The following is a 55,979-nucleotide window of genomic DNA, read 5'->3' as shown; positions in this document are numbered from 1 at the left end:
CATGTCGAGTTCGGTGTGCATCATCGCTTCGAACGCGTTATGTTGGACGGTCACCCGCGTATCGAGCGGGAGAGGTTCAATCGATAAGATATAGACGTCACCGTTCGGGATGGCGTGGATGCGAATTGTCGGCATCTCGTACGTCCAAGGCAAGCCTTGCTCCATTCGTCTCGATAGCTCCATCGTAATCGGTGATTGGTTGACCATATGAAAGATGTTTGTTCTCGTTTGTAAGTCTTCAGGGAATTGCTCTAAAAACGGCCGGTTCGCTTGGACGATTGTCCCGTCCGTCATGATTAACGCTACACCGTAAGGCAAGGCGTGCAGCAATTCGTTTTGGAGATGTCCTCGGTTCTCCATTAACGATGATCCCTCCTTCTGTATGTCACACGGGTACATCTTCAATACATTCGACAGCTCCCCCTTTGTTTTCCTGCCTCCAAACGGTAAAGTGAAGACAAGAACAGATAGAGAGGACGATAGATGTGAAGGGAATGGGGCTCAGCTTGTTGATCGCCATCGGATTATGGTGGGGAGATGCGCCGATATGGAGTATCGTCGCGTGTTTAGGAATCGGCCTGCTCTGGCTCATTTGGCGCATGCGTCTGTCGACGATTCACCGCATCGATCGGATGGACGGTCGTGAATTTGAATTGTTTTTAGAAGAAGTGTTCACCGCACTCGGTTACACGGTGACGGTGACGCCGGCGTCGCGTGACTTCGGGGCGGACCTACTCCTTGAAGCGGAGGACGGATGGTCAATCGCAGTCCAAGCGAAACGTTATGAAAAAGCGGTCGGGCTTGAGGCAGTCCAACAAGTCGCAGCCTCCGTTCCATACTATGGGGTGAACGAAGGTTGGGTCGTGACGAACTCCTCTTATACCGATAGTGCATACGAATTGGCGGAGCCAAATCAAGTTCGTCTGATTGCAAGAACGGAGCTCGAAGAGATGTTGAAACAGGCCGGTTTCAAGCGATAATATCAGGCGTGTTCACAAGTTTGACAGAATGGCGGATTGTGTCGAAGAAAAAGGGGTTGTCTTTTTCACGAATAGGTGCAATAATCATCTTCGTCATATGAAATATGTAGTCGCTGAAACGAGAAAAAGCGACGCACAGTACCAATTTGGGGGTTTCATAGAAATACCAACCAAACACACACAAATCAACGGTTGGAACGTATTAGGAGGAAAAGCGGTGCGCAAATTAATTTATGTAAAAGGTTGCGTCTTTACGCAAGGCGAAGCGACCATTTATGACGAGACAAATGATGCGATCGGATCTGTTCACCGCGACGCGGAGGGCAGTGTTCAAGTGCACAACTTGTCAGGCCGTCAAATCGCTCACGGGAAGTATATCCCGAACTGTCAGAAGTGGGTCGTCATGAACCACGATGGACAAGCGATTGGTCAGTTGAAGGACAAATTCTCGTTATTCGGGAAAAAGTGTGAGTACAACGTCTACGAACGCGGTCTCTATACGATTCAATACGATGTCGAGCGTTACAAGTTCAGCGTTCGAGACAAAGCAGGTAAGCTTGTGGCGGAACTCCGCAAACAAGACGATGATTGCTTCTGCCTGACGAAAGAGGCCGACCAACTCTCGATGTTCGAGTTGTTGTCTGTCCTTAAAACGCTGACAGTCAAATCACGGATGCCAATTGCGGTATCGGTGTAATGAATATGACGAACACCAGTCACTGCGACTGGTGTTTTTTTCTAAAAAAAAGCCTCATTCGACGAAGGTCAAATGAAGCGGTTCAAATAATGTTTCGCCTCGATCTCGAGTGTCGTCACGCGATGGGCGTATAGACAGAGTTTGAGGACGTGCAAGATGTTCGGGTGGGTGACCCCCATCTTTTCGATCGAGCGCTTCGCACGCGTGTCGAGGAGCTCGATCGGGCTCGTCGACTTGGCGTACTCGGCGTAGAGGCGATAAAAGTCGATGGGCGAGATAAGGTCGTCCTCGTCGCGGTCAGGATTGTTGAAGATGAGTGCGAGGAGAGAACTCGTCTCTTCAAGTGAGAACAAGTGCTTCAAATCATCCAGCAAATAAATGATGGCCGCTTGTTGGAGCGAGTATTTCTTTCCGACCCGGGGAACCCCGATGATTTTACGGACTTCTCGCTTCGTCCAGTTCTGAATCGTGGTAGCGGATAAATGCTCTCCGGTCAACGTGTTCGCCAAAGCGACGATTTGATTGATTGACAGTCCGTTCTTTTCAATATGAAACAAGTGGATTTTACGAAGTTCTTTCGGGAAATGCTCGCGTACGTCCTCAGGGAAGAGTGAGATGGCCCGGTCAACGTCGCCAACCCGCATATAGTGAAGGCAATCAGCCAAAGTTTGAATCGAAATTGCGTCGCGCATACAGGCATCCTTTCTATAGCCGCCTTCGTTCGTTGGCTATACAGTCATTTGACCTCATTCTACCAAATGTTTGAAAAGGAAGCTAGGCTATCGCTTGATTAAGGTATAATGAAAACGTACAAAAAATGTAGATAAAGGTGGTTCAAAGATGAATGAATGGGTCAGTTCCATCCTGTCCATCGTCATTGTCCTGGTGTTTCTCGTCGGTCTTGAACAGATTGGCAAACGCCTCGGCTGGACGGATGAGACAATTCGTAAAAGTGTACATATCGCGGTCGGCCATTGGTCGCTGCTTGCAGTTTGGTTAATGGAAACTTGGTACGTCGCCGCCGTGCCGCTCGTCTTTTTCACGTTCGCGAACGCGTTCCTTCTTTATAAGAGTCCGTCACCGGTTCATCAGACGGAACGTAAATCGCTCGGCACCGTCTATTATCCGATCGCCTTGCTCGTCATCCTGTTCTTCTTCTTTGAATCAGAGCCGCTCGCCTTTTTGGCAGGATCGCTCGTCTTGGCGTGGGGCGATGGCCTGGCCGCGCTCATCGGTCGGAAGTACGGGACAGTGACCTATGATTTATACGGACAGAAGCGCTCGTTCCAAGGTAGCATGGCCATGTTCCTCAGCTCGTATGCCGTTCTCTTTTTATTATTTTTGTGGGATGATATTCCACTTTGGCAAGTGGTAACATATGGATTCATTATTTCAATCATTGCCACACTCACAGAAGCAATTTCGTATCGAGATTGGGATAACTTTACAATTCCTATCGTCGTTGCCGTTGCTACATCATTATTGTTATAAACCAATTCCTTCATTGTAAAGAAAACGTTGCTTGTCACCCCTGTCAAAGATTTGTATACTGTGTTTCGTACTGAAATCATTCAGTGACGTGCCTGCCTCTCTCTTGACGAACCGAGGCATGCTTTAAAATTGAACGTAAAGGATTGAGGCAACGCATGAGCTTTTTAAATCAACTACTCACTATCATTCCGGCCGATCGCGTGAAGCAAGATGAGCCGCTGTCGGCACACACGTATACAAAATTAGGTGGGCAGGCCGATTATTTCGTGGCCCCGCACACGTATGAAGAAGTTCAAGCCGTGCTTGAGCTCGCCCATCGCGAGAGCGTCCCATTCATGATTCTCGGGTTCGGGTCGAACTTGATTGTCCGTGACGGAGGCCTTCGTGGCATCGTCTTAAACTTGAACGAACTGAAAACGATTCGTCGAGACGGGAATCAACTGATTGCCCAAGCCGGTGCGGCCATCATCGACGTCTCACGTCAAGCGTTGACCGAAGAGTTATCTGGCTTAGAATTCGCCTGTGGCATCCCGGGAACGGTCGGGGGCGCGGTGTATATGAACGCAGGCGCCTACGGTGGAGAAACGAAAGACGTTATCACGAGTGCGGTCGTGTTGTCGCCTGAAGGGCAGCTCATGACACTTACGAAAGACGAACTCGATCTCGACTACCGGACGAGCCGGATTTCGAAAGACGGGTTGATTGTGCTCGAAGCGACGTTTGAACTCGAACCGCTCGGCTATGAAGCGATCAAAGACGTCATGGACGACTTGACGTACAAGCGCGAGTCGAAGCAACCGCTCGAGTACCCATCATGCGGTAGCGTCTTCAAACGACCACCGGGCTACTTCGCCGGCAAATTGATTCAAGACTGTGGCCTGCAAGGGAAGCGGATCGGTGGAGCGGAAGTCTCACTCAAACATGCCGGCTTCATCGTCAATATCGATGAAGCGACAGCGACTGAGTACATCTCGCTCATCCGACACGTCCAGGCGACGGTGAAGGAGAAGTTCGAGATTGAGCTTGAACCAGAAGTAAAAATCATCGGTGAGGACATCGCCGTCGAGAACGCATAAGCACGCAAACGCTCGAACCGATCGGTTCGAGCGTTTTTTTATAGAGTGCCGACATCAAAAAAGCCGCCAGCAACAATGCTGGCGGCTTTACGTTTACGCTTGTAGTTGCTTCGTGATGGCTTCGGCTGGAGCGACGAACGTGTAGCCAAGGTCGCGGGCGACGGCTTCATACGTGACCGTCCCGTCGATGACGTTCAATCCTTTAAGCAAGGCTGCGTTCTCGCGGAGTGCCGGGAAAATCCCTTTTTGTGCGCACTCGACGATATACGGCATCGTTGCGTTCGTCAAACCGAGTGTCGACGTGCGTGGGACAGCACCTGGCATGTTGGCGACGGCATAGTGTTGAACCCCGTAACGCTCGTACGTCGGCGCGTCATGCGTCGTGATATGGTCGATGGTTTCACAGATTCCGCCTTGGTCGATGGCGACATCGACGATGACCGAACCTGGTGACATCTGTTGGACCATTTCTTTCGTGACGAGCTTCGGTGCTTTCGCGCCTGGAATGAGGACGGCACCGATGACAAGGTCACTTTCAGCGACTTGTTTGGCGATATTGTAGCTGTTTGAGATGAGTGTGTTGATTGTGTTGCCGAACTGATCATCGATTTGGCGCAGGCGAGCCGGGCTGATGTCCATAATCGTGACGTTGGCACCAAGACCAATCGCGATGCGGGCGGCATTCATCCCGACGACACCGCCCCCGATGACGGTGACGTTCGCACGTGGTACGCCTGGCAGGCCAGACAAGAGAATCCCTTTTCCACCGTGCGGTTTTTCAAGGATTTGGGCGCCGATTTGAGCAGCCATCCGTCCGGCCACTTCGCTCATCGGTGTGAGGAGCGGCAATGTGCGGTCGATCTCGACCGTCTCATAGGCGATGGCCGTCACACCAGAATCGACGAGTGCTTTCGTAAGTTCTGGTTCGGCCGCCAAATGCAAATAAGTGAAGAGGGTCAAGTCAGGACGGAAATAACGATATTCCGATGGTTGCGGTTCCTTTACTTTCAACGCCAATTCCACGTTTCCCCAAACGTCCGCAGCGGTGTCGACGATGGTTGCCCCCGCATCGACATACTCCATATTTGTGAAGCCGCTACCGACGCCTGCTTCCGTCTCGACGAGGACCTCGTGTCCAAGTTCAGTTAATACGGCTGCACCCATCGGCGTCAAGGCGACGCGGTTTTCGTTGTTTTTAATCTCTTTCAATACCCCGATTTTCATGTAAAGTTCCCCTTTCTCTACTGACACAATTTGTTCACACCTCTAGTATAGACCCATCCGAAAACGCTGTCTTTAGCATGGATTCTAAAAGTGATAACGCCCACTTTGTGAAAAAACACAAAGTAGGCGTTAATCGTCTTGGCGGTATTGACCGGCCTTAATGGCGAGATAAACGGCGGCCCGTTCAGGGAGCGAGACTTGTGTGATGTTCGTCAGTTCTTCAATCCGCCGAATCCGGTAGAGCACGGTATTCGGATGGATGTGAAGATGAGCGGCGACACGCTTGACGTTCCCATCAAAATAGAAATACCATTCGAGCGTCGTGACGAGTTCGGTATGATGCGTGACGTCATACGCCTGTAGGCGCTCGATGGTCGGATGCGTCTCGAGACGAAGCCCGATGCGTCGGGCCAAATCGGGTACGAGCTGATAAATTCCGATCTGTTCGAACGTGCGCGATGTCGCAAGCTCATACGGGAACTTTCGACGAAGCGACGTGACGCGTCGTGCTTCTTCCATCGCCGCATAGAGCATGTCGCTCTCAAAAAAGCGTCGACTGATGCCAAGGCGCGGCTCCGCTTCAATGAACTTGTCTCGGAGCTGCGTTTCAAAGCGGTCGGCCCACTGCAAGAGCGCCGTTTCTTCCTCGGCCAAGTCCGATTTCATATAATGCCAGACGAGTAACTGCTGGCCATCGATTGCGTGCAGGACGACTTCAATCGCTTGCTGGGTCGCCAATACATAAAACAGTCGTTCCGCCAGTTGCGGGGTGACCGGCTGGGCACATTCAATCACGGTGAGGCGGCTGGCGACGGCAATCGGTGCGAGCTCATTCAAGCGGTCGCGGTGGGATGGCGATAAGACGGGAGTGGCCAGCACTTCTAAAAAGAAGCGTTCCAATTCGGCGTCGATGCGCCGTTCGTGCATCGCGATGGTCATCAACAATTTTTTGGCGATGTTTGCCCCTTCCTGTAGGACGGTGAGTTCCTGTTCTGAGAACGGCGTCGTTCGGGCCAGGCTCCAAATGTAACCGAGCACGTCACCTTGTTGCTTGATGACGACGGCCGCCCGCTCACCGAGACCGACGGCCATTCGGGCCGGGATGACGACCGGTTCGTCGCGGTCGATCACTTCTTGAAGGATTCCACTTTCCCATAAGTCCTCGATGACCGCTTCCGGGACACGGCGGCCGATAATCGTCGCGATTCGTGCCGGGTCCGTCGAGTCGGGGTGGGTGCTATAGGCCAGTAACTGATGGTGTCGATTCTCAATCGTGATGGGGGCCCGAATCGCTTGCCCGATTGCTTCGGCGAGCGTATCGAGCGACTCATAAGATTTCTGCAAAAAAGGCATGTCGATTCCTCCTCTCTTTCACTATACCGTCTCTGTTGTGAAAGTTCACAAAAAGATGGTGAGTTTTTAGAAGGGGGGAACGACATGCCTGCATCATTCACATTAAATTGGGAAAAACAGTCCGACCACGAGACCGAGTAAAGCCCCGACGATGACTTGGAACGGGGTATGACCGACCAGTTCATTTAAGATGGGTGTCTCGTGCTTGATTCCTTTGAAGTAGTCGTTCAACAAGCGGGCCTGGAATCCGACCGCCTGACGAACGCCGGTCGCATCGTACATGACGATCGTCGCAAAAATCAAGGCGAGCGCGAACATGCTGGAATCGAGCCCTTCGATTCGACCGATGACGGTCGCTAAGGCGACGACGGTCGAAGAGTGGGAACTTGGCATCCCACCCGAGGCAAACATGATTTCTAATTCAAAATCTCGTGTTTTAATGAGTTCGGTTACGAGCTTGGCTGCTTGTGCGATGAACCAAGCGAGCAAGGCGGCGAGTAAAGGTTCGTTAAAGAGCAATCGATTCACTTCCTGTCTGACAATGGTATCTACACTATACCCGATTCTGTCATCGGCTAGACGTAAAGTTTCTGTCAAAAAAGCACCCCGAGCATAGGCTCGAAGTGCTTTCTGGTCGATTTTTGTTACCCGACGACGCCTTCAGTCTGCTGAAGTTTGTCCGCGATATTCTCGATGATATAGCGGTTACGTGGATGCTCCTGGCACTCTTTCGAGCATGAACGCATTTGTTTCGGTTCACACTCTTCACAACAGAAGTGTTGGGCATTACACACCGGGTTGGCACAATTAACGTAGCGGACCGTCTTCGTTCCGCAGTGCATACACTCCGAAACAACGGACGGGTTGACCGTGTTGACCCGGACGTTGATGCGCTCGTCAAAGACGTAAAGCTCACCTTCCCAGTCTTCGCCTTTCGTGGCTTCGTCTTTGCCGTACATGGCGACGCCGCCTTTAAGGTGGAAAATGTTGTCGTGACCTTGGTCACGCATATATGCGGTAAATTTCTCGCAACGGACGCCTCCGGTACAGTACGTGAGTAACGTTTTCCCTTCGTAGAGGTCCTTGTTCTCTTCGAGCCAATCTGGCATGTAACGAGAAGCCTCTACATCGATTTTGATCGCGTTTTTAAAGTGACCAAGATCGTACTCGTAGTTGTTACGAACGTCGAGGATGACGACATCGTCGCGATTCATCATCTCTTTCCATTCTGCCGGTTCGAGGTATGCACCGTGCTGTTTAGGCACGTCGAACTCACCATCAAAGCGCCACGTCACAAGCTCTTTCTTATGACGAACAAAAATTTTCGAGAACGCATGCTCTTCGACTTCATCGATTTTGAACTCGATGTCGCTGAATAGCGGGTTCGCTTTCAAGTCGTTCATGTACTGCTCGGTCTGTTCCCAAGTCCCAGAGCACGTCCCGTTGATTCCTTCGGAAGAAATCAAAATGCGTCCTTTGATACCGAGGTCCTTGCAATACTTGAGGTGCTCTTGTGTGAGCGTTTCTGGGTCTTCGATATTGACGTACTTATAGTACAGCAAGACCCGCATTGGTTTTGTTTCCATGTGTGTTACTCCCCTGTGTTCAGTTTTTTGCAGGAAAACGAACGTTGGGTTGTGTCGTTCGACGAACGGACTTGCCTGCAACCACAAGTCCATATTATATGATAGATATCACAGCGGAATTTCGCAAATACTTTTTATTTTTTTACGGCGGTGGGCAGGGGGATGCGTCTTCCTGAGCGAAATCGGGTAAAAAGGGAATAACGAAAGTTGAAGGTGGAAACTGACATGCTGACATCACTCCAACAATATATTTTAAACTTGATTGAATGGCTACAAGGACTTCCGGGCGGACCTTGGGCAGGACTCGGGGCACCTTTCCTGGAAGCCATCTTTCCATTTCTCCCGCTCGTCCTCATTATCTCGGCGAACGCAGCAACGTACGGTTTTTGGCTCGGGACGTTATTGTCGTGGGTCGGAAGCTTGCTCGGGACGATTCTTGTGTTTGCAGCTGTTCGCTACGTCTTTCGAAAGCCGATGACGCGATGGCTCGAGAGGCATAAACAAGGCGTCTATTGGCTCGAACGCATCAATCATATGAGTCCGGTCTCGCTCGGGTTTCTCTACTCGCTCCCGTTCATTCCGGTCAGTTTGATTACGTATTTACTCGCCCTCATCCAAATGCCGCTCCGGACGTTCATTATGGCGGCCGGGTTTGGGAAGTTGCTCGTCGTCTTGATTTTCTCTGTCATCGGTGACCAGTGGGAAGAGTTTATTCAAAGCCCGTTCCGATTATCGATGCTCGTCCTGTTGCTGTTCGTTTTGTGGGTAATCAGCCGCGGACTCGAAGAACTGCTCAAACGGCGTGCCTTCAGAAAACGTAACGAGCAGCTGAAACGTGAACTTGAAGCGAAACGACAAACGACCTTGTGAAGCGACTGCTTCACAAGGTCGTTTTCGTTAAGCGCGTTTTTTGAAACGCGGGAAGTTAAAGGCGATGGCCAATCCTCCGCAAATGAACAACAAGAACGGATAGAACATATACGGCACGAGCGCCGGTGATGCCGTGTTCGTCAGTTCGGCCGCAATGAGAAGCTGTGCCCCGTAAGGCAACAGACCTTGGACCCCACACGAGAAGATATCGAGTACACTCGCAGACTTTTTACGTTCGATGTCATAATCGTCGGCGATGTTCGCGGCGAGCGGCCCAGCCACGAGAATCGAAATCGTGTTGTTCGCCGTCGCGACGTTTGTCGCACTGACGAGCCCGGCGATGCTCCACTCCGCGCCGGCCCGTCTTTTAATTCGGGACGTGAGCGCGTCACGCAAGTACGTGAGTCCGCCGTTATGCGAGATGAGTCCGACGAGCCCACCCATGAGCAATGTCAGGAGTGAAATCTCGGCCATGCCCATCATGCCGTCCGCCATGGCGGTGACGTACGTGGTGACGGCTAGACTGCCATCCAACAGACCGATGATGCCGGTCAGGGCGATGCCGCCGAGCAAGACAAGGATGACGTTCATTCCCGTCAAAGCGAGCACGATAACCGCCAGATACGGAATCAATTTATACCATTCAAACGCCGCCGGCTCGATGGTGGATTCTCCGCTCGATAGGACAGCGAGTAAAATCGTTGTGATGACGGCTGCCGGCAAGACGATCCAAAAGTTGGTGCGGAACTTGTCGCGCATGTTCGTCCGCTGGGTGCGGACGGCTGCGATCGTCGTGTCTGAAATGAACGACAAGTTATCTCCGAACATGGCACCCCCGACGACGGCTGCTGCCGCGATGGCGATATTGACGCCGCTTTCCTCATGGATGCCGAGAGCGATCGGAGCCAGTGCGGCAATCGTCCCGGTCGATGTACCCATCGCCATCGAGATGAAGGCTGCGATGACGAATAGGCCGCTCAATAGGAGCGAGGGCGGTAGTAACGTCAATGCCGCATTGACGGTCGCGTCAATCGCACCGATTGCTTCGGCGACGCTTGAAAACGCACCGGCGAGCAAGAAGATGAACACCATGATGAGGATGCTCGGGTTCCCGGCACCTTGGGCGACGCGTTCGACCGTCTGGGTGACGCTCCCTTTCGTCATCATCGCCGCGACGATGACGGCAATCAAGGCCGCAATCAAGACGGGGAATTTATAAAAGTCGTCATAGTAGATGCCTGCCCCGATAAAGAAGACGAGGAAGACGAGTAAGGGCAAGAGCGCCCATTTGTTAGCTGTTGGTTGTTCCAATCGATTCACCTCATTCATTAAAATAAAAAGAGAGCCTTCTGAAAAAAGGCTCTCTCTACAAGAAACACTTTTTTCATCTTTCGAGCAGACCGCTCGCTGGATTTGGCACAGGTTACCCGCTGCCGAGACGTCATCGGGCCAGTCCCTCAGTCTCTCTTGATAAAAAAGTTGTGATATTTAGTTATAAGACACGTTCCCTAACGTACCTGTTTCAAATCTGCTTGTCAATAGCAAACCCCCACGCGATGAACGTGGGGGCGAGTCAGGTCGTTAAGAAATTATAGTGGGCGACGCGGTTGCGACCGGCGTACTTCCCACCGACGTAGAGCGCGCGGTCAGCGTTACGAATCGTATCGTCAAGACGTTTGTCGCCGAACGACTGAATCGTATCGACACCGATTGAAGCGGTGACGGGTATATCGATTCCGTCGACGTGGAACGGTTTGTTCTCGATTTGTTGACGGATGCGCTCAGCAATCTCGACGGCGGCCTCAACATCACAACGGTTTAAGAGCAAGATGAACTCTTCACCACCGTAACGGGCGGCAAAGTCTTCGGTGCGGAGCACTTGACGAATGCGGCGACCGAATTCTTGGAGCACACTGTCTCCGACTTGGTGACCGTGCGTGTCGTTGATTTTTTTGAAGAAGTCGATATCGAGCATCGCGACGGAAATCGGATACATCGAGCCGTCCGAGATCTGTTGAATCCCGTATTCATAAAAAGCCCGTGCATTGGCAAGCAGCGTCAAGCTGTCCGTCCGGCTCTCGGTATAGAGGCGGTCGCGTTCATGACAACGACTGATCGTCCGATTGAACGACTTGAGCAGTTTGACAATCTCGCGTTGAATGATGGGCGGATAGCCATAGACGTGCTCGCCCGTCATCACAATCCACGTGCGGATTCCTTCGATTTCCTCGGAACGGACCGAGATGAAGCTATGATAGTCTTCATTAAATTCGTTCGACAGCGGGGCGTCCCATTCGAAGCGCATCTCGTACTCGACCGAGGCTTCGTTCGGATAGGTTGCATCGAGTAATTCAAAGACGACATGGCGATCGATCGGCTGGCGCGTCTTCAAATCAAAGTAAAGTGTGCGATCAAACAGTTTGAACTCGACGTACCCTTCATCGTACTCGTTGAGTCGCTCACATTGACTGAGGAACACTTCGATGGCTTGTGCCTCGCTTTGCGATAGCGATACGGCTTCTTTTGCTTCATCATATTGTTCAATCAACGATTTGAAGGCGTCTTGTCGACCTTTTTGAATGATGAGTCGCTTAATAAAGAACGTGAGTGCGGCGGCGATACTGCTGACGACGAGCAAGTTCGTCTCTCGGAAGAGCGAGGCCGCCAAAATGAAGACGAGACTGACGATATACGTGTAAAACGCGATACTTAAAAAGTCGCGGACCGGGATGTCGACGCGGAACCACCAGCCGACTTGATACTTTTGGACGACCGTGTTCAAAATGATGGCAATAATCAAACCGGCAAGCGGGAGGAACGAGTCTTGGGAATAGAATCCGAGACCGGTCACACCACCAAGTGCCAAGTAGACGCTGGCCGGGATGGCGATTTCCAAAAATGACGTGATGGCATTCCACGGATACGTAAAACGGAACCGTCGAAGCGCGACGCGCGGTTTCAAGTTGACGAACTGGAAGACGAGTAGTCCAATCTGATTGACGAACAGCGCTGTCTCAAAATCAAAGAATAGAAAAATAATTAAGACGATACTTTCTGAAAAGGTAAAGTAGACGCCTTTCCGTTCAATGGAGTCCATTTGAAAAATAATGACGAGCAACGCGATCAAGATGAACGGTAACGGCTCGATGGCCGGCATGTTCAATACGCCTGTAGCGAACAAGATGAGCGTCAAACCGAATAGCATACTCCAAATACTCCAACCAAGGACGGACATCTTGCGGAAATGGTTCATGGTTCCCTCCTATGTGGGAAAAATTCAATTATGTATGGTAGGAGATTCGGCACAATCACGCCTGAGTCCTGCCTATCCATCATAATGGCGGAATTCTAGCATTGAGTCTATATGAAATATCCTCTATAATGAAATTGCTTTTCAACCACATAGACGAAAGTCGATGAAAAAGAGAGTAACGATCGTTCCGTCAACAAAGCGACCTAGGGATTGGTGAGAGCCTAGGCTGACAAACATCGCGAAACGCACTTTTGAGATGCTATCCGAACTTGAGTAGGCGTAGCCGGGGGACCCCCGTTATCACCGATAAAGCGGTCTGCGTCAAGCAGGCAAGAAGAGTGGTACCGCGGGCCATCCCGTCTCTTTGCATCTGTGCAAAGGGCGTTTTTTTTATGAACAAATTATAAGGAGGAATTAGAATGAGTTATGAACGCAAATATGCGGAAGCCTTGTCCCGTGTCATCGGGGACGAGTTGACGCTCGACCAGATTGAAGCATTGATTGAAAAACCGAAACATGAGGCACACGGGGACCTTGCTTTCCCGTGTTTCCAACTTGCGAAAGCCTATCGTAAAGCACCGGTCATGATCGCGACGGATATCGCGAACGACTTGAACGACGAGTTGTTCACGAAAGTCGAGGCGGCCGGCCCATACGTGAACGTCTTCTTGAGCCGTGACGTCGTCTCACAAGAAATCATCAACACGGTGCTCGATGAACAAGCGGACTATGCGACGCATGCGACACGCAACGAGACAATCGTCACCGATTTCTCGTCACCGAACATCGCCAAACCGTTCTCGATGGGACACCTTCGTTCAACGGTGATCGGGAATGCCATCAACCAAATCGCCCGTAAAAATGGTTATGACGTCGTCGGTATCAACCACCTCGGGGATTGGGGCACACAGTTCGGTAAACTGATGGTCGCCTATAAAAAATGGGGCGACGAGGAAGCGGTCCGGGCACATCCGATTGCTGAGCTCTTGAAGCTTTACGTCCATTTCCACGAAGAAGCGAAGACGCAACCGGAACTTGAGGATGAAGGCCGTGCGTGGTTCAAGAAACTTGAAGACGGCAACGAGGAAGCGACAGAGCTTTGGACGTGGTTCCGCGAAGAATCACTCAAAGAGTTCCAAAAAGTATATGACCTCCTCGGTGTCGAATTCGACAGCTTTAACGGGGAAGCGTTCTATAACGACAAGATGGAACGCGTCGTCGCCATGCTCGAAGAGAAAAACCTTCTCGTCGAAAGTGAAGGGGCGATGGTCGTCTCACTCGAGGACGAGAACTTGCCACCATGCTTGATCAAAAAGAAAGACGGCGCGACGCTTTATGCGACACGCGACTTGGCAGCTGCCGTCTATCGTCATGAGACGTACAACTTCGTCCAGGCGAACTACGTCGTCGGCGGCGAGCAGGCGCTTCACTTCAAACAACTGTTCTCAGTGTTGCGCAAGCTCGGCTATGACTTCGTAGATGGCATGCATCACGTGCCGTTCGGCTTGATTTTGCAAGAAGGGAAGAAGATGTCGACACGTAAAGGTCGCATCGTCTTGCTCGAGGAAGTGCTCAAAGAAGCAATCGAGAAAGCACAGGCGAACATCGCTCAGAAGAACCCGGAACTTGCGAACGCGGACGACGTGGCACGCATGGTCGGTGTCGGCGCGGTCATCTTCCACGATTTGAAGAATGAACGCATCAACAACATCGAGTTCGACCTCGATAGCATGCTGAAATTCGAAGGCGAGACGGGCCCGTACGTGCAGTACACGAACGCGCGTGCGAACTCGCTCCTTCGTAAAGGCAACTATGACGGCTCGACGTTCACTGGCGCAAACGACGACCACACGTGGGGCGTCGTGACGATGCTCAACGCGTTCCCGCACGTCATCACACGTGCCCACGAACGTCGCGAACCATCGATCATTAGCCGTTACGTTCTCGATTTGGCGCAAGCGTTCAACAAGTATTACGGCCATGTCCGTGTACTCGAAGAAGATGCAGGCAAACAATCACGTCTCGCCCTCGTCAAAGCGGTGACGATCGTATTGACGGAAGGACTCCGTTTGATCGGTGTTCAAGCTCCAGAAGAAATGTAAGGACGACAAAAGGGACCCGTTTCGTGGGGTCCCTTCTCTTATGCTTTCATCCGCGTTACCGTCCGAGCTTTCGTGTCATACAGACACCACTCCCGGTCGAAGATGACGGCGCCGACGTTGATGACGTAACGTTTTTTCTTTAGGACGAACGGCTGTCCGATTTCCCAGGGAATCGAGCGACCTTTCCGGTAAATCCCCGGAATATGGCTGTGTCCGATAAAGACGAGCGGATACTTCCCTTTCTCGACAAGCGGTTCCCAGTCCGGACTCCATTTCACTTGGTGTCCATGCAAGAATAGCGCCTCATCGAGCGTCGTCTGCTCCGGTAATAAGGCGATTCGTGTCTTGACCGGATGCGAGACCACGAGCACTTCGTCAATCCGCTCTTCTTGATTGCCGCGCAGGCTAGGGAAGGTGAGGAGCGCCTCGTAGTCAGGGTCGTACGTCACGACATCGGACACTTCATGGAAGCGCTCATTGCGCCGTTTCTTACCGATATGACACTCGTACAGATCGCCGAGGCAAAGGATGTGCTCCGTCTCGCGGCGGACCGACTCGAGCACGGCTTTCAAATCATCAAACGAACCATGTGGGTCACTGATGATGGCGAGTTTCATCGGTAGTTTGTGAATTGGGCATCGACGGACAATTCGAGCTCACGGACGAGCTGCATAACGGCTTGAAGGTCATCGCGCGACTTGGCTGTCACACGGATTTGATCGTCTTGAATTTGTGACTTCACTTTCAGTTTTGATTCTTTGATGGCGTTGTTAATTTTTTTCGCATCGTCTTTATCGATGCCGCTCTTCAATTTGACGCGTTGACGCACTGTGCCGCCGAGCGCACGTTCCACTTTTTGATAATCAAGGTTTTTCGTCGGGACGCCACGTTTAATCAATTTCGTGATCATGACGTCTTTCAATTGCTCGAGCTTATAGTCGTCATCTGAGACGAGGACGAGGTCGCCGTTATCAAGTGACATCTCACTTTTCGAACCTTTAAAGTCGTAACGGTTCAAAATTTCTTTCTCGGCGATTTGAATCGCGTTCTTCACTTCTTCGAGGTTCATTTCTGACACAATATCAAAAGAATTGTCTTTTGCCATGTTTCATCCATCCTTTACAAGGGTTTTGTTATAATGATAGCAGATTTGAAGTAGTGAAGGAGTGAAAGAGATGGAACATACTATCGATCAACAGACAAATGTAGATTTAGACCATATGGCATATCACGGCAAAGACCTCGGGGTGACGTTTAAAAGTGACCTCATCCGGTTGCGGGTCTGGTCACCGGTTGCCGAAGAGATGACGGTAAAACTATACCGGACACCGCGAGCGCGGAAGTTCGAACGGTTGTCGTTAGAACGGGCCGAGAAAGGGACGTGGGTCATCGAACTCGATCGTGCTTTGTTCGAAGGTCAGTTTTATGTGTTCGAGGCGGTCGTAGCTGGGAAGCGTATCGAATCGCTCGACCCGTATGCAAAAGTCGTCGGGGTCAATGGGAAGCGCGGGTGTCTGCTCGACCCATCTACGCTCAACCCAGACCATTGGGTTAAAGAACGTCCGCTCTTCCACTCGTCACAAGAAGCGGTCATCTATGAAGCGCACGTCCGTGATTTGACGAGTCATCCGGGCAGCGGTGTCATGCATCGCGGGAAATTCCTCGGGTTGACCGAAGTCGGAACGAAGACACCGACGGGTTATCCGACAGGGCTCGACTATATTACCGGCCTCGGCGTCACGCATCTCCAACTCATGCCGTTCTTCGATTACGGTTCAGTGAATGAGTCACGCGAGAGTGAGGCGAATTATAATTGGGGCTATGACCCGGTCCATTATTTTGCCGTCGAAGGCTCATATGCTTCCTCAGCGGATGATCCGGCCGCTCGCATCATCGAGTTGAAAGCGATGATTCAAGCACTTCACGATCGTGGCATCCGTGTCATCATGGACGTCGTGTTCAACCATACGTATGATGCATTGACGACGCCGCTCGGACAGTTCGTACCGGACTACTATTACCGCTTGAACGAGGACGGTACGCTCGCCGACGGTTCGGCGTGCGGGAACGATACGGCGTCCGAACGGGCGATGATGCGCAAATTGATCGTCGAATGTGTGTCGTATTGGGCGAAAGAGTTCATGATTGATGGCTTCCGCTTCGATTTGATGGGACTCCATGACGTCAAGACGATGAACCAGGTCCGCAAGGCGCTCGATCGCGTCGACCCATCGATTCTCGTGACCGGAGAAGGCTGGGATCTCGACACACCGCTTCCGGTCCGTAAAAAAGCGAACCAACATAACGCCCATAAGATGCCGCGCATCGCCCAGTTCAACGACGCGATTCGCGACGGTGTCCGTGGTGATGTGTTCATCGAAGACTTGCCAGGTTGGATCAGCGGCAACGCGGATATGACGGCGGACGTCAAACGTGGGATTGCCGGTGCAGTCACGAGCCAAAGCTTTGCTGACGAACCGAACCAAGTCGTGAACTATGTCGAGTGCCATGACAACTTGACGCTTTGGGACAAACTGGCCGTTACGAATCCGGACGACGATGAGACGACACGCCGCCGCCGGCATCGTCTCGCGACATCGATTGTGTTGCTCAGTCAAGGCATCCCGTTCCTGCATAGCGGTCAAGAGTTCTTCCGCACAAAAGACGGGGACGAGAACAGCTTCAATTCGGGGGAGGTCGTCAACCGTTTGGATTGGACGCGGGCCGAGCAAGAGACGCCGAGCGTCGAATATGTGAAGGGCTTGATCAGCCTGCGCAAACAATATCCGTTGTTTCGTCTTGAGAACGCGGAACAGATTCGTAAACATTTACGTTTCTTCGATGAAGACGAGGGCGTCATCGCCTTTGAACTGAGTCGCCACGTCGAAGGTTACGTCGAACGCCATCTCGTATACCATAACGGACTCGAAGAAGCGGTCGAGGTGAAACTCCCGTCCGGCAAGTTCGAGGTCCATGTCGAAGATCACACCGTCAATTTGACGGCACCACGTCTCCTCGAGGAGCGGCATGTCACGGTCGCGCCGTTATCGACACTCGTCGTGACGGAACGCCGTCCGGATTACAGCAAATATGCGGTCGCCGGTGGAGCTGCCTTGGCTATCCTCGGTCTCTGGTATGTTGCGAAAAAACGGAAACCGAAACAAAAGTAAGCGCGAAAAAAGGAGACGTCATTCCGTCTCCTTTTCCTCGTTCGTTTCAGTTTTGGCTGTCTCGAGCTCCATCATCTTTTTGACGATGATGTGTTTTGGCATATGCATGAGTTCCTCGAGTGGGACGTTTAGCTTTTTGGCAAGCTCAACCGCCGTCTCGGGAGAGAGTTGAAGTGGGCGCATGAGGGTTCCTCCTTTCCAATTACGGGTATGCTACTGCCAGTATACAGGAAAAGCGGACAGATGGAGAATGTGTTCTGTGAACACATTCAAAATCGAAAAATGCGTCGTGCGTTGCTAAGCTGAAACTAGGAAGTGATCAAATGTACAAACAAGTAGCAGACTATCAATTTCATCAAACGGTTGAATGGTTAGAGCGCGTTGGTGGAGGATGGATGTTGTATTTGGCGCAAACCGGGTTTCTGTTTTTTGACGAGACGTTCCAAATCCGATGGGAACTCGAGTGGAAATGGGCACCTTGCGCACTATATATTGAACCACATGGTAGAAGAGCCGTCGCGCTATTTCGAGATTTGCAGACATACGGAGTCATGGATTTGACGAACGGGACGATGGAACGTCACCCAATTCCACGGACGTTCCATGACGATTGGTTCAGTAACCTGCACTACTGGTCAGGGGACGATTTGTATTTGTACTCGGCCGAATCAGATATCGTCGCCTTGAACTTGAACGATCACACGTTTCGGTATAGCCGTTACGAGGAGATCCCGGAGTTCGGGAACATCATCGAACTCGCATATCAATCGACCTATGATTTCGAACGATTCACGGCACCTGGCCTCGTGACCTTGTACGATGAACGGAATCAACAGTTCATGGTCGAGGACGTCGAAGCGGGCGCGCGTTGGAAGATTCCATACGGGGGTGACCGTGACTTGGTCATCGTCGATCAAATGGGTGTGACGACCGCCATCACCTCGATGACATCGTTCCAACTGTTTGAGCGCGATTGTGAAGTGTTCTCATCAGAAGTATGTGCCGAGACCGAATTGTTGAAAGTCGTCTTATTGGACGAGCCGGGCGACAGACTTGTCGTCCTATCGACGCCGCGTCGCTTCTGCCATAGTTGGCTGCAAGTGTTCGAGCGTTGACAATCCTGGACCAGGGCATGGTTCAGGATTTTTTTACGAAGGCTTACAGAATCTCGTCTAAAAACGGGAACAGTCTTCTTAGATGGAGAGGAGTGGACAGGGATGGAACGATTAGGACAAGCGTTAGTCCGATGGCGCTACGCTGTCGTGTTGATTTGGACGGTATTGCTCGCGGTATCGGTATATTTCGGATTACAGTTGCCAAGTGAACTGCGCGGCAATGGATTTGCGATTCAAGACGGGCGCTTCGCCCAAGTGGAAGATACGTTGAACGACCGGTTCGACCGGGCCGGGGCCTCGATGATCGTCTTGTTGGAAGGTGGCGACCTTGATACGGTCATCGAGCAGCAACGGGATCGACTGATTGACGTCGATGGGGTCGACGGCGTGATCACGCCAGCTGAGAATCCCGATGCCCGCTCAGGGGACGCAGCTTACTTATTGCTCGAGTTCGAGGATTACGATACGGCCGAGGCGTCAATCGATGACGTTCGCAACGCCTTGATTCGAGATACGGATACAGACGTGCGATTGACCGGAGAGCCGGTCTTCGCGGATGACTTGAATGAAGCGTCAAAGAATGACTTGATTCGGGCCGAGTTGATTGGAATCCCGGTCGCGTTGCTCGTCCTCTTGCTCGTCTTCGGGACGCCGCTCGCCGCGGTCATGCCATTATTCGTTGGATTGATTACGTTCATCGTGGCTGCCGGCTCGTTGTTCTTCTTTGCCCAGACGATGGAACTGTCCATTTTCGTCTTGAATGCGGTCGCGATGATCGCCATCGCGCTCGGCATCGATTTTTCCCTATTGCTCGTCAACCGTTACCGGGAAGAGCTCGCACATGGGAAGTCGCGAGAGGCGGCCATCGTCCGAACGGTCGCGACGGCCGGACGTTCGATTCTGTTCTCAGGGCTTTGTGTGTTCGTCGGACTGGCCGGGTTGTTGTTCATCCAAGTCGACGTGTTCCAAGCCATCGCGCTCGGTGCGCTGATTGCGGTGGCCGGTGCGGTCTTATCGGCGCTCACACTGTTGCCGTCCGCCTTATATATCGTCGGAGATGCGATCAATAAAGGGCGTCTTATCAAAACGAATGAGACGCGTTCTGAAGTACGGTGGCAGAAGTTGGCCCGTTTCGTCATGAGACGCCCCGTCACGATGACGCTCGTCGCGCTCTTGCTGCTACTGCCAAGCCTCTGGTTCGTTCGTGACCTCGAACTGAACATCCCGGACGCCGATGCACTCCCGACCTCGTACGAGTCACGGGCCGCCCTTGAGCGGTGGGACGACGTGTTCGGGGAGACGTCGACCGATGCGGTGCTCTTGTTTGAGACGAATGACTTGACCGATTCGATGATTCTCGATGAATTGACTGCACTCACCGATGAGCTATCCGAGGATCCGATTGTCGACAACGTCACGACGTTCTTGACGGCATCCGGTCTCGAACCAGCCGAATTCCAACAACTCGCTGAAGCGGCACCAGAGCAACTCGAGGCGTTCGAACGTCTCGTCACGCTCGAAGGGAATACAGACCTTGCCCTCGTCAACGTCAGTTTCAACGTCCCGCCGAGTGATAAAGACGCGCAAGCATTCGTCCGAGATTGGCGCGAGAGCGGTTTTGACGTCGGGGGACCAGCCGCATTCAACGAAGAAATTTATGAAGAGATTTATGACAGCATCCCGTATGCGGTCGTGACTGTCATCTTGGCGACGATGGTCATTCTCATGTGGGCGTTCCGCTCAGTCTTGATTCCAATTAAGGCGATCATCATGAACGTGCTCGGTCTCGGGGCGACGTTCGGTCTGCTCGTCATCATCTTCGAATCAGGCTACGTGTACGATGCCGAGACGATCAGTATCTTGACCCCGGTGTTCATCTTCTCGCTCGTGTTCGGCCTATCGATGGACTACGAGGTGTTTCTCGTCTCGCGGATTGAGGAATATTATCGGGAGACCGGGGATAACGATTACGCGACGGAGATGGGACTCGCCAAGACGAGTAAAATCATCACGTCGGCCGCAGTCATCATGATTGTCGTCACGGGGGCGTTCGCTTTTACCGGTGTTAGTCCGATCAAACAGCTCGGTGTCGGCATCGCGCTCGCGATTTTTATCGATGCGACAATCATCCGGATTTTACTTGTCCCGTCCTTGATGAAACTGCTTGGGGACTGGAACTGGTGGTGGTTCGGTAAGAAAGATTTACCGAAACGTAATCTACACTAAATATACATTTAATGAAACAATCGCGAGAGTATGTTAAAATAGTCTCATGATTACGCGCAATTTGGGAAAGGAAGGTCTTTATGGATACCGAGAGGACATGGCCTCTGTTTCAATTACCGGACTTCTAGCGTTGAGTTTTTACAAGCGACATCAATGTAAAAATCAACAAACGGAAGATCGGAGATGGAACAGATGGAACCGCGGCTACGACTGAGGATCCTCCTCTCCGTTGAAAACGGGGAGGACAATCGGAATGAAACGAGTTGCTACCATAGTGCTCGGAACGCTGATCATGGCGTTCGGTTATTATTATTTGAATGAACAGTTTGGTTTGGCAGAAGGGGGCTTCGTCGGGCTAGCATTGCTCGGCCGCTATTTATTTGATATCGATCCGGCGATCTCGATGATCGTACTCGATATCCCCTTCTTTTTAATCGCCCTTTGGTGGAAAGGCTGGCGCTTCGTCGGGCAAGCCGTGCTTGCCGCGGCGTCACTGTCGCTCAGCTACGCCATGTGGGATCGGTTGGATTTACTCACGTTCGATATCCAAGTGTGGCCGGCGACGTTGTTCGCCGCCATCGCGAGCGGGATTGTGACTGGGTACGGTCTCGGTCTCGTCTTGAAATCGGGCGGGGCGACCGGGGGCGACGATTTATTCGCACTCGGCCTATCAAAATGGACCGGCGTATCGGTCGGGACGATTCTCATCATATTTGATGTCATCGTTTTGGCGATCTCGCTCATCTATTTGCCATTGTCGAATGCGCTTTATACGCTTCTCGCGGTCTCGATTGCAGGTCGTGTCGTCACGAAGATGTTGACGGACGATGTGGTCGAAATCACCGTGCCAAGTGTGACCAAACTAAAAACAAAAAACGATCTCGCGTGAGATCGTTTTTTGTTTTGTAAAATTTATCACAGTTTTACAGTCATCTTTCTTCTACACTACACATAGAAGGAGGGAGTCACATGAAATGGATGATTCCAAAACAGCACGGCGCTTGGTCGATGCTAATCTTACCGTTCTTACTCGGCGGCATCGTCGGAGGGTGGACGCTCGCGCACATCCCGTTCGCCATCGCCTGGTTGTTCGTTTATATGGGTACATTTTTCTTGTTCCAATACATTAAGCAACGAAAAAAGTCACAAGAGCTGTTGCGCACGGTCGTGACGTATTTGACGATTGCGATTGTAGCCGCCATCCCGGTGTTTTTGTCCGAGTGGCGTCTTGTCTGGTTTGTCCTTGCTATGATTCCATTCGGTCTCACCAACGCCTACTTCGCCAAAATTAAGGATGAGCGCAACGTCTGGAACGACGTCAGCGCCGTCACCTCATTTTGCATCGGCGGGATGGCGAGCTATTATCTCGGGTCACATGCTTTGGACGGGACGATAGTGTGGATGTTCGCTTTGCCGTACTTATATTTCCTCGGAAGTATCTTTTTCGTCAAAACGATGATTCGGGAGAAGAAGAGCTTGTTTTATCGGAACGTATCATGGGGATATCACTTTTTGCTCGTCGCCATCTTCATCGCGTTTGGCTATCCGGTCTTGGCACTCGCTTACGTGCCGAGTCTCGTCCGGGCGGTCGCATTCTACGGCAAAAAGATCCCCATCATGAAGATCGGGATCGTCGAAATCGCCAACTCAGTGTTCGTGCTCGGTTGTCTCAGTTGGTATTTATTTAGTTGAGAAGGGGAAACCCTTCTTTTTTTAGTCGCTCGAAGATGTGCTCGAAATGATAGCCACGGTCGCCGCTGCCGTTGCTGCCTGTTGCATGGCGAGCAGATGGGCGAACGTCCCGTGCAACAGTAAATCGCTCGCATCTTCCTTGATGTTGTTTGCCGCGACGAGTTGCAGGGCGACCGTCAACGCGTGGGTGTGGAACCAGCGATGCTTTTCCTTCTCAGCGTTCGTAATGTCGATCAGGTCGCGCTCGTCGTTGTCGTTCGGAGCCGCGACGATGGCCAAGAGGGCGAGCGCTGGCAGATGCTCATTTTTGACGGCGATTGCTTGTCCTTGGAGCCGCGCGCGCCACTCGAGCAGGCGGTTGATGACCTCGTCTGAAGGCAAGTCGCTAAAAGCAAGCAGATGGGAGACGAGTTGGAGCTCGTTTGAGCGGGGCAACTCGGCTTTCAACGCTTCGTAATACGTCTCAATCCGTTGACTCAACGTATCGTGGTCATTGAACGCTTGAACGAGGACGAGGGCAGACAGAAGGTCTTCTTCGCTCGTCAGCCAAGGATGGTTTCGTTTGAACGTTTGATAGAGTGCGCTCGCCTCGTCAAGCCGGCGCTCGGGCTCATCGACGTTAATCAGTTGGCTCGCGATGAAGGGACGCAACATACTGAAGCGGAAGTGTTTCCGGTCGAGCAACGTATCGAGCCGGAGTGCCTCGTCGATGGCCGGTTCGATGTCTTCATACTTGGCATCGAGAAACGACAGCCAGACGAAATTATTGCTGCCGCGAAACTTGGAGAAGGCTTTCGTTTTCCGTTTGACGGCCGCTTGAGCCTGCTCAAACCGCGTTTCATCGAACGGGGTGTCGTGTATGGCATAATTGATGGCCATCAAGCGTCGGAAATCATCGGTGAACCACTTTGTCGCTCCTCTGATTGCCTCGAGCGCTTCGAGGTAATGCGTATAGCGTGTCATCATCAGCAATTCCTCCTTTTTCTCCTTATACGTGCCCAATCGAAAGAATGATTCAAAAAAAGCCGCCCTGGATTCGTCCGGGGCGGCTTTTTGTTATTGGACTTGCGTATACAACTTCTGCATGTACTCGTTCACTTCGTCGGCCGCTTGGAACATCATGAATGAATGTTGCAAGATGATCTCTGGCGAGAAGCCGAGGTCGAGGTCGAGCGTCGAGGCGAGCGTGACATCACGGTCGCTGTCGAGCACGCAGCGGAAGTATTTGAACTCTTGGTTGAACTCGTTCAAGGCGTTCAGAATCGGTAGGTCTTCGACGTAATCCGGTACGTGTGTGACCGTCGCGGCATACAGTTCCGCATCTGTCGTCTTTTTATTGAAGGCGATAATCATAACGGGCTGAGCCCCGGATTTAGTCGTTTCACGCGTCAAAAATGTGACATGCGTTTCAGTCTCGCTCTCTTTGAACGTCATATTGCGTTCAGCGACGAGCGCTTTAAATGATTCTACTTTTTCTTCGAAGTTCACAAACAAGTCCCCCTTAAAAGTCGTTACTCTAACTTTCGCCCATTTGCGGAGGGAAAGCAAGGGGAACTAGCGTTTCATCAACATTTTGATGGCTTCTTCGACGGTTTCTGACGTATCTTCGCCATCTTGTTGGGCGGTGATGATGCACTGCTCCAAGTTCTTCGCGACGATGATGGTCGAGGCGCGGTCAAGCGCTGATCGAGCCGCACTCAACTGTGTCACGACGTCACGGCACTCTTTCCCTTCTTCCATCATGCGGATGATGGCCCGGATTTGTCCTTCGACCCGTTTCATCCGGTTCAACACTTTTGCATCGTATTGATACTGTTCCATTAGATTCACCTCTATATTCAAATCGTTCAGTAACCCAACTATTTATTGTGTAGTCTCATCTTAATACGTGGGGGAGTATGTGTCGAGCAACAACGTTTGATGTGAAACTTTTTCAAACGTTTACCGATTCGACAAACAAATCCCTTGCAATCAAATACCACAGGGGGTATATTAATGACGTGGAAGCGATATGTTCAACGAATCACAAACTTCCGTCGAACGCCCGCTACCAAGCTGACGAATAAATAAGTGAAATATTATAGATCAAAAGGATGGGTAAACAAACATGAAAGCATCTGCCTTGAAACGTCAAATGGATTTTGAAGTACCAGTCAACATCGTCGACGTTCGTGAACGTGACGAGTTCCAAGAAGCGCACATTGCTGGCGCGACAAATTATCCGCTCTCCGAAATGTCGGAATGGATTGAGACGCTCAATCCTGAAGAAGAGTACATCGTCCTTTGTCGCTCAGGTGCTCGCAGCACGCAGGCGACTTGGCAAATGGAAGCGAAAGGTTATAAAGTGGTCAATATAGAAGATGGCTTGATGAGCTGGCCAGGTGAAGTCGTCAAAGGAGGAAATGCGCAATGAGTAAAAAAATCGTAATCGTCGGTGGGGTCGCCGGTGGTGCTTCGGCAGCCGCCCGCCTTCGTCGCTTAAATGAAGAGAATCATATCGTCATGTTCGATCGGGGCGAGTATATCTCGTTCGCGAACTGTGGTCTTCCCTATTACATCGGTGACGTGATTCAAGACCGTCAAAAATTGCTCGTTCAAACCGTCGAAGGGATGAACAAGCGTTTCCAACTCGACATCCGTAACTTGACGGAAGTGACGAAAATCAACCGTGCCGAGAAGACGGTGTCGGTGAAAAACGTCAAGACAGGTGAGACGTACGATGAGTCATATGATGTGCTCGTCTTGTCACCAGGGGCGAAACCGATTCGTCCGAACATCCCTGGGATTGAAGAAGCAGAAGACATCTTCACGCTCCGTAACATCCCAGATACGGATAAAATCCGTAGCTACGTCGATGATAAAGCGCCAAAACACGCGACGGTCATCGGTGGCGGCTTCATTGGAATCGAAATGGCTGAAAACTTACGGGAGCGTGGCGTCGACGTCACGCTCGTCGAGATGGCCGATCAAGTCATGACACCGCTCGACCGCGAGATGGTCTCACCGGTTCACGAGCACATGCGCCTTCACGGCGTCGATCTTCAGCTTTCTGACGGTGTCGACTCGTTCTCTGAGAAAGGGAAACGTGTCCACTTGACGAGCGGTCGCGTCATCGAGACCGATATGGTCGTCTTATCAATCGGTGTCGTGCCCGAATCGTCGATTGCAACGGAAGCAGGTCTTGAGACAGGTATTCGTGGCGCCATCCGCGTCAACGAGAAGATGCTCACGTCAGACCCGAACATCTACGCGATCGGAGATGCTGTCGAAGTACTCGATTATATCTTTAAAGAGCCGACGGTCGTTCCGCTTGCATGGCCGGCCAACCGCCAAGGCCGTCTTGTCGCAGATATCATCAACGGTCGTGACGTTAAATACAACGGAACGATGGGGACTGGGATCGCCAAAGTATTCGATATGACCGTTGCTTCGACAGGTTGGAACGAAAAACGTTTAACAGCAGCTGGTAAAGAATTCGAAGCCGTTCACGTGCACCCAGGTTCACATGCGGGTTATTACCCAGGATCGACACCCGTATCACTCAAACTCTTGTTCCATCCGACGACAGGTGAAATCTACGGCGCGCAAGGTGTCGGGATGAACGGTGTCGATAAACGGATTGACGTCATTGCGACAGCGATGAAAGGTGGCTTGACAGTCCTTGACCTTCCAGACCTCGAACTCAGCTATGCACCACCGTTCAGCTCGGCGAAAGATCCGGTCAACATGATCGGCTACGTCGCATCGAACGTCGTCCTCGGCGATAACGCAGTCGTGCATTGGAATGAGATTGACGAGTTGGTCCAAAACGGCGCGACATTGCTCGACGTCCGTGATGAGTCGGAACACGAACTTGGAAAAATCCCTGGCTCAATCAACGTTCCTCTCAACTCGCTACGCGATCACTTGGACAACTACAGCAAAGACGAAACGATTTATGTGACGTGCCAAGTCGGGCTTCGCGGATATCTCGCATCCCGCATCTTGCGTCAAAACGGATTCAAGGTTAAAAACTTGAGCGGTGGCTACAAGACGTGGTCACAAGTAAAACGCGATTTCGATGCCATCGAGGCAGACGCATCGGCAGCAAATGAGACTGCCGCAACAGCAACGGAGGAGGCACCACCAGTAATGATGAATGAACCGATCGGGGAACCGATTTTCCTAGATACGTGCGGTCTGCAATGCCCGGGACCAATCTTAGAAGTCAATAAAAAAGTAGCCGAACTCGGCGAAGGCGAAACGCTCCGCGTCCTCGCAAGTGATCCTGGCTTCTTTGCGGACATCGAAGCATGGGCGAAGAAAACGGGTAACAAGCTCGTCTCGAAACAATTTGTGAACGGTCGCGTCGAAGCCGTCCTTCAAAAAGGTCAAGGCCCTGCAGCCGTCCAAGCGGGCGCACCAGCAGGCGACGGCGCATCGATGGTCGTGTTCAGTGGAGACCTCGACCGTGCACTCGCATCGTTCATCATCGCGCAAGGTGCAGCGGCAATGGGTAAAGACGTCACGATGTTCTTCACGTTCTGGGGACTCAACGTCATCCGTAAACCAGATGCACCAGAAGTGAAAAAGCAAGGCCTCGAGAAGATGTTCGGCATGATGATGCCATCTCATGCAGGTGAGCTTCCGCTCTCGAACATGAACTTCGGTGGCGTTGGTCAGAAGATGATGAAGAAAGTGATGAGCGACAAAAATGTCCCGTCACTCGATCAAATGATTAAATCGGCTCAAGAGGCAGGCGTCAAAATGGTCGCTTGTACGATGTCGATGGACGTCATGGGAATTAAAGAAGAAGAGTTAATCGACGGCATCGATCTCGGTGGTGTGGCAGCATACCTCGGGGCAGCCGAAGGTGGTAACTTGAACCTCTTTATCTAATCAAATGAGATAATCTAGTCGACCGGTCACGTGACCGGTCGCTTTTTTGTTGTTCGACACCGAAAATGAAAATTGTCGAAAAAGATTGCATTTTTTTAACGTTTTTCCTATAATTCTACTCATGTAAAGAAAGTTAACATAACTTTTTCTTATAACTTACACATACACGGAGGATTTAAAGATGGAGAAATTCGTAGAAGATCTCGTTACAAACGCCAACGACCTGCTCTGGTCGTCAGTGCTAATCGTTGTCCTTGTCGCCTTAGGTTTGTATTTCACCGTTCGCATGGGGTTCGTCCAGTTCCGGATGTTGCCTGAAATGTTCCGCCTCTTGTTCAAAGACGGCATGAAGCGTGAAAAAGGCCAAGTCTCGTCATTCCAAGCGTTCGCCATCGGGACGGCTGCACGCGTCGGGACCGGGAACATTGCCGGTGTCGCGACTGCCATCGCGCTCGGAGGCCCGGGAGCCGTCTTTTGGATGTGGCTGATCGCGCTCATCGGATCGGCTTCGGCATTCGTCGAAAGTACGCTCGCGCAAGTATATAAAATTCGCGACGGTCGCACATGGCGCGGTGGTCCGGCTTACTATATGGAACGTGCGCTCGGTCAGCGCTGGCTCGGGATTTTATTCGCCATCTTGATCACGTTCTCGTTCGGCTTCGCCTTCAACTCGGTTCAATCGAACACGATTTCGTTGTCAGTCAGCAACCAGTTCGGGATTAGCACGACGACAGTCGGTCTCGTCTTGGCTGTCGTGACAGCCATCGTCATCTTCGGCGGGATTCAATCAATCGCCGTGCTCTCGAGTATCATCGTGCCGATTATGGCTGGCGGTTACATCTTGCTCGCCGGGTGGGTCATGATTTCGAACGCCTCATTGTTGCCGGAAGTCTTCGGCTTGATTTTCTCAGAAGGAATCTTTGGACTTCAACAATTGTTCGGTGGTGCCATCGGAGCGATGGTGCTCCAAGGAATCCGACGCGGTCTCTTCTCGAACGAAGCGGGGATGGGTTCAGCCCCGAACGCAGCGGCGACTGCTGAAGTATCGCATCCGGTCAAACAAGGATTGATTCAATCGTTCAGCGTCTTCGTCGACACGCTTCTCGTCTGTACGTCGACAGCGATGATTATCCTGTTGTCAGGTGTCGCCGGTTCAGAGTCGTTCGCAGGTGTCGAATTGACGCAAGCAGCGCTCACAGCAGAGATTGGTCCGATGGCGACATCGTTCCTCACGATCGCGATTTTCTTATTCGCGTTCAGCTCGATTCTTGGAAACTACTACTATGGTGAGACGAACATCCAGTTCATCTCGGATAAAAAGATTTACGTCACACTCTACCGCATCGGTGTCGTCGGCATGGTCCTCTTTGGAGCCGTCCGTTCGGCCGGTCTCGTCTGGTCAATCGCGGACGTGTTCATGGGTCTCATGGCACTCGTCAACTTGTATGCGATTTTCCGTCTCGCAAAAGTTGCCCGTCTCGTCCTCGACGATTACTTGGAGCAACGCCGTCAAGGTGAAGATCCGGTCTTCTACGCCGATTCGATTGAAGATCTGCCAGGTCGCGAGTACATCGAAGCTTGGGAATCAGAAGAAGAAGTCAAAACAGGCACGATCCGTTCATAAACGACAAACCGTCTACGAAAGCGCGTAGACGGTTTTTTTGCGCCCGAAAGATGGGTAAACTGAAGAAAAGGGGGGCGTTCAATGATGGAGACGACACACTATATACGCATTTCCCCGGAAGTATGGGTCTCGTTCGGCCAAGACCCGGAAATGATTTTAGATTGGCTGCTGCACGTGCACAGTCAACAACGTGACACGTATGAGACGTTGACGCTCCCTAGGATCGAACGCTTCCAAAAGATTCTCGGACAAATCGAGATTTATATCGATGGGGATGACACGTATAACTTAGAGATGGCCGTCATCGGGGAAGAGTTGATCGTCAATGAGAAGCAGGCGGTCGTTGTCGGGATTTTGACACCGCAGCTCCTCCATATCGTCAAAGATGCGATGAACGCGTTCACGAAAGAGGATGTGGCCGATATGGCGTTCGTCGACCATGACGGGTTCGATGACGTTTGGCTCAAATGGACGCTGTTGAAACGATTCTGTGAAGAGGCGAGTGAGCGGGATGAGCTCGTGTTGATTTACTATGAATGAACAGGCTATGAAAACATCTTGAAAATTGGTAAACTATTACAAATGGTTTATCAAGGAGTGGACGTATGCTTGATTTCTTTGCCCAAATGACGTTTGTCATCGGTATCTTAAGCCCAATCTTCGCGTATCGGGCAGGTCGTAAACAGTTAGGTCGAATCAATCTCGTCACCGTGTTTGCATTTTTGATTATATGGTTTTACGTCATCTCGACGGGTCCAGCCTATAATCATCCGATTTCGATGCTCTTCTACGCTTTGATTGTAGTGAACTGTGGCTTCGCCATAGGGAATAGTGTGCTCTTCCTACGCGAACGCAATCCATTGCTGAATTTGAAGAAGCTGCTCGCGACGCTTCTCTGTTTGACGGTGCTCTGTTTCGTGTTCATTGAACTGATGTACCCGACGAACGTGATGAGCGATACGCTTCTTCAAACAGTGATGCTGACGGTGCCGATTTTCGTATGCGGCGTCATTTGGGCGAGGCTTCGACAAATCGACCGGGAACCAGAACACACATAAACAGCTCGACGCCAACGCGCCGAGCTGTTTTTTTTGAGACTCTTATTTCAATGCCGTCTCAAGCGCTTTGACGTTCTCGCGCATGAGGTCGAAGTAAGTCTTATCCATTTGCTCTTTCGTGACCGACTCCAAGTTGTAAATCGTCACCGTCTCCGCACCGATCTCGTTTTGAACGACCTGGGCGATTTTCGGTGTCACCGTGTCTTCGAAAGCGATGTGCGTCAAGTCGTGAAGTTGTGCCTCTTCGATGACGCGCTTCAACGCTTGCTGTGACGGTTCTTCAGAAGGTGTGAGACCCGTGATTGGAAGTTGGTCAAAGCCGTACCGTTCCGCCAAGTAACCGTAGGCTGCATGCGTCACGAGGAGCTCAGACTTCGAGCCGCCGTCGACTGCTGCTTTGAGCTCGGCGTCGAGCGTGTCGGCCTCTTCTTTGAAGGCGCTCAAACGATCCGCGAACTCATCTTTATAGTCAGGGGCCTGTTCGCTGAATGCCGCTTCGACCGCTTCAGCCATCGAGACGGCATTCATTGGATCGAGCCAGACGTGTGGGTCGTACTGGCCGTGGTTATGGCCATCATCTTCGCTATGACCGGCCTCTTCCTCGGCATGGTCATCTTCCTCGTGTCCGTGCTCGTCCTCACTATGCTCGTCCTCACCATGGACGTGGACCGTGTCTTCTGCCGAGAGGAGTGTGACGTCCTCGGCCGTTTTCACGAACGTGACGTTCTCATTGGCCAAGCTCTTTTCCATCGACTCGACGTATGGTTCGAGGTCATGGCCGACCGTCAAGAACAAGTCCGCCTCGGCGATGTCGGTCATCTGCTTTGAGGTCGGCTCGTACGTATGGGGATCAGCGCCAGGCGGGATGACCATCTCGACACGGACGCGATCGCCCCCGATTTCCTCGGCGAATGATTTCAAGGCGAACGTTGACGCGTAAACGGTCAACTGGTCGCTCGTCTCCTCCGTCGCACCGCTCTCTTCATTACTTGCACATCCACCTAATAGAAGTGTGCCGGCAGCGGCGACACTTAATAACTTTTTATTCATGAACTCTTCCACCTGTCCTCTCTATGTGAACCTTTAAATCGTAACCGTTACGTTCTGCGACTGCGAGTTATATTATAGGTGGCGAATCCGTGCACGTCAAGTCCGACTTCAGATGGATGGTTTTTCGAGAAAAAGGGAATATGATTAAAAAAAGAACGAGGAGTGGATGTATATGAGAAAGGAGACCGCCTGGTTCGTCGGTGGCGCGGCGCTCGCGGCCGCCACGGCAGCCGGGGCCAGCGTGTGGAACCAGTATGGATCGCTCGTGCGTTGGCAAGAGCCCGAGTTGCCGGTGCGCCCCTCGACCCGCAAACGCCGGACTCACACGTACAAGATTGTCAATGACCGTCCGCTCCAGTTTGACGTGTATTATCCGCCAGGGGATGGACCGTTCCCGGTCGCGGTCTATGCCCATGGGGGGGCGTTCGTACGAGGGAATCGAGGTATGGTGACATTGTTCCATCCGTTGCTCGACCATTTTCTCGCCAGAGGGTTCGCGGTCATCAGCATCGACTATCGTCTGTTCGAGGACGGGGTCTATTTCCCGGATAACATTATCGACGTCTCCGATGCGCTTTGCTACTTAAAACAGCACGATGGTCTGCTCAACTTGGATATTAACCGACTGATCGTCTGGGGTGACTCGGCAGGTGCGGCCCTCGTCTTAGCGACGGCGCTCGATCGAAGCAAACAGTTCACCGGTGAACTAGGTGATGACGTCCCGCCGATCAAAGGGGTCATCGCCCTCTATCCGCCGACAAACTTCTTATTGTTCAAGTTCATCCAGACGTGGCTCGCGCATTTGAAATTTTATGAGGGGAGCCGGGAGGCGTGGCGCGAGCTGATGGTGAAGTGTTCACCGGTCACGCATCTTTATGACGACGCCCCGCCCATCCTCATCTTGCACGGAAAGAAAGACCCAATCGTCCCGTTCGGACAGGCGCTCCATTTCGTGGAACATGCGAGCGAAGTCGGTGCGAACGTGCAACTGATTTCCTTCCCGAACGGTACGCATTCGTTAGCGAGCTTTCTCCAATCCGACAACCCGATCAAAGAAACGCAACTCATGGCCCGCATCGATCGTTTCATCGATGACGCGATGATGTGACGTTGCGCTTTTTCGCAAAGATGGTACGATGGGGTAGGATTTAGGAATCATAAAGGAGTGACTCGCGTGACAGAACTTTGCTTGGTCCGACATGGTCAGACCGATTGGAACTTTCAAGAAATCATTCAAGGACGGGAAGACATCCCGCTCAACGCACTCGGACATCGGCAGGCCGAAGAGAGTGCGGCCTTTTTAAGTCAAGAATCATGGGACGTCATCGTGGCGAGCCCGTTGTCACGGGCCGTCGACACGGCGCGTTACATCGCGGAGGCGTGCGGCATCGACGAATCACATATCATCCGAGACGAGCGTTTCATCGAGCGTGAATTCGGGGCTGCGTCGGGAAAACCGGTGCCGGGCATCTATGAAGCCGTCCAAGCCGATGACCAAGACCGCGTACCTGGTCTCGAGTCAGAAGACGAGATGCGAGCCCGTGTCTTGAGCGGTATGCATGATCTCGTCGAGACGCATGCCGGAAAACGTGTCATTGTCGTCTGTCATTCACATGCGATTAAAGCTGCGCTATCGGCGATTGACAACACGTATACGTTCCGTCATGCCATGCGCAACGCCTGCTCGAACTATATCGAACATCAAGATGGTCAGTTCGTGGTCAAGGCGGTCAATGTCGCCGACCATATTACGAATGTGATTGTCGCGAAGTGAGGAGAAACTCATGACGACATTGCTCTGGATATTCATCATCGCATCATTTATTGTCGCGTTCGCAGGATTGATTTATCCGGTCATCCCGAGCGTCTTGTTCTTATTCATCGGTTATGTGATTTACGGCTTCGGCTTCTCATTCGAGCCGCTCACGTGGACGTTTTGGCTCTGGCAGACCGTATTTTTAATCTTCTTGTTCGTGGTCGACTATATCGTCACCCGGGCTACAGTCGATAAACGGGGCGGTTCGGAACGGGCGAAATGGGGAGCGACCATCGGTTTGATTGCAGGACCGTTCATCTTCCCACTCGTTGGGGTGCTCATCTTCCCGTTCATCTTCGCGTTTCTCGCCGAACTCACGCTCGGGAAATCGACGCGTGAGGCGTGGAGTATCGGTGTCGGGACCGTGCTCGCTTTCCTCGGCAGCACGATGCTCAAAGTCGTCGGGATGACGATGATGGTCATCTTGTTTTTCATCTACGTTTGAGGCGAAGAAATTTCTTCGCCTTTTTGGGTTGAGAATTTTATAAAAACGGGGAAAGAAAAACAAGACCGTTCGATTTATTCGAACGATCCTGTCTTGACGAGCTGTGTGAAGGCGGAACGACTGAACGATTGCTGCTGTTCGACTTGTTTTTCGAAGAAGGAAGGTTTGAGTTCGGCGTTCGCCACGCCTTCGGAAATCAACGAATCGAGCACTTGCTTGGTCGGATCTTGTTTCGGCATCAGCATGAGCCCTTCGGCGACGAACGTGTGATGGTCGCTGAGCGATCGTTCGCTTGTGAACGTCAACGCGAGGGCGGCCGGACGGTTCGCCGGTGACGTGATGACGGCTTCGGCAAGGAGCAGGATTCGCTTGTTCAAATAGTGATGAAGCGTGACGGCAAATTCGGTTGGAACGAGCATCTCGAGGAGCCATTCGTTGTCATGCTCTTTCGAGATAATCAACCCATCGAGCAGTTCGACGGGGAGGTTCAACTCGTTGCCATACTCGTCTTGGACAAGGTGAACTTGGACTAGGCGGAACGTTTTCATCGTATCGGTCCCTTCCACATTTTCTTTAGTTTATCTTAACATAGTCTGGTTCGAAGATTGTGTTACGATAGCGGGGAAGCGACGTAAAAAAATAGAGGATAAGGAGGCATCAAGATGAGTTGGGTTGTTGGCATAATCGGGTATATCGCGATTCTAGCAATCGGTTATTATGGTGTCCTTTTCTTCAAAGTAAAGCAAGAGCGGAGTCGGGCCGGATATCGAATCTTTCTCTTGCTCGCGGGATTGTTCTTCGTGAGCGGGAGTGATTATATCATCGCGTTGTTCCAAGGGGATACGGAAGCGACGTTTTGGCAACGGACCGTTTACTTCATATTGATTTTGATCTCTCTTTCAATCGCTCTTTACTTTCGGAGAAAAGAAGATAAAATCCATGCGAACGAGATGACGACGGCATAAAACCATCATCAAAAGAGGCTACGGAACAAATCCGTAGCCTTTCGTTTTATTTCGGGATCCGTGTTTGACGAATCATTTCGAGTTTCAAGTCCCAGAGCGGTTTACTGAACGTGACCGAATACACTTCCGGCAAGCGGAGGCGTTTGTACTCTTCCCATAAACCGTTCATCTGCTCATGATGATACGCGCGAATCTCTGTCGCGTTCGGTAAGTCATAGACGCGTTCGCCGTCTTGGAAAATCGGGACGAGCAAACGTTTGACGCTAAAGTTGCGTGTCTTGATCCGGAACGCCGGGTCGCGGACGTCAATCAAGTCGATCTCGTTATACGTTTCGACCGGCTCATCAGCCAGGGCGATATAGTCCCCTTTGAATTTCCCGGTCTCGTTATCGATGATGCGATACAATTCTTTCTTGTGCGGCGTCGTCGTCTTCACTTTCGAAGACGAAACTTTGATGACCGGCTTCAACTTCCCGTCGGCGCCTTCGCGGGCGACGAGTTTGTACACCATGCCAAGTGCAGGCTGTTCATACGCCGTGATGCCGCGCGTCCCGACGAGGAACGTGTCGGCTTCAGCGCCCTGCATCCGCAAGTCTTGAATGACGTACTCATCGAGGTCGCCTGAGACGACGATTTTGACGTAGTCGAGCCCGGCCGCGTCGAGTGCTTTGCGAGCCCGTTTCGACAAGTAAGCCAAATCGCCCGAGTCGAGTCGGACCGACTTCAAACGATAGCCTTTTTCCTCGAGTTCCTTGGCGACCGTGATCGCGTTCGGAAGACCCGACTTGAGCGTGTCGTACGTGTCGATCAACAGGCTCGTGTTGTCCGGATACATCTCCGCGAACGAGCGGAACGCCTCGAGCTCTTCATCATGGAACTGGATGTCGGCGTGCTCCATCGTTCCGCCGGTCGGGACATCGAAATCACGTCCGGCCGAAACCAAACTCGTGACGTCGAAGCCAGCGATATACGCGGCTCGTGTGCCGTAATAGGCGGCATCGACGCCTTGGGCGCGGCGGGCCCCACCTTCGAGCAACGTCTCATTCGGTGCTGCCTGACGGATGCGCGCGTATTTCGTCGCGATGAGTGACTCATGGTTGGCGATGTTCAAGAGCGCCGTCTGGAACAGTTTCGCCTCAAAGATTGTCGATTCAATTCGGACGACTTGTTCGTTCGGGAAGATGACTTCTCCTTCGCGGACGCTATAAAGCGAACCGGTGAACTTGAAGTTGCGGAGCACGTCCGCGAACTCGTCCTCGAAGTCGAGTTGTTGCTTCAAGTAACGGATGTCCTCTTCCGTGAACGAGACGTTCTCCAAGTAGTGGACGATGTTTTGTAGGCCGGCGAAGACGACGTAGCCTCCGCTAAATGGATTCGAGCGGTAATACAGGTCGAACACGACTTGTTCGTTGTGACGGCCTTGTTTCCAATAAATATACATCCAACGTGGGAGGTATAGGTCGGTATGAAGCGCTAGGTTGCGATGTAACATAATCGTTCCTTTCTGTTTTATGTCACTTCCCGGTCACAGTGGCCCCGAGTGTCGTGACAAAATGTTCGAGCGCCCAATCGTGACCGACTGGGTTGAAGCTTTGGACGGCATCGGCGTGAACGACGATTGTATAGCCGAGGTTGTACGCGTCGACTGCCGTATGGAGCACACAGATGTCCGTGCACACACCGACGAGATGAATCTCCGTGATGGCCCGTTCGCGCAAACGCAAATCAAGGTCGGTACCGGCGAAGGCGCTATAGCGTGTCTTATCGATCCAATGATCGGCCCGGCTCGCCGCGGTTTTAACGGCGCCGTAAAGTTCGCGGCCTTCAGTCCCACGAATGTTATGAGGCGGAAAGAGCGTCGTCTCAGGGTGATACGTGTCACCAGCGTCGTGGACATCGTTCGCGACGACGACATAATCCTCGTCCGCGAACTCCTCAATCAACTGGACGATTCGTTCTTCTATGTCTTGCCCTGGTTTTCCACAAGTCAAACGACCCGTGTCTGCGATAAAATCAAACGTGTAGTCGATCACAATCAATCCACGCATGGCGAGATCTCCTCTCTCATGTAAAGAATAGTTGGCTATCTTTCTTATTCTAAATCATTTTGCATGAAGCGAAAAAGATTATTTTTGATCGCGGTCGGGTACTAGGTGTAAGAAGAACTGTTTGCGAAAGGGGAATCAGCACATGCTGCTGTCATCAACCGAACTGTCAGAGCAACTGTCCCGCTTAAACGGCTGGGACGTTGTCGAAGGGGAATTACAAAAGACGTATCGTCTCGAGACGTTTCCAGAGGCGATTCAATTCGTCCATCTCGTCGCCGACTTGGCGGAGACGCTCGACCACCATCCGAACATCTTAATCGAATATCGGAACGTCACGTTGACCGTGTCGACGCATGACGAAGGTGGAATCACGGAGAAAGACATCATGCTCGCGAAAGGTTGTGAGGAGCTTGTCTAAGCTATTCATGACATTCGCCTCAGGTACGGTCGCTGAACGATTGCGTCAACAATCGGGCGTGCTCGTCGCGAACGGGACAGAAACGATTCTGCTCGCCGAAGGGGACAAGTCCCCGTTCCAGAGCGGCAAGACGTTTCAAATCGAGGAAGCGGAAGGACAATTCGCCCCGAAAGGGAATATTATCTATGCGAACATTCCGGTCGATTCGAACGCCCGGTCGCTCTTATTCCATCGTTTGTTGAAAGACAAATCACGTCTAGGGTCCAGTCATAGCGGTTTTGCCGCCTATCGGCTCGGTGTCGACCCGGACGACAATCACGGGATTATCTTCATCCAATTCACCGAAGGCGGAAATCGTTTCCGTGATTCGACCGATTACGTCTTGTTCCAAGAATGGCTGAAAGAAGCCGTCGAGCAAAAAGGAGCCGGTCCAATCATAAAACATTATGTCGTCGATGAAGTGGATGACCTATAATAAACATAACGTTACGTTAGGGGAGGATTTTTTATGAACAAGAACTACTTCTGGTTAGGTATGGCCGCAGGTGCCGTCATTGGAGCTGGGGCATCGCTTCTCCACAGAGAGACGCGTGAGCAACAAGTCAGCCAACTCAAACATATGAAATCACGTCTCAAGTCGCACGATACGTCAACACAAGCTCATTCGGTCGGCCTTCAAGCCACTTCGAAAGCGAGTTTGAAAGATCGTGTCATGGATTTGAAGGCGCTCTATGAAGAAAACCAAGATACGATTCAAAATCTCGTCGAAGACGTGAAAGACTTGGTCGATGCGCTTCAAGACGCTCGTCATAAAAATCAAATCTAATGCAAATGGCCAAGCGCTAGACGCTTGGCCATTTTTTATTACTCTCTATATTCTTTTTCCGTGCCGTCGGTGAACGTCACGTCAGCCTCGATGCTTTGTGCATCTTCCACATTGAACGTGGCTTTAATTTGATTTAAAACTTCTTCGTCAGGCGTGTCTTTATCAAAGTTTAACTGGCCAAATAATGAATCGAGTTCTTGCATCGCTTCGTCCCCCCTCAAATTCAAATCGTCTTCTTTTCGTTCATAGGACGCTTCGGTCGAATTCATTTCTGTCTCATACTCGACTTGAATGGCATCGTTGACGTTTGGATAATCAACGTCGAGCTCGAACTTATTGAACGTGTACATCGAATTGTTTTCAGAATTCGCTTCGTTCTCAACCGGTGCATCGCTCGGTTGATTCGTCACTTCGTCAGCATCCCCACATCCGACCAATAGCAATAACGTCGCTGTCACAGGTAAAGCCCATTTCAAACGTTTCATTTTGAATCCCTCCAGTTTTATCTTTTTTCTCATATCATATAAATTCCCGTCTTGCTTTGTACTTACACGTTTTTGGAGAGGGAGAAGAGAAAATTGTTTCTTTATTGAATAAAAATACAATTGACAGTATAAATATACGTATGTTTTAATCAGTTTATTCTTTTAAGGAGGTTCGGCAGATGATCACATGTGGAATCGTCGGCGTCACAGGGTACGCCGGGATGGAGCTGTTAAAGCTCATCGGGAAACATCCCGAGTTCACACTCGTCCGGGCGATGAGCGATTCGAGCGCGGGATTGACGCTCGAAGAACTGTATCCCTGGTTAGAAACAGACAAGTTGACGCTCGAACCGTTCCGGATGGACGTATTAGACGACATCGATGTCATCTTTTTAGCGACGCCGAGCGGGGTGTCGGCGCAATATGTAAAGCAGTTGACGGAGTATGAAGGCGTCGTCATCGATTTGAGCGGAGACTTACGTCTGCCGGCATCGAGCTACGAGACGTGGTACGACAAACCGGCCGTACCGACATCGCTTCAAGCACAGGCGGTATATGGATTGACGGAATGGAATCGGGATGCCGTGAAGACGGCCGATCGGATTGCCAATCCCGGGTGTTATGCCACGGCGGTCGCCCTCGGGTTGTTGCCGTTCGTGAAAGGCGGTTGGATCGACCCGAACGAAATCATCGTCTCGGCATGCTCCGGTATCACGGGTGCCGGGAAAGGACTCAGCGCCAAGACGCATCATGCCCGTTCCAACGAAAACGTGCAACTGTATAAAGTCCATACACATCAACACATTCCAGAAATCGAGCAGACGCTCCAGACGTTGTCGGGCATTCCGGCGACGGTGTCGCTCTCGACACATCTGCTGCCGATCAATCGCGGCATCATGGCGACGATGAGCGTCGTGCCGACGATCCAACAGAGCGAGGCGGACTGGGTGCATGTCTTGAATGAGGCGTATGCGAATGAGCCGTTCATCCGGGTGCAACAAGGCGAACCGGAGATTCGGACGGCCGTCGGCTCGAACTATTGTGACATCTGGGTGTATGCCGATACACGGACGAATCGATTGACCATCGTCTCCGTCATCGACAACATGCAAAAAGGTGCGGCCGGACAGGCGATTCAAAACGCCAACGTCCGCTTCGGAGTAAATGAAACGGCCGGGTTGACGGAACAGCCCCAGTACATATAAGGAGGTAGAACGGATGATTGAAACAACGATGAGCCCTGTCGTCCACGTCGTCACGCCAAAAGGATTTCAGGCGTGCGGGGTGCACGCCGGACTGAAACGGAAGCGCAAAGATTTGGCGTTGCTCGTCTGTGAACAGTTGGCGAGTGCCGCCGCGGTCTATACGACGAATCAGTTCCAAGCGGCTCCGATTCAAGTGACGAAAGAGACGCTACACGCGTCGGGCGGAAAGATTCGCGCCGTCTTAATCAACAGTGGGAACGCCAACGCCTGCACCGGTCCACAAGGGCTCGAGGACGCGTATGCGATGCGCGATAAGGCGGCCGAACATCTCGGTGTCAAACCGGAAGAAGTGGCAATCGCCTCGACAGGTGTCATCGGTCAACTGTTGCCGATGGGGACGCTCTTGAACGGCATCGATTTACTTGAACCGAGCCAGGAAGAAGCTGGGGCGGAGTCGTTCGCGGAAGCGATTTTGACGACCGATACGGGAACGAAATGTACGGGCGTCGCGTACATCGAAGGCGACACTACCGTGACGATTGCGGGCGTGGCCAAAGGCTCGGGGATGATTCATCCGAACATGGCGACGATGCTCGGCTTCATCACGACTGATGCCGTCATTGCGCCCGACGTCTTGCGCCGGGCCCTGAAACAGAGTGTGGACGCCTCGTTTAACAGCATCACCGTCGACGGGGACAGTTCGACGAACGATATGGTACTCGCGTTGGCAAGTGGGATGACCGAGATGGACGAAATCATCGAAGGAACGCCAGCCTATGATCGCTTCCGCCAAGCGTTGACCGACGTGTGCACGGATCTCGCCAAGGCGATCGCCCGGGACGGGGAAGGGGCGACGAAACTGATTGAGGTCGAGGTTGTCGGAGCGAAGACAGATGAGGCGGCGCGGATGATTGCGAAACAAGTCGTCGGCTCGTCGCTCGTGAAGACGGCAGTCTACGGACAAGATGCGAACTGGGGTCGTATCATCGCCGCCATCGGTGCCTCGGAGCAACCGATTGACGTGAATCACGTCGATATCCGCATCGGATCACAGCATGTATTGATAGAAAGTGCACCGGTCTGGTTCGATGAGGCGCTCGCGACAGAAGAGATGGGACAAGACGTCGTCCCGATTCACATCCGATTGCAGGACGGAACGGGACAAGGTCAGGCGTATGGCTGCGATTTGACCTACGACTACGTCAAAATCAATGCGAGTTACCGGACATGAGACAGCGAAAAGTCGTCAAGCTCGGCGGGAGCGTCTGGGACACGCTCCATCCGGACTATTTCAACGAGTGGCGGGAGTGGATTGAAGCAGGGCATGAGCTCGTACTCATCCACGGGGGTGGACCTGCTTTGTCCGCCTATTGCGAACAGCAACACATCGAACCGGTGTTTCAAGATGGACGTCGTGTCACGACCGCAGACGTGTTGACGGGGGCTGAACGTGTGCTCGCGGGGGAGATGCAGACCGAAATCGTCGCTGCCCTCGGTCATCATCACATCAAGGCGGTCGGCCTCTCAGGTGTGGACGGACAGACGTTGACCGGAACGCAATTGGTGGAACTCGGGGCGGTCGGCGAAGTCGACCGTGTCGAGACGGACTTGTACGAGCTGTTGCTCGCGAGTCGCTACGTGCCGGTCGTGACGTCCCTGTTACAAGGACCGGAAGGCACGTTGAACTGTAACGGAGATGATTGTGCGATCGCCGTCGCGGTCGCGCTTCAAGCCAACCGTTTTGAAATGATCACTGACGTACCAGGGATTCGCATCGATGGGACGTTCCGTCAAACGCTCACGCGTGAAGATGTCGAACCGGCCATCGCTTCGGGACAAATCTATGGAGGTATGATTCCGAAGACCGAGGCGCTCCTAGGCGCTTTAGCAGGAGGGATTGAAGTCGCCGTCATCCGTGACGGCAAGCAACCGGATCATCCCGGGACAACACTACAGGAGGTGCACCATGCATTCACTACTACCGACATACGGACAACGATTTATTGAAATCGAACAGGCGAGCGGTTCTTACGTCACCGATACGGCCGGCAACCGGTATCTCGACTTCGTCATGGGCATCGCCGTCTGCGGGACGGGCCATCGGCATCCGTACGTGAGCCAAGCGCTCGAGGCGCAGCTAAAAAAGGTATGGCACACGTCGAACCTGTACAACATCAGCGGACAAGATCGCGTCGCCGAGAAACTCGTGTCTGGGACGCATTTGACGCATGCGTTCTTCTGTAACAGTGGGACCGAGGCGAACGAAGGGGCGTTCAAGTTGATTCGGAAATGGACGAACAAGACGAAAATCGTGACGTTCACGAAATCGTTCCATGGTCGCTCGTTCGCGATGCTCGGAGCGACCGGGCAAGACAAGGTCAAAGCCGGGTTCGGGCCGATGGTGGCCGATTTTGTGCATGCACCGTTCAACGACATGGACGCGCTCAACATGATTGACGACGAGACGGCTGCGGTTTGGCTCGAAATCGTCCAAGGCGAGGGCGGGGTCGTCGTCGCTAACGCGGAATGGCTCGAAGCGCTTCAAGCAAAGGCGACGGAGCACGCTGTCAAAATCGTCGTTGATGAGGTGCAGACCGGGATTGCCCGCACAGGTACCCGTTTCGCGTTCGAACAGACACCGCTTCAACCGGACGTCGTCACGCTCGCGAAAGGGCTCGGCAGTGGGTTCCCGGTCGGATCGATTTTGACAGCAGCGGGTGCGGAGCACGTCTTCACGGCTGGCAGTCACGGTTCGACGTTCGGCGGCAATCCGCTCGCGATGGCCGCGGCGGAAGCGACGCTCGACATCTTGTTCGAGGCGGACGCACTTGTCCACGTCAATGCGATGGGCGCGCGATTACGAGCGGGCTTGGAACAATTTGTCGACGGGGAAACGTTCACCGAGGTGCGTGGACTTGGGTTGATGCTCGGGATCGTGGCGACGCAACCGGTCGCGGCGTGGATCGAACAGTTGCGAGACGCTGGCCTTTTGGTCGTCGCGGCAGGGCCGGACGTGATCCGTTTCTTGCCGTCGTTACTGCTCACGGAAGCGGAAGTGGATGAGGCGCTCGCAATCATGGAACATGTGATTACAAAGGAGATGGTGTCATGACGGGGACAGTGACGTTACAAAGCGGTCAACAGTTCAACGGGACGTGGGAGACGAGTGCCCGCTCGGCGAAAGGGGAGGTCGTGTTCTTCACAGGGATGACCGGTTATCAAGAAGTATTGACCGATCCGTCTTATGCCGGTCAAATCGTCGCGTTCACGTATCCCCTCATCGGGCAATACGGGTTGACCGACGGTGCATCCGAGAGCGCGGACATCCAAGTGGCAGGTGTGCTCGTCCAGACGTTGGACGGAAACGGGGCGGCGACCGATTTGAAAGATTGGTTGGAGAAGTTCGGGGTGCCGGTACTGTCTAACGTCGACACACGCTCGCTCGTCCATGCCCTCCGTGAACACGGGGATCAGTGGGGTGTGATGACGTCAGCATCAGATGTATCGTTCGATGGGGATCTTCATCAGATCACCGAGACCGTTTCGACGCCAAGTCATGTGCGTCACGGCGACGGGACGAACGGACACATCGTCTGTCTCGATTTCGGTGTGAAGGCGTCGATGGTGCAAGCGATGGTCGAGCGAGGGTACACGGTGACAGTCGTTCCGTTCGATACGACGGCCGCCCAAATCCATGCGCTTGCGCCGACCGGGATTCTCGTGTCGAACGGTCCGGGAGACCCGCGTGATTTGGTCAATTACCTCGATAATGTGCGTGAAGTGGCACTGGCGTATCCGACCCTTGGCATTTGTATGGGCCATCAACTGCTCGCGCTCGCGTTCGGGTGTGAGATTGAAAAACAGACATACGGACATCGCGGATCCAACCATCCGGTCCGAAACGTCCAGACGGGTGAAGTGTGGATGACGTCGCAAAATCACGGATACGTCGTCACACGGGACAGTTTGGAAACGACACCGCTCGAACTACTATTTGAGAACGTGAACGATATGTCGGTCGAAGGGATGTTGCACAAGACGGCCCCGATTCTCTCGGCCCAGTTCCATCCGGAGGCCAGTCCGGGACCGAAGGAAGCACAAGCCATCTTTGACCGCTTTGACGAAATGATTCAGCAAGGGGTGAACGTCTATGCATAAAAAAGTACTCGTCATCGGTTCAGGTCCAATCATCATCGGTCAGGCTGCCGAGTTTGACTATTCGGGCACACAGGCGTGCCAAGCGCTCCGCGAAGCAGGCTGTGAAGTCGTACTCTTCAACTCGAACCCGGCCACGATTATGACCGATCCTGGTATTGCCAATCACACCTACATCGAGGCGATGACGTTAGAGAAGGCCGAGTTGATTATCGAGACGGAACGGCCGACCCACTTGCTCGCCACGGTCGGCGGACAGACCGCCCTCAACTTGGCGCTCGCCTTGGATGAGGCGGGGGTGCTCGATCAATACGGCATCGAGCTACTCGGAACGTCGCTTGAGACGATTCGCGACGGGGAAGACCGCGAACGGTTCAAGCAAAAGATGAACGAACTCCGGGAGCCGCTTCCGGTCAGCACGACCATTGAATCGATCGATGCCCTTGACGGCTTCATCGCCGAGACAGGCGTCCCGCTCATCGTCCGTCCCGCGTTCACGCTCGGCGGTACCGGTGGCGGGATTGCAGAAACGATTGATGCCGCCTACACGCTTGCGAAGTGTGGTCTCGAGGCGAGTCCGATCTCGCAATGTTTAATCGAGCAGAGCATCGCCGGTTATAAAGAGTTCGAATATGAGGTCATGCGTGACGCGAGCGGGACGTGCATCATCGTCTGCAACATGGAAAACATCGACCCGGTCGGTGTGCATACGGGTGATTCGGTCGTGTTCGCCCCGGCCCAGACGTTATCGGATACGATGCATCAGACGTTGCGGACCGCCGCGTTCCGCATCGTCTCGGCGCTCGGTGTCGTCGGCGGGTGTAACATCCAGTTCGCCGTCCATCCGACAGAAGACGCCTATTACGTAATCGAAGTGAACCCGCGCGTCTCGCGCAGCTCGGCGCTCGCCTCGAAGGCGACCGGATATCCGATTGCGAAGATTGCGACCCGTCTCGCGCTCGGGGAACGACTCGACGCTTGTATCAATCCCGTCACGAACGGGACGATGGCGAGCTTCGAACCGGCCCTCGATTATGTGACGGCGAAAGTGCCGACGTTCCCGTTCGATTTGTTCAATGGGACGGACCGGACGCTCGGGCCGCAGATGAAAGCAACCGGGGAGAGCATGGCGATGGGCAAAACGCTCGAAGAGGCGCTTCAGAAAGCATGGCGCGGTGCCGGCGTCGAGCAGTATCCGCTCTATCCGAGTTGGATGGCGACAGCTGATGCCGCCGCGCTATACGCTGAAATTTCGGCACCGACCGATCGTCGCCTCCTGGCGTGTCTCGCCTTACTCGACCGCGGGATTGCCACGACGTCGCAACTTGAAGCGCTGACCGGCATCGCCCCGCACTTCATGATGATGTTCGACCGAATCGTGACGACAATCCATCAGGACTTATCCACGCCAGCGAACCTGTTGCAGGCGAAACGGTTCGGATTCACCGACGCGCAGATTGCGAAGCGGATGAACGTCACGGCCGACGCGGTCGCATCGATGCGGCTTGAACACGACATCCATCCGGTTTATCAGATGATCGATACGTGTGCCGCCGAGTTCGAGAGTCGCACGCCGTACTTTTATGGGACGTGGCACGGGACGTCTGAAGTCGTGTCGAGCGAGCGGGCGAAAGTCGCCGTCATCGGGTCCGGACCGATTCGAATCGGGCAAGGCATCGAGTTCGATTACAGTTCGGTGCATGCCGTCTGGGCGCTTCAAAAACTCGGGATCGAGACGATTATGATCAACAACAACCCGGAGACGGTGTCGACCGACTTCACGGTCGCCGACAAACTGTACGTCGAACCGTTGACGATTGAAGATGTCGTCCACGTATTGGAGGCCGAAGGGTGTCAGGACGTGTTGATCCAGTTCGGCGGCCAGACCGGCATCTCACTCGCCCATGCGCTGGAAGCCAAAGGCTATCATTTGCTCGGGGCGACGGCAGCCGTCATCGATCAAATGGAGGACCGGGATCGGTTCTATCAATTCCTCGACGAGATCGGGGTGGCTCACATCCCAGGTGAAGAGGTCGGGTCGGCAGACGAGTTGACGTCCGCAATCGATCGTCTCAGCTATCCATGTGTCGTCCGTCCCTCCTACGTCATCGGTGGGAAAGGTATGCATATCATCCGGAACGGGGCGGAATTGCATCAAATCGAACCGCATTTGACCTATCCGCTCCTCGTCGATGCGTATGTCGATGGGCGTGAGCTCGAAGTCGACTGTGTCACCGATGGGAAAACCGTCTACGTCCCGGCCTTGCTCGAACAGATTGAGGCAGCCGGTGTCCATTCTGGCGATTCGACGATGATTCTGCCGCCGGTCAAGACGTCGAGCGCGCAACAAAACGAGATTGAAGCCATCGTTCAAACGATCGGACAAGCACTCACATACCGGGGCGCGCTCAATATCCAATTCGTCTTGAAAGGCGACGTCATCTACGTGCTCGAAATCAACCCGCGTGCTTCGCGGACGGTCCCGATCGTCAGCAAAGTGACCGGCGAACCGCTCATCGAATGGGCGACGCTCGCGGCGTTCGGCCATGAGTTGGCAACCGTCGTCCCCGACGCACGTCCGGTATGGAACGGATATGCCATCAAAACACCGGTATTCTCGAGTTTGAAATTGCCGGGCGTCGACCCGCTCACCGGTCCGGTCATGCGCTCGACCGGGGAGACACTCCAATTCAGCATGACCCCTTACGTGTCCGAACGGTTCTGTTACGACGCGACGACGACGCGCGTCATGAATCGGACTGAGATTGTAGCCGGCCAAGGCTGGTCGGCATATAGTGATCAACCGCTTGATGAGACGACCAAGTTCCAAAACGTGTCGGTCCTATTCTCGAACGCACCAGAGGAACAAGCGGCACGTGAGGCGGCGGTCCGAAACGGCGTCCACGTCATCTCAGAGACATATCTTGCCGAGTACTATCAACAAGCGATGCGAGCGGAACCGATGCCGGTACGTTCACTTCAAACGATGCAGACAGGAGAGGGACTACCATTATGACGACGAAAACGATCAATCATCTACTGACACTCGAGGAGCTGACGCCGTCCGCCCTCGACGACTTGCTTGCACTGGCGGCCGAGGTGAAACGACAACCGGAAGCGTTCCAGTCGGCGCTCGCCGGCAAGAAAGTGGCGCTCTTGTTCGAGAAGGCCTCGACCCGCACCCGGATGTCGTTCGAGGTCGGTGTCGTCGAACTCGGCGGTTATCCGTTGTTCTTGAGCAGCAGTGATTTACAGATTGGACGCGGGGAACCACTGACGGATACGATTCAAGTCATGAGCCGCTATGTCGACGCGCTCATGATTCGGACGTACGCCCACGCGACGGTCGAGACGCTCGCTTCGGCAGGTTCGATTCCAATTATCAACGGATTGACCGATTCCCATCACCCGTGCCAAGTACTCGCCGACTTGTTGACGGTCGAGGAAGTGTTCGGCACGAGAACAGGGAAAACGTTGACGTACATCGGCGACGGGAACAATATGGCCCACTCGCTCATGATCGGGGGCGCGCTCAGTGGGATGCACATCCGCATCGCCTCGCCAGAAGCATATACGGTCGAGACCGAGATTTTCGAACGAGCGAATGAACTCGCGGCAACGACAGGGGGGAGCATCACGCTTTGGCAAGACCCGGTTGCTGCCGTCACGGGTGCGGATGTCATTTACACGGATGTGTTCGCGAGCATGGGGCAAGAAGCGGAAGCGGCGGAACGGTTGACGCAGTTTGCGACGTTCCAAGTCGATGCTTCGCTCATGCAGCAAGCGAAGTCAGAGGCGATTTTCCTACACTGCCTCCCGGCCCATCGCGGCGAAGAAGTGACGGCCGACGTCATCGATGGTCCGCAGTCGGTCGTGTTCGATCAAGCCGAGAATCGCTTACACGCGCAAAAGGCGCTCATGCTCACTTTGCTCGCCTAAACAAAAGAGAGGATTCGCCGCTTTGGCGAATCCTCTCTTTATTACTGTCATAAGAAGCGGGCGAACAAACCGAACACGGCCAGTCCGACGATCACGTAGAAAATCCATTTGCCTTCACCCGTATGAATGATTGGGGGCGAATACTTGCGCGGCTTGTACTTTCCGTAGCGGAGCGGGCGCGAGTATGGGACCGCGAACCGGGAGAGCGGGATTGCGAGCACAAATCCGGCGAGGAAACCATACACATGTCCCCACAGTGATACGTTCGCCCCGATGAGCGTGAACACGGCGCTGATGGCGACGAAGATATAGACGAGTCGCGCGTCCTGTCTATAGATGAGCGTTCGGCGGAACCGACCGATGTACACGTAGAAGCCAAGAATCGCTAAAATCGCACCGGACGCACCGGCTTGCAGATAAAACAGTTCACTCACCGTGAAAAACGTGAGCAGGTTGGCAAGCACACCGGCGACGATATAGAACACGGCGAATTTGATATGGCCGACCATGCGTTCCATGGCAGGTCCGAAGATAATCAAAGCGAACGAGTTGAACAGCAAATGACCGAGCCCTAAATGGATGAAGTTGGCCGTCAAGAGACGGTACCATTCCCCTTGGGCGAGCGCGAGATGGAACGACCCACCGAGTGCGACGATTCGGAGGTCAGGTACCAAAGAATCGATGACAAACACGACCAGTTGGATTACAATGAACAGCGTTACGAGCGGATACGCTCGGACGAACGTTTGAACATTCTCAGTACGACTAAACATAGCATCACCTCTTTCCTTAATTGTATAAGGAAACGAGTGAAAAAGGAAAGGAGCGAGTGTCCTGTGATTGTGGGAATCGGAATCGATATCGTCGAGCTCGAGCGGATTGCTCGCTCGATCAAGAATGACCGTTTCGTCGTGCGTCTGTTGACCGAAGCTGAGCGGGCGCTCGCCGACGCCTATCCAGAACAACGCCGCATCGAATTCGTCGCTGGACGGTTCGCGGCGAAAGAAGCGTATGCCAAAGCGGTCGGGACCGGGATTGCCCGGGGCCTGTCGTGGCAACAAATCGAAATCTTACCGGATGAGGCCGGGCGACCACATATGACGGCGCCTTACTCAGGCCGGATTCATGTGAGTATCAGCCACAGCGAGCAATACGCCGTGGCACAAGTCATCATTGAAGAGGGGGATCACGATGTTTCGTCCAAGTTGGATTGAAATTGATCGGGCGGCGATCAAGCATAACGTAATCGAAATCAAAAAACGGATCCCGCAAGCGCTCATGGCCGTCGTCAAAGCGAACGCTTACGGACATGGAGCCGTCGAAGTCGCGAAAATCGCACTCGAGAACGGGGCAACGATGCTCGGCGTGGCCTTGCTTGAAGAAGCCATCGAGCTCCGAGAGGCCGGGATTAAAGCGCCGATTCTCGTCATGGAGGCCCAGTTCCCAGAAACTGCGGGCGTCGCAGCCGAACACGATGTGACGTTGTCCGTCTTTTCGGCCGACTGGTTGCGTGAGGCGTGCACACATCTATCTGACCGTCCACTCACCGTTCATGTGAAAGTCGACACGGGGATGGGTCGTCTCGGTTTGCGGACCCGCGCCGAACTTGATGCCCTTTTAGAAGCGGCAGATGACCGTTTTATCGTCGAAGGGATTTATACGCATTTTGCGACAGCGGATGAGCCGGACAGTGAGCTTTATTATGAGCAACAGGAGCGGTTCGGTCAGTTGATAGATGGACTCCATTCGCAATTCCGCTACATTCATACGTCAAACTCGGCCGGAGCGATCCGCATGGCCGGACAAGATGTGCCGTATAACTTGGTCCGGGTCGGCATCGCGCTCTATGGATTGTATCCGTCGGCTGAGATGGCTTCCTTCTATTCATTCTTACGTCCAGCCTTCACGTTGAAGAGTAAGCTCATGCAAGTGAAGCAACTCGAGGCCGGACAGACGATCAGCTACGGGGCGACGTATACGACGACTGAAGATGAGTGGATTGGTACCGTGCCGGTCGGATATGCCGACGGCTGGATTCGTAAAGCGAGCGGCTTCAAAGTCGACGTAAACGATCACCGTTGTCCGATTGTCGGTCGTGTCTGTATGGACCGCTTCATGGTGAGGCTTCCCGAGTCAGTTTCGGTCGGGACGGTCGTCACGCTCATCGGCGGACCGGTCGCGATTGATGAACTGGCCACGCATCTCGAGACGATTAACTACGAGGTCGTCTGTCAATTGACGAGCCGCCTCCCACGACGTTATGTGTAAAGCTGAAAACGTGTGAAATTATCTGAATTCTTTCGGGAATCCTCTATATTTTCCCAAACTCGCGTGTTATATTGGTAAAGAACGCGGGAAGATTTCCGCCAGTCATTGAAACGATTCTGGAGGTGTAAGATGTTGAAACAGCGAACTGCGGGTGCTTTAGCGTCCGTTCCAGATCGGTTCTCGCAACATGTGGGTCCGATTTCGATGAAAGATCGTGAATCATTGTCATTGAACGATGTAGTGACGTACTTGTCCAAAGAAATTGCTGATCGACAACAAACACTGCGCGAAGAATTGGCGAGAGGCTATCAAGAGATGGCCGCGTTTAATTTGAATATGGCAGAAGAGATGCTGATGATTGAGACGGAAGCCGAACATGCTCTCTTACGTCAAGTAAGCGGGGTGTGAGCGGAGTGATCGTAAAGCGTGGTGACGTGTTTTATGCGAATCTGTCGCCCGTAGTCGGTTCAGAGCAAGGTGGAGTTCGTCCGGTTCTCGTCATTCAAAACGATATCGGCAATCGCTTTAGCCCGACCGTCATTGTCGCTGCGATTACGGCTCAGATCCAGAAAGCAAAACTGCCGACTCATGTAGAGGTGTATCAAGTCAAACATGGTCTCGAACGAGATTCCGTGATTTTGCTTGAACAGATTCGAACGATTGATAAGCGTCGTCTGACAGATAAAGTCACTCATCTCGATGATGAAACGATGCACAAAGTTGACCGAGCGCTAGAGATTAGTTTGGGATTAATCCCTCTCTAGCTTACATATAAAGAAACCGATACATGGGTATCGGTTTTTTTTCAAAAAATTCTTCAAAAAATAGTTTAGAATTCTGTAAAACGGGAATTTAGTTTAATCGTACTCAATTTTTCTGTACGCACATTAGGAGGGAATATACGATGGATTTAGCGATTCGCGAGCAAGTCATTGGAGAACAATTACACCTTTACGTATCCGGAGAAGTGGATACATATACCGCACCAAAATTGAAGGAAGTCTTGCACCCGGCTATTACGGAGCAGGATGTTACCGTTCATTTGGATGAAGTGGATTATATGGATTCAACTGGTCTTGGCGTATTTGTCGGTGCCCTTAAAATAGCCAAACGTAACGAGAAAGAGTTGTCGCTCGTCGGCGTCACCGACCGCGTCAACCGTCTCTTTGAATTGACAGGACTGCACAAGTTGCTCTCGATCAATACAAACGTAAGAGGTGGCACGCAATGAGTAACATCGAACAGACGGTGATGACGTTCCCGGCCAAACCGGAGTATGTCGGTGTGGTCCGTTTAGTCGTCTCAGGAATCGCTAACCGTATGGGATATACGTACGACGAGATCGAGGATATTAAAATCGCGGTCTCGGAAGCCTGTGGCAATGCTGTTCAACATGCCTATGAAGATCAAGAAGGTGAAGTGAAGCTTACGTGTGGCGTTCATCAAGATCGTCTCGAAATGACGATCGAGGACTCGGGCAAAACATTTGCCGACGACGTGAAACGCCAAGCGGCGCCAGTCGAAGAGACGGCTGAAATCGAATCGCTTCACGAAGGAGGACTCGGTCTTTTCCTCATTGAAGCCTTAATGGATGACGTCTCGATCAACAAGGACAATGGTGTCAAGGTGACGATGACGAAACTCCTTAACAGGGACGAGGTGGATCAGAGTGCCAGCAAAATCTCAACAACGCCATCACAGTGATGATGAAGTATTAGAGTGGATCGAGCGTTATCAACAGGACGATCAAAACGAAGAAGTCCAAATGCTCCTCATCAACCGATACTCGGACCTCGTTGAGGCGCTTGCACGAAAGTTTTCGCGAGGCCGGGCCATTCATGACGACCTCGTTCAAGTCGGCATGATCGGACTTCTCGCTGCCCTTCGTCGTTTCGACCCTGAGTTTGGACGCAGTTTCGAGTCGTTTGCCGTTCCGACGATTATCGGTGAAATCAAGCGTTTCATCCGTGACAAGACGTGGAGCGTCCACGTTCCGCGCCGGATTAAAGAGCTTGGGCCGAAAATTAAGAAGACGGTCGAAGAATTGACTACCGAACTGCAACGTTCACCGCGCATCGATGAGATTGCTGATCACCTCGGTGTTTCAGATGAAGAGATTCTCGAAACGCTCGAGATGGGTAAGAGCTACCAAGCCCTTTCCGTCGACAGCTCAATCGAAGCGGACAACGAAGGTTCGACCGTCACGCTCCTCGACCTCGTCGGGAGTCAAGAACGTGGTTACGAATCGGTTGACCAGCGCCTCATCCTTGAAAAAGCGTTCAGCGTGTTGAATGAACGGGAACAGGCGATTCTGGAATGTGCTTATTATAAAAACATGAGCCAAAAAGAGACGGGTGAGCTCCTTGGGATTTCACAGATGCACGTATCGCGCTTACAGCGTCGTGCGCTCGAAAAATTACGCGAGGCCATCAAAGTCCCGCTCAATGAAGTATTCTCAAACGATGACTAAACGGTCATCGTTTTTTGTCGTCCACGCGTGAGTTTGCTACACTTCAAGAGAGAAGAGAAAAGGAAGTGATTCGATTGATTACGAAAATCGCAAAAGATTTGAAGTTGAAGACGAGTCAAGTCGAGACGGTGCAACAACTCGCCGCGGACGGAGCGACGATTCCGTTCATGGCCCGGTACCGTAAAGAAATGACCGGTAATCTCGATGAAGTGGAAATCAAAGCCATTCTCGATGCCTTACAATATGAAGAGAGTTTGCACAAACGTAAGACGGACGTCCTCACCAAACTCGAGGAACTCGAGAAGGCGACACCAGAGTTGACCCGTGCGCTTGAAGCTGCGACGAGCCTGCAACAAGTCGATGACATCTACCTTCCTTATCGTCCGAAGCGACGGACGAAAGCCGAGCAAGGACGGGAGAAAGGGCTCCAACCGCTCGCTGACTGGTATCGTCAACCAACGCCATATTCGGTGACCGAAGCACAGTCGTTAGCGGGGGACCTCTCGCTTGAAGAAGCACTTCCGTTCGTCCAATCGATTATCGGGGAGGAGTGGGGCGAAGTGGCGACGCTTCGACAATCACTCCGTACACGAGTCCGGAAAGAGGCGCTTCTTCGTTCACAGAAGAAAAAACAGGCGGAAGATGAGAAAGAAGTGTTCGCCCAGTATTATGAATATGAAGAGAAAATCGCAGGAATCGTCCCACACCGAATCCTCGCCTTGAACCGTGGAGAGCGCACTGATGTGTTGCAAGTGAAGGTCGTCTTCGATGAGACGGGTTTCATGCGACAAGCGCTCGGTAAGTTTGACCGCTTGCCGACGGAGAAACGCGAACTCGTTACGCTCGCCGTGAAGGATGCCTTCAAGAAGTCGGTGTTCCCGGCCATCGAACGCGAAGTCCGGAGTGAGTTGACCGAGACGGCTGAAGAACAGGCAATCGATGTGTTCTCAAAAAACTTGAAACAGCTCTACATGCAACCACCGCTTCGTGAGGTCGTCGTCCTAGGGATTGACCCAGCCTATCGCACGGGTTGTAAATGGGCTGTCGTCAATGAAATTGGAAAAGTCGAAGAGGTCGGTGTCTTCTATCCGACGGCACCGAAACATGATGTCGCCGGTTCAGAGAAAGTGTTGACGTCGCTTGTGAAGCGTTATCCAATCTCGGTCATCGTCATTGGGAATGGGACCGCCTCCCGTGAGACGGAGCAGTTCGTATCGACCTGGCTGAAGAAGGCGGAACGCGAGATAGCCTATGCCATCGTCAACGAAGCGGGAGCGAGTGTCTATTCGGCTTCAGAGATTGCCCGGTCTGAATTCCCGGAATTAAAAGTAGAAGAACGTTCGGCTGTCTCAATCGCTCGACGCATTCAAGATGCGATGGCGGAACTCGTCAAAGTCGACCCGCAGTCTGTCGGCGTCGGACAGTATCAGCATGATGTGAGCCAGAACAAGTTGAAAGCTTCACTCGAGTTCGTCGTCGAGAGTGTCGTCAACATGGTCGGTGTCGATGTGAACCGGGCTTCGGAGTCTCTGCTCACATATGTATCTGGGTTGAATAAGACGACGGCTAAAAATATTGTCGCGTATCGGGATGAGTTCGGCCGCTTTGATACACGCAAAGAAATCAAGAAAGTGCCGCGTCTTGGAGCGAAGGCGTATGAACAAGCAGCCGGCTTTTTACGAATTACGAACGGGAGCGACGTACTCGACCAGACGGAGATTCATCCAGAGAGCTATAAACTGACACTCTCTCTATTGAAGGAACTCGGTGTTTCGAAACAAGCTGTTGGGACGGCCGAACTGCGTGATCGATTGAAAACGGTCGATGCGAAAGCGTTGAGTGAGAAACTGGATGCCGGATTGCCGACAGTCGAAGATATCTTGAAATCGCTCGCGAAGCCGGGACGAGACCCGCGCGAAGACATTCAGAAACCATTGCTTCGGACGGACGTAATGAACTTAGAGGACCTCCAAGTGGGGATGGAGTTCCAAGGGACGGTACGCAACGTCATCGACTTTGGGGCGTTCGTGGACATCGGGGTGAAGCAAGATGGACTCGTCCATATTTCGAAATTGTCGAATCGCTACGTCAAGCATCCACTTGATGTCGTTGCGGTCGGTGATATCGTCACCGTATGGATTGAACAAGTGGACGCCAATCGGGGACGGATCAGTCTCACGATGTTGGAGCCGAAACGTTAAATAAGAAGGAACTAGCACCGAGTAAAATGTTTTTCATTTTGCTCGGTTTTTTTATGAAAAAGTGTTGACGGTCATTTCTGCCCGTGCTATCTTATAGAAGTCGCCGAGAGACGACATGGAATATTAAAGCTTTTCTAAAAAAGTGATTGACAGGTTTCTGGTTTGCGGTTACAATTTAAATCGTTACTTCGATAAATTCAAGCAACGTTCCGCAATAGCTCAGTGGTAGAGCAACCGGCTGTTAACCGGTAGGTCGTAGGTTCAAATCCTACTTGCGGAGCCATTTTATTTTGGAGACGTACCCAAGAGGCTATAAGGGGCTCCCCTGCTAAGGGAGTAGGCTGGGAAACCGGTGCGAGGGTTCGAATCCCTCCGTCTCCGCCACATATTTTTTAGAAAACACATACATCTGGCCCGTTGGTCAAGCGGTTAAGACACCGCCCTTTCACGGCGGTAACACGGGTTCGAATCCCGTACGGGTCACCATCATACGGAGGATTAGCTCAGCTGGGAGAGCACCTGCCTTACAAGCAGGGGGTCGGCGGTTCGATCCCGTCATCCTCCACCATTTCAAATTTAAGCACGTATAACGGTCTTGTGGTGTAGGGGTTAACATGCCTGCCTGTCACGCAGGAGATCGCGGGTTCAAATCCCGTCAAGACCGCCATTTACGTTGGGCCGTAGCCAAGTGGTAAGGCATCGGATTTTGATTCCGACATGCGAAGGTTCGATCCCTTCCGGCCCAGCTTATAATTTGAGTCATTAGCTCAGTTGGTAGAGCATCTGACTTTTAATCAGAGGGTCGCAGGTTCGAGCCCTGCATGACTCACCATTTTTTATCCCTCGTAACACCTTAATACGCTGCGGTCGTGGCGGAATCGGTAGACGCGCTAGGTTGAGGGCCTAGTGGTGGTTAACACCGTGGAGGTTCAAGTCCTCTCGACCGCACCAATATGCACCCTTAGCTCAGCTGGATAGAGCGTTAGACTACGAATCTAAAGGCCGGGAGTTCGAATCTCTCAGGGTGCACCATTTTTATTATGGGCCTATAGCTCAGCCGGTTAGAGCGCACGCCTGATAAGCGTGAGGTCGGTGGTTCGAGTCCACTTAGGCCCACCATTTAAACTGACGAACTTTGAAAACTGAACGATGAGGCAAAAAAAGTTTTACCATTTTTGAATGAAGCGCAAGCTTCGTCATTTTCAAGAGCTATATCAAATTCTTTGGAGAGTTTGATCCTGGCTCAGGACGAACGCTGGCGGCGTGCCTAATACATGCAAGTCGAGCGCAGGA

58 protein-coding genes, 10 tRNA genes, 1 rRNA gene, 1 riboswitch and 1 other annotated feature (1 of these 71 running past the window's edge) are annotated in these 55,979 nt (G+C 52.5%); of the genes, 49 read left to right on the top strand and 20 right to left on the bottom strand.

Features of this window, described 5'->3' with window-relative positions; all coding sequences use genetic code 11:
* Positions 1–360, bottom strand: partial view of a PAS domain-containing sensor histidine kinase gene (locus KNP71_RS11110; protein WP_214830712.1) — the 5' portion only. Its footprint begins 1,815 nt before the window's first position; only the first 360 of its 2,175 coding nucleotides appear in the window; its start codon is at positions 358–360; its stop codon lies off the left edge, out of view.
* Between the two features lie 134 nt (positions 361–494).
* Here KNP71_RS11110 and KNP71_RS11105 point away from each other — a divergent pair, with 134 nt between their 5' ends.
* The gene (locus tag KNP71_RS11105) at positions 495–980 is read left to right on the top strand and encodes a restriction endonuclease (protein ID WP_021068132.1); all 486 of its coding nucleotides are present in this window, start codon (positions 495–497) and stop codon (positions 978–980) included.
* 217 nt (positions 981–1,197) lie between these two features.
* Positions 1,198–1,677, top strand: a complete 480-nt coding sequence (locus tag KNP71_RS11100; protein ID WP_021068133.1) for an LURP-one-related family protein — start codon at positions 1,198–1,200, stop codon at positions 1,675–1,677.
* Between the two features lie 68 nt (positions 1,678–1,745).
* Here the strand turns inward: KNP71_RS11100 and KNP71_RS11095 are convergent, their stop codons facing one another.
* Positions 1,746–2,369, bottom strand: a complete 624-nt coding sequence (locus tag KNP71_RS11095; protein WP_029596252.1) for a DUF1836 domain-containing protein — start codon at positions 2,367–2,369, stop codon at positions 1,746–1,748.
* A 148-nt stretch (positions 2,370–2,517) separates the two neighbouring features.
* Here KNP71_RS11095 and KNP71_RS11090 point away from each other — a divergent pair, with 148 nt between their 5' ends.
* Both KNP71_RS11090 and murB read left to right on the top strand, forming a co-directional pair.
* Positions 2,518–3,168 (top strand): diacylglycerol/polyprenol kinase family protein, encoded by a 651-nt coding sequence (locus KNP71_RS11090; RefSeq protein WP_029596251.1) that lies wholly within the window; start codon positions 2,518–2,520, stop codon positions 3,166–3,168.
* Positions 3,169–3,323: 155 nt separating this feature from the next.
* The gene (gene murB, locus KNP71_RS11085) at positions 3,324–4,244 is read left to right on the top strand and encodes a UDP-N-acetylmuramate dehydrogenase (protein ID WP_021068136.1); all 921 of its coding nucleotides are present in this window, start codon (positions 3,324–3,326) and stop codon (positions 4,242–4,244) included.
* Between the two features lie 93 nt (positions 4,245–4,337).
* Here the strand turns inward: murB and ald are convergent, their stop codons facing one another.
* The 4 genes from ald to trhO form a co-directional block, all read right to left on the bottom strand.
* Entirely contained in the window at positions 4,338–5,468 is a 1,131-nt protein-coding gene (gene ald, locus KNP71_RS11080; protein WP_021068137.1) for an alanine dehydrogenase, read from the bottom strand.
* A 129-nt stretch (positions 5,469–5,597) separates the two neighbouring features.
* On the bottom strand, positions 5,598–6,821 hold the full coding sequence (locus KNP71_RS11075; protein ID WP_021068138.1) for a PucR family transcriptional regulator: 1,224 nt from the start codon (positions 6,819–6,821) through the stop codon (positions 5,598–5,600).
* Between the two features lie 102 nt (positions 6,822–6,923).
* Entirely contained in the window at positions 6,924–7,349 is a 426-nt protein-coding gene (locus tag KNP71_RS11070) for a divergent PAP2 family protein (RefSeq protein ID WP_029596250.1), read from the bottom strand.
* Between the two features lie 116 nt (positions 7,350–7,465).
* Positions 7,466–8,407: an oxygen-dependent tRNA uridine(34) hydroxylase TrhO gene (trhO, locus tag KNP71_RS11065; protein WP_214830710.1), complete on the bottom strand. Its 942-nt coding sequence runs from the start codon at positions 8,405–8,407 to the stop codon at positions 7,466–7,468.
* A 225-nt stretch (positions 8,408–8,632) separates the two neighbouring features.
* Here trhO and KNP71_RS11060 point away from each other — a divergent pair, with 225 nt between their 5' ends.
* On the top strand, positions 8,633–9,277 hold the full coding sequence (locus KNP71_RS11060) for a TVP38/TMEM64 family protein (protein WP_021068141.1): 645 nt from the start codon (positions 8,633–8,635) through the stop codon (positions 9,275–9,277).
* Positions 9,278–9,304: 27 nt separating this feature from the next.
* Here KNP71_RS11060 and KNP71_RS11055 read toward each other — a convergent pair whose 3' ends face one another.
* Both KNP71_RS11055 and KNP71_RS11050 read right to left on the bottom strand, forming a co-directional pair.
* The gene (locus KNP71_RS11055) at positions 9,305–10,606 is read right to left on the bottom strand and encodes a Na+/H+ antiporter NhaC family protein (RefSeq protein ID WP_034804307.1); all 1,302 of its coding nucleotides are present in this window, start codon (positions 10,604–10,606) and stop codon (positions 9,305–9,307) included.
* Between the two features lie 52 nt (positions 10,607–10,658).
* Positions 10,659–10,754: riboswitch (SAM riboswitch) on the bottom strand.
* Between the two features lie 96 nt (positions 10,755–10,850).
* On the bottom strand, positions 10,851–12,530 hold the full coding sequence (locus tag KNP71_RS11050) for a GGDEF domain-containing protein (protein ID WP_021068143.1): 1,680 nt from the start codon (positions 12,528–12,530) through the stop codon (positions 10,851–10,853).
* 154 nt (positions 12,531–12,684) lie between these two features.
* Positions 12,685–12,897, top strand: a binding site (T-box leader).
* Between the two features lie 52 nt (positions 12,898–12,949).
* Here KNP71_RS11050 and argS point away from each other — a divergent pair.
* On the top strand, positions 12,950–14,632 hold the full coding sequence (gene argS, locus KNP71_RS11045) for an arginine--tRNA ligase (RefSeq protein WP_214830708.1): 1,683 nt from the start codon (positions 12,950–12,952) through the stop codon (positions 14,630–14,632).
* Between the two features lie 38 nt (positions 14,633–14,670).
* Here argS and KNP71_RS11040 read toward each other — a convergent pair whose 3' ends face one another.
* Complete coding sequence (locus KNP71_RS11040) at positions 14,671–15,249, bottom strand: metallophosphoesterase family protein (protein ID WP_214715006.1); 579 nt, start codon at positions 15,247–15,249, stop codon at positions 14,671–14,673.
* On the bottom strand, positions 15,246–15,737 hold the full coding sequence (locus tag KNP71_RS11035; RefSeq protein ID WP_021068146.1) for a YajQ family cyclic di-GMP-binding protein: 492 nt from the start codon (positions 15,735–15,737) through the stop codon (positions 15,246–15,248). The genes KNP71_RS11040 and KNP71_RS11035 overlap by 4 nt, the downstream gene beginning before the upstream one ends.
* Before the next feature lie 70 nt (positions 15,738–15,807).
* On the opposite strand from KNP71_RS11035, the gene pulA reads away from it, so the two are divergent.
* Complete coding sequence (pulA, locus tag KNP71_RS11030; RefSeq protein ID WP_214830706.1) at positions 15,808–17,802, top strand: type I pullulanase; 1,995 nt, start codon at positions 15,808–15,810, stop codon at positions 17,800–17,802.
* An 18-nt stretch (positions 17,803–17,820) separates the two neighbouring features.
* Here the strand turns inward: pulA and KNP71_RS11025 are convergent, their stop codons facing one another.
* On the bottom strand, positions 17,821–17,985 hold the full coding sequence (locus KNP71_RS11025) for a YycC family protein (RefSeq protein WP_214830705.1): 165 nt from the start codon (positions 17,983–17,985) through the stop codon (positions 17,821–17,823).
* A gap of 140 nt (positions 17,986–18,125) precedes the next feature.
* Here KNP71_RS11025 and KNP71_RS11020 point away from each other — a divergent pair, with 140 nt between their 5' ends.
* The 4 genes from KNP71_RS11020 to KNP71_RS11005 all read left to right on the top strand — a co-directional run bounded on the left by KNP71_RS11020 (position 18,126) and on the right by KNP71_RS11005 (position 22,835).
* Positions 18,126–18,917 carry a hypothetical protein gene (locus tag KNP71_RS11020; RefSeq protein WP_021068149.1) on the top strand — a complete coding sequence of 264 codons (792 nt, stop codon included), beginning with the start codon at positions 18,126–18,128 and terminating at the stop codon, positions 18,915–18,917.
* Between the two features lie 102 nt (positions 18,918–19,019).
* Positions 19,020–21,143 carry an MMPL family transporter gene (locus KNP71_RS11015; protein WP_029596244.1) on the top strand — a complete coding sequence of 708 codons (2,124 nt, stop codon included), beginning with the start codon at positions 19,020–19,022 and terminating at the stop codon, positions 21,141–21,143.
* A gap of 253 nt (positions 21,144–21,396) precedes the next feature.
* A complete protein-coding gene (locus KNP71_RS11010; protein WP_034797492.1) occupies positions 21,397–22,032 on the top strand; it encodes a YitT family protein in 636 nt (211 codons plus the stop codon).
* A gap of 80 nt (positions 22,033–22,112) precedes the next feature.
* Positions 22,113–22,835, top strand: a complete 723-nt coding sequence (locus KNP71_RS11005; RefSeq protein WP_021068152.1) for a YwiC-like family protein — start codon at positions 22,113–22,115, stop codon at positions 22,833–22,835.
* A gap of 21 nt (positions 22,836–22,856) precedes the next feature.
* Here KNP71_RS11005 and KNP71_RS11000 read toward each other — a convergent pair whose 3' ends face one another.
* The 3 genes from KNP71_RS11000 to KNP71_RS10990 all read right to left on the bottom strand — a co-directional run bounded on the left by KNP71_RS11000 (position 22,857) and on the right by KNP71_RS10990 (position 24,656).
* Entirely contained in the window at positions 22,857–23,801 is a 945-nt protein-coding gene (locus KNP71_RS11000) for a DUF4003 family protein (RefSeq protein WP_251132801.1), read from the bottom strand.
* Between the two features lie 90 nt (positions 23,802–23,891).
* The gene (locus tag KNP71_RS10995; RefSeq protein ID WP_016509669.1) at positions 23,892–24,323 is read right to left on the bottom strand and encodes a type III secretion system chaperone family protein; all 432 of its coding nucleotides are present in this window, start codon (positions 24,321–24,323) and stop codon (positions 23,892–23,894) included.
* A gap of 66 nt (positions 24,324–24,389) precedes the next feature.
* Positions 24,390–24,656 (bottom strand): metal-sensitive transcriptional regulator, encoded by a 267-nt coding sequence (locus tag KNP71_RS10990; RefSeq protein WP_021068154.1) that lies wholly within the window; start codon positions 24,654–24,656, stop codon positions 24,390–24,392.
* Positions 24,657–24,942: 286 nt separating this feature from the next.
* Between KNP71_RS10990 and KNP71_RS10985 the strand changes: the two genes are divergently transcribed.
* From KNP71_RS10985 to KNP71_RS10965, 5 genes are all read left to right on the top strand, one after another.
* On the top strand, positions 24,943–25,248 hold the full coding sequence (locus tag KNP71_RS10985; protein ID WP_021068155.1) for a rhodanese-like domain-containing protein: 306 nt from the start codon (positions 24,943–24,945) through the stop codon (positions 25,246–25,248).
* Positions 25,245–27,713 carry a CoA-disulfide reductase gene (locus KNP71_RS10980; RefSeq protein WP_214830704.1) on the top strand — a complete coding sequence of 823 codons (2,469 nt, stop codon included), beginning with the start codon at positions 25,245–25,247 and terminating at the stop codon, positions 27,711–27,713. Before KNP71_RS10985 ends, KNP71_RS10980 begins: the two co-directional genes overlap by 4 nt.
* A gap of 181 nt (positions 27,714–27,894) precedes the next feature.
* Positions 27,895–29,337 (top strand): alanine/glycine:cation symporter family protein, encoded by a 1,443-nt coding sequence (locus KNP71_RS10975; protein WP_021068157.1) that lies wholly within the window; start codon positions 27,895–27,897, stop codon positions 29,335–29,337.
* 81 nt (positions 29,338–29,418) lie between these two features.
* The gene (locus KNP71_RS10970) at positions 29,419–29,877 is read left to right on the top strand and encodes a DUF1877 family protein (protein ID WP_021068158.1); all 459 of its coding nucleotides are present in this window, start codon (positions 29,419–29,421) and stop codon (positions 29,875–29,877) included.
* Between the two features lie 65 nt (positions 29,878–29,942).
* Positions 29,943–30,395 carry a hypothetical protein gene (locus KNP71_RS10965; protein ID WP_214830703.1) on the top strand — a complete coding sequence of 151 codons (453 nt, stop codon included), beginning with the start codon at positions 29,943–29,945 and terminating at the stop codon, positions 30,393–30,395.
* Between the two features lie 42 nt (positions 30,396–30,437).
* On the opposite strand, the gene KNP71_RS10960 is transcribed toward KNP71_RS10965, so the two are convergent.
* Positions 30,438–31,445: a metal ABC transporter solute-binding protein, Zn/Mn family gene (locus KNP71_RS10960; protein ID WP_058765500.1), complete on the bottom strand. Its 1,008-nt coding sequence runs from the start codon at positions 31,443–31,445 to the stop codon at positions 30,438–30,440.
* Between the two features lie 172 nt (positions 31,446–31,617).
* Between KNP71_RS10960 and KNP71_RS10955 the strand changes: the two genes are divergently transcribed.
* From KNP71_RS10955 to KNP71_RS10945, 3 genes are all read left to right on the top strand, one after another.
* Positions 31,618–32,553: an alpha/beta hydrolase gene (locus KNP71_RS10955; RefSeq protein WP_214830702.1), complete on the top strand. Its 936-nt coding sequence runs from the start codon at positions 31,618–31,620 to the stop codon at positions 32,551–32,553.
* Between the two features lie 66 nt (positions 32,554–32,619).
* Complete coding sequence (locus KNP71_RS10950; protein WP_214827671.1) at positions 32,620–33,219, top strand: histidine phosphatase family protein; 600 nt, start codon at positions 32,620–32,622, stop codon at positions 33,217–33,219.
* A 10-nt stretch (positions 33,220–33,229) separates the two neighbouring features.
* A complete protein-coding gene (locus KNP71_RS10945) occupies positions 33,230–33,706 on the top strand; it encodes a DUF456 domain-containing protein (RefSeq protein ID WP_214827659.1) in 477 nt (158 codons plus the stop codon).
* 74 nt (positions 33,707–33,780) lie between these two features.
* Here the strand turns inward: KNP71_RS10945 and KNP71_RS10940 are convergent, their stop codons facing one another.
* Positions 33,781–34,254 carry a YwpF family protein gene (locus KNP71_RS10940; RefSeq protein WP_131471582.1) on the bottom strand — a complete coding sequence of 158 codons (474 nt, stop codon included), beginning with the start codon at positions 34,252–34,254 and terminating at the stop codon, positions 33,781–33,783.
* A gap of 114 nt (positions 34,255–34,368) precedes the next feature.
* On the opposite strand from KNP71_RS10940, the gene KNP71_RS10935 reads away from it, so the two are divergent.
* A complete protein-coding gene (locus KNP71_RS10935; protein ID WP_021068165.1) occupies positions 34,369–34,671 on the top strand; it encodes a hypothetical protein in 303 nt (100 codons plus the stop codon).
* A 46-nt stretch (positions 34,672–34,717) separates the two neighbouring features.
* Here the strand turns inward: KNP71_RS10935 and KNP71_RS10930 are convergent, their stop codons facing one another.
* Together KNP71_RS10930 and KNP71_RS10925 are read right to left on the bottom strand one after the other, a co-directional pair.
* On the bottom strand, positions 34,718–36,163 hold the full coding sequence (locus tag KNP71_RS10930) for a nicotinate phosphoribosyltransferase (protein ID WP_214827657.1): 1,446 nt from the start codon (positions 36,161–36,163) through the stop codon (positions 34,718–34,720).
* Between the two features lie 22 nt (positions 36,164–36,185).
* A complete protein-coding gene (locus KNP71_RS10925) occupies positions 36,186–36,719 on the bottom strand; it encodes a cysteine hydrolase family protein (RefSeq protein WP_131471576.1) in 534 nt (177 codons plus the stop codon).
* A gap of 142 nt (positions 36,720–36,861) precedes the next feature.
* Here KNP71_RS10925 and KNP71_RS10920 point away from each other — a divergent pair, with 142 nt between their 5' ends.
* The 3 genes from KNP71_RS10920 to KNP71_RS10910 are packed head-to-tail and all read left to right on the top strand — an operon-like array spanning position 36,862 to position 37,963.
* Entirely contained in the window at positions 36,862–37,137 is a 276-nt protein-coding gene (locus KNP71_RS10920) for a 4a-hydroxytetrahydrobiopterin dehydratase (protein ID WP_131471574.1), read from the top strand.
* Entirely contained in the window at positions 37,130–37,612 is a 483-nt protein-coding gene (locus KNP71_RS10915) for a hypothetical protein (protein WP_242678966.1), read from the top strand. Before KNP71_RS10920 ends, KNP71_RS10915 begins: the two co-directional genes overlap by 8 nt.
* A 33-nt stretch (positions 37,613–37,645) precedes the next feature.
* Positions 37,646–37,963, top strand: a complete 318-nt coding sequence (locus KNP71_RS10910) for a hypothetical protein (RefSeq protein ID WP_131471572.1) — start codon at positions 37,646–37,648, stop codon at positions 37,961–37,963.
* 38 nt (positions 37,964–38,001) lie between these two features.
* Here KNP71_RS10910 and KNP71_RS10905 read toward each other — a convergent pair whose 3' ends face one another.
* Positions 38,002–38,448: a YusW family protein gene (locus KNP71_RS10905; RefSeq protein ID WP_165569424.1), complete on the bottom strand. Its 447-nt coding sequence runs from the start codon at positions 38,446–38,448 to the stop codon at positions 38,002–38,004.
* Between the two features lie 179 nt (positions 38,449–38,627).
* Here KNP71_RS10905 and argC point away from each other — a divergent pair, with 179 nt between their 5' ends.
* From argC to argF, 7 genes are read left to right on the top strand one after another with little or no spacing between them, the layout of a single operon-like run.
* A complete protein-coding gene (argC, locus tag KNP71_RS10900; protein ID WP_131471568.1) occupies positions 38,628–39,653 on the top strand; it encodes an N-acetyl-gamma-glutamyl-phosphate reductase in 1,026 nt (341 codons plus the stop codon).
* Positions 39,654–39,666: 13 nt separating this feature from the next.
* On the top strand, positions 39,667–40,884 hold the full coding sequence (gene argJ, locus KNP71_RS10895) for a bifunctional glutamate N-acetyltransferase/amino-acid acetyltransferase ArgJ (RefSeq protein ID WP_131471566.1): 1,218 nt from the start codon (positions 39,667–39,669) through the stop codon (positions 40,882–40,884).
* Positions 40,881–41,660 carry an acetylglutamate kinase gene (gene argB, locus KNP71_RS10890; protein WP_131471564.1) on the top strand — a complete coding sequence of 260 codons (780 nt, stop codon included), beginning with the start codon at positions 40,881–40,883 and terminating at the stop codon, positions 41,658–41,660. The genes argJ and argB overlap by 4 nt, the downstream gene beginning before the upstream one ends.
* Positions 41,620–42,765 carry an aspartate aminotransferase family protein gene (locus tag KNP71_RS10885; protein WP_131471562.1) on the top strand — a complete coding sequence of 382 codons (1,146 nt, stop codon included), beginning with the start codon at positions 41,620–41,622 and terminating at the stop codon, positions 42,763–42,765. The genes argB and KNP71_RS10885 overlap by 41 nt, the downstream gene beginning before the upstream one ends.
* Positions 42,762–43,811: a carbamoyl phosphate synthase small subunit gene (locus tag KNP71_RS10880; RefSeq protein WP_131471560.1), complete on the top strand. Its 1,050-nt coding sequence runs from the start codon at positions 42,762–42,764 to the stop codon at positions 43,809–43,811. Before KNP71_RS10885 ends, KNP71_RS10880 begins: the two co-directional genes overlap by 4 nt.
* Positions 43,804–46,824, top strand: coding sequence for a carbamoyl-phosphate synthase (glutamine-hydrolyzing) large subunit (gene carB / locus KNP71_RS10875; RefSeq protein WP_131471558.1), 3,021 nt, complete (start codon positions 43,804–43,806; stop codon positions 46,822–46,824). The genes KNP71_RS10880 and carB overlap by 8 nt, the downstream gene beginning before the upstream one ends.
* Positions 46,821–47,747: an ornithine carbamoyltransferase gene (gene argF / locus KNP71_RS10870; protein WP_214830701.1), complete on the top strand. Its 927-nt coding sequence runs from the start codon at positions 46,821–46,823 to the stop codon at positions 47,745–47,747. Before carB ends, argF begins: the two co-directional genes overlap by 4 nt.
* A 47-nt stretch (positions 47,748–47,794) precedes the next feature.
* On the opposite strand, the gene KNP71_RS10865 is transcribed toward argF, so the two are convergent.
* Complete coding sequence (locus KNP71_RS10865) at positions 47,795–48,520, bottom strand: rhomboid family intramembrane serine protease (protein ID WP_214830700.1); 726 nt, start codon at positions 48,518–48,520, stop codon at positions 47,795–47,797.
* A 63-nt stretch (positions 48,521–48,583) separates the two neighbouring features.
* On the opposite strand from KNP71_RS10865, the gene acpS reads away from it, so the two are divergent.
* The 19 genes from acpS to KNP71_RS10770 form a co-directional block, all read left to right on the top strand.
* Entirely contained in the window at positions 48,584–48,961 is a 378-nt protein-coding gene (gene acpS / locus KNP71_RS10860; protein WP_214830699.1) for a holo-ACP synthase, read from the top strand.
* The gene (gene alr, locus KNP71_RS10855; RefSeq protein WP_214830698.1) at positions 48,939–50,015 is read left to right on the top strand and encodes an alanine racemase; all 1,077 of its coding nucleotides are present in this window, start codon (positions 48,939–48,941) and stop codon (positions 50,013–50,015) included. Before acpS ends, alr begins: the two co-directional genes overlap by 23 nt.
* Positions 50,016–50,144: 129 nt before the next feature.
* Entirely contained in the window at positions 50,145–50,423 is a 279-nt protein-coding gene (locus tag KNP71_RS10850) for a hypothetical protein (RefSeq protein WP_021068181.1), read from the top strand.
* 5 nt (positions 50,424–50,428) lie between these two features.
* A complete protein-coding gene (locus KNP71_RS10845; protein ID WP_029596222.1) occupies positions 50,429–50,779 on the top strand; it encodes a type II toxin-antitoxin system PemK/MazF family toxin in 351 nt (116 codons plus the stop codon).
* Positions 50,780–50,919: 140 nt separating this feature from the next.
* Entirely contained in the window at positions 50,920–51,246 is a 327-nt protein-coding gene (locus tag KNP71_RS10840) for an STAS domain-containing protein (protein WP_021068183.1), read from the top strand.
* Positions 51,243–51,719: an anti-sigma B factor RsbW gene (rsbW, locus tag KNP71_RS10835; RefSeq protein ID WP_021068184.1), complete on the top strand. Its 477-nt coding sequence runs from the start codon at positions 51,243–51,245 to the stop codon at positions 51,717–51,719. Before KNP71_RS10840 ends, rsbW begins: the two co-directional genes overlap by 4 nt.
* On the top strand, positions 51,685–52,485 hold the full coding sequence (gene sigB / locus KNP71_RS10830; RefSeq protein ID WP_021068185.1) for an RNA polymerase sigma factor SigB: 801 nt from the start codon (positions 51,685–51,687) through the stop codon (positions 52,483–52,485). The genes rsbW and sigB overlap by 35 nt, the downstream gene beginning before the upstream one ends.
* 74 nt (positions 52,486–52,559) lie before the next feature.
* Positions 52,560–54,686: a Tex family protein gene (locus tag KNP71_RS10825; RefSeq protein ID WP_214830742.1), complete on the top strand. Its 2,127-nt coding sequence runs from the start codon at positions 52,560–52,562 to the stop codon at positions 54,684–54,686.
* Positions 54,687–54,894: 208 nt separating this feature from the next.
* Positions 54,895–54,969 (top strand) — tRNA-Asn (locus KNP71_RS10820).
* A 9-nt stretch (positions 54,970–54,978) separates the two neighbouring features.
* Positions 54,979–55,070: transfer RNA gene (locus KNP71_RS10815), tRNA-Ser, on the top strand.
* 27 nt (positions 55,071–55,097) lie between these two features.
* A tRNA-Glu gene (locus KNP71_RS10810) sits at positions 55,098–55,172 on the top strand.
* 6 nt (positions 55,173–55,178) lie between these two features.
* Positions 55,179–55,254 (top strand) — tRNA-Val (locus KNP71_RS10805).
* Positions 55,255–55,277: 23 nt separating this feature from the next.
* Positions 55,278–55,353: transfer RNA gene (locus KNP71_RS10800), tRNA-Asp, on the top strand.
* A 7-nt stretch (positions 55,354–55,360) separates the two neighbouring features.
* Positions 55,361–55,432: transfer RNA gene (locus KNP71_RS10795), tRNA-Gln, on the top strand.
* 10 nt (positions 55,433–55,442) lie between these two features.
* Positions 55,443–55,518 (top strand) — tRNA-Lys (locus tag KNP71_RS10790).
* 31 nt (positions 55,519–55,549) lie between these two features.
* Positions 55,550–55,637, top strand: a tRNA-Leu gene (locus KNP71_RS10785).
* Between the two features lie 4 nt (positions 55,638–55,641).
* Positions 55,642–55,718, top strand: a tRNA-Arg gene (locus KNP71_RS10780).
* A 10-nt stretch (positions 55,719–55,728) separates the two neighbouring features.
* Positions 55,729–55,805: transfer RNA gene (locus KNP71_RS10775), tRNA-Ile, on the top strand.
* Between the two features lie 101 nt (positions 55,806–55,906).
* Positions 55,907–55,979, top strand: a 16S ribosomal RNA gene (locus KNP71_RS10770); the annotation flags it as partial.

Source organism: Exiguobacterium sp. s56 (genome assembly GCF_018618255.1).
Lineage (GTDB): Bacteria > Bacillota > Bacilli > Exiguobacteriales > Exiguobacteriaceae > Exiguobacterium > Exiguobacterium chiriqhucha.
The sequence above is the reverse complement of the archived record's forward strand: the minus strand, read 5'-3'. Positions and strand labels throughout refer to the sequence as shown.

Coding starts and splice junctions, on each gene's coding strand:
- KNP71_RS10910 (WP_131471572.1), top strand. CDS start 37,646: ATGAACAAGAACTACTTCTGGTTAGGTATGGCCGCAGGTGCCGTCATT.
- KNP71_RS11035 (WP_021068146.1), bottom strand. CDS start 15,737: ATGGCAAAAGACAATTCTTTTGATATTGTGTCAGAAATGAACCTCGAA.
- KNP71_RS11040 (WP_214715006.1), bottom strand. CDS start 15,249: ATGAAACTCGCCATCATCAGTGACCCACATGGTTCGTTTGATGATTTG.
- KNP71_RS11055 (WP_034804307.1), bottom strand. CDS start 10,606: ATGAATGAGGTGAATCGATTGGAACAACCAACAGCTAACAAATGGGCG.
- KNP71_RS10885 (WP_131471562.1), top strand. CDS start 41,620: ATGCATTCACTACTACCGACATACGGACAACGATTTATTGAAATCGAA.
- KNP71_RS10920 (WP_131471574.1), top strand. CDS start 36,862: ATGCTGCTGTCATCAACCGAACTGTCAGAGCAACTGTCCCGCTTAAAC.
- KNP71_RS10975 (WP_021068157.1), top strand. CDS start 27,895: ATGGAGAAATTCGTAGAAGATCTCGTTACAAACGCCAACGACCTGCTC.
- pulA (WP_214830706.1), top strand. CDS start 15,808: ATGGAACATACTATCGATCAACAGACAAATGTAGATTTAGACCATATG.
- KNP71_RS11090 (WP_029596251.1), top strand. CDS start 2,518: ATGAATGAATGGGTCAGTTCCATCCTGTCCATCGTCATTGTCCTGGTG.
- argC (WP_131471568.1), top strand. CDS start 38,628: ATGATCACATGTGGAATCGTCGGCGTCACAGGGTACGCCGGGATGGAG.
- argB (WP_131471564.1), top strand. CDS start 40,881: ATGAGACAGCGAAAAGTCGTCAAGCTCGGCGGGAGCGTCTGGGACACG.
- KNP71_RS11005 (WP_021068152.1), top strand. CDS start 22,113: ATGAAATGGATGATTCCAAAACAGCACGGCGCTTGGTCGATGCTAATC.
- KNP71_RS10960 (WP_058765500.1), bottom strand. CDS start 31,445: ATGAATAAAAAGTTATTAAGTGTCGCCGCTGCCGGCACACTTCTATTA.
- KNP71_RS10940 (WP_131471582.1), bottom strand. CDS start 34,254: ATGAAAACGTTCCGCCTAGTCCAAGTTCACCTTGTCCAAGACGAGTAT.
- KNP71_RS11010 (WP_034797492.1), top strand. CDS start 21,397: ATGAAACGAGTTGCTACCATAGTGCTCGGAACGCTGATCATGGCGTTC.
- KNP71_RS11015 (WP_029596244.1), top strand. CDS start 19,020: ATGGAACGATTAGGACAAGCGTTAGTCCGATGGCGCTACGCTGTCGTG.
- KNP71_RS10980 (WP_214830704.1), top strand. CDS start 25,245: ATGAGTAAAAAAATCGTAATCGTCGGTGGGGTCGCCGGTGGTGCTTCG.
- carB (WP_131471558.1), top strand. CDS start 43,804: ATGCATAAAAAAGTACTCGTCATCGGTTCAGGTCCAATCATCATCGGT.
- argJ (WP_131471566.1), top strand. CDS start 39,667: ATGATTGAAACAACGATGAGCCCTGTCGTCCACGTCGTCACGCCAAAA.
- KNP71_RS10935 (WP_021068165.1), top strand. CDS start 34,369: ATGAGTTGGGTTGTTGGCATAATCGGGTATATCGCGATTCTAGCAATC.
- KNP71_RS11060 (WP_021068141.1), top strand. CDS start 8,633: ATGCTGACATCACTCCAACAATATATTTTAAACTTGATTGAATGGCTA.
- KNP71_RS10865 (WP_214830700.1), bottom strand. CDS start 48,520: ATGTTTAGTCGTACTGAGAATGTTCAAACGTTCGTCCGAGCGTATCCG.
- KNP71_RS11075 (WP_021068138.1), bottom strand. CDS start 6,821: ATGCCTTTTTTGCAGAAATCTTATGAGTCGCTCGATACGCTCGCCGAA.
- KNP71_RS11105 (WP_021068132.1), top strand. CDS start 495: ATGGGGCTCAGCTTGTTGATCGCCATCGGATTATGGTGGGGAGATGCG.
- alr (WP_214830698.1), top strand. CDS start 48,939: ATGTTTCGTCCAAGTTGGATTGAAATTGATCGGGCGGCGATCAAGCAT.
- ald (WP_021068137.1), bottom strand. CDS start 5,468: ATGAAAATCGGGGTATTGAAAGAGATTAAAAACAACGAAAACCGCGTC.
- KNP71_RS10970 (WP_021068158.1), top strand. CDS start 29,419: ATGATGGAGACGACACACTATATACGCATTTCCCCGGAAGTATGGGTC.
- KNP71_RS10965 (WP_214830703.1), top strand. CDS start 29,943: ATGCTTGATTTCTTTGCCCAAATGACGTTTGTCATCGGTATCTTAAGC.
- KNP71_RS11000 (WP_251132801.1), bottom strand. CDS start 23,801: ATGATGACACGCTATACGCATTACCTCGAAGCGCTCGAGGCAATCAGA.
- KNP71_RS10840 (WP_021068183.1), top strand. CDS start 50,920: ATGGATTTAGCGATTCGCGAGCAAGTCATTGGAGAACAATTACACCTT.
- KNP71_RS10925 (WP_131471576.1), bottom strand. CDS start 36,719: ATGCGTGGATTGATTGTGATCGACTACACGTTTGATTTTATCGCAGAC.
- KNP71_RS11095 (WP_029596252.1), bottom strand. CDS start 2,369: ATGCGCGACGCAATTTCGATTCAAACTTTGGCTGATTGCCTTCACTAT.
- KNP71_RS10945 (WP_214827659.1), top strand. CDS start 33,230: ATGACGACATTGCTCTGGATATTCATCATCGCATCATTTATTGTCGCG.
- KNP71_RS10850 (WP_021068181.1), top strand. CDS start 50,145: ATGTTGAAACAGCGAACTGCGGGTGCTTTAGCGTCCGTTCCAGATCGG.
- argS (WP_214830708.1), top strand. CDS start 12,950: ATGAGTTATGAACGCAAATATGCGGAAGCCTTGTCCCGTGTCATCGGG.
- rsbW (WP_021068184.1), top strand. CDS start 51,243: ATGAGTAACATCGAACAGACGGTGATGACGTTCCCGGCCAAACCGGAG.
- argF (WP_214830701.1), top strand. CDS start 46,821: ATGACGACGAAAACGATCAATCATCTACTGACACTCGAGGAGCTGACG.
- trhO (WP_214830710.1), bottom strand. CDS start 8,407: ATGGAAACAAAACCAATGCGGGTCTTGCTGTACTATAAGTACGTCAAT.
- KNP71_RS10990 (WP_021068154.1), bottom strand. CDS start 24,656: ATGGAACAGTATCAATACGATGCAAAAGTGTTGAACCGGATGAAACGG.
- KNP71_RS10905 (WP_165569424.1), bottom strand. CDS start 38,448: ATGAAACGTTTGAAATGGGCTTTACCTGTGACAGCGACGTTATTGCTA.
- KNP71_RS11050 (WP_021068143.1), bottom strand. CDS start 12,530: ATGAACCATTTCCGCAAGATGTCCGTCCTTGGTTGGAGTATTTGGAGT.
- KNP71_RS10880 (WP_131471560.1), top strand. CDS start 42,762: ATGACGGGGACAGTGACGTTACAAAGCGGTCAACAGTTCAACGGGACG.
- murB (WP_021068136.1), top strand. CDS start 3,324: ATGAGCTTTTTAAATCAACTACTCACTATCATTCCGGCCGATCGCGTG.
- KNP71_RS11020 (WP_021068149.1), top strand. CDS start 18,126: ATGTACAAACAAGTAGCAGACTATCAATTTCATCAAACGGTTGAATGG.
- KNP71_RS10930 (WP_214827657.1), bottom strand. CDS start 36,163: ATGTTACATCGCAACCTAGCGCTTCATACCGACCTATACCTCCCACGT.
- KNP71_RS10985 (WP_021068155.1), top strand. CDS start 24,943: ATGAAAGCATCTGCCTTGAAACGTCAAATGGATTTTGAAGTACCAGTC.
- KNP71_RS10955 (WP_214830702.1), top strand. CDS start 31,618: ATGAGAAAGGAGACCGCCTGGTTCGTCGGTGGCGCGGCGCTCGCGGCC.
- KNP71_RS11025 (WP_214830705.1), bottom strand. CDS start 17,985: ATGCGCCCACTTCAACTCTCTCCCGAGACGGCGGTTGAGCTTGCCAAA.